This window comes from Marinilactibacillus piezotolerans, assembly GCF_900114235.1.
Classification (GTDB): Bacteria; Bacillota; Bacilli; order Lactobacillales; family Carnobacteriaceae_A; genus Marinilactibacillus; species Marinilactibacillus piezotolerans.
On sequence record NZ_FOSJ01000007.1, the window covers coordinates 1 to 57671 of the forward strand.

A 57671-nucleotide genomic window follows, 5' to 3' on the forward strand; every position below is an offset into this window, starting at 1 on the left:
CTCTTAATTCAAGTGTACCAACGCGAGTCGTAAAGTCACGCTCGTAGTAGCCATTTCGTTGACTCTGACGACTTTCAGATCGTTCATAGTCATCAGCTTTAATGTATTCTGTTCGTTGGTTTTCCATCAACTGATTGAAAACTGTCGTTAAAATATTTTTAGACACATCATCTTTAACGGAATGTTCAATAATACTTTGAACCTCTTCGTTGTTCAGTGTAAAATGTACTTGGGTCATGTAAAGTCCTCCTGGGTATGTTTTTAATGGTTAAAAACATTGTACCGTAAAAGGGCTGTTACATGGCCTTTTAACTTTTACACAATTATATGGACTTTATCTTAGATATCCTTCTCTTTTGCTTATTGATAAATTAAGGTTTCATTTAATTTATAAAATTAAAATTAACTTCTTACCTTTTCTTCTTTTTCATGATAACTTGCTTCTTTTTTTCTAAGATCAGCTACCTCTGATTCACTACAATATACAAAGTGACCAGGAACGATTTCACGTAATTTTTCGTCTCCATTATTACTTATTCTTGAAACATAAGTTGTACGTTTACGGTTACGTTCATACTCAGGGTCTGGTAGTGGCACTGCAGATAACAGACTTTCTGTATAGGCATGTAATGGACGATTATAAACCTCTTCTGCTGGAGCCAACTCAAGTAATTTTCCGGCATTCATTACGCCAATACGGTCACTGATATATTTAACCATTGACAAATCATGGGCGATGAATAAAAATGTCAGCCCTTGTGACTCTTGAAGGTCCATTAACAAGTTTACAACTTGCGCTTGAATAGAAACATCCAAAGCTGAAATAGGTTCGTCTGCCACAATAAATTTCGGTTTAACAGCTAATGCGCGCGCAATTCCGATACGCTGACGTTGTCCACCTGAAAACTCGTGTGGGTAACGGCTAGCATGATCTGGATTTAAACCAACTAATTGCAGCAATTCAATCACACGATCATTACGCTCTTTTTTAGATGCAGCAAGTCCGTGGATATCGATTCCCTCAGCAATAATATCACGAATTTTCATTTTGGGGTTTAGTGATGCATATGGATCTTGATAGATCATCTGCATATCTCTTCTAAACTGTAATAAATCTTTTTTACTAGAGATTTCGTTTACTTTTGTTCCTTCGAAATCAATTTCTCCGGCCGTAGGATTATACAACCGAATAATTGAACGTCCAGTAGTGGATTTTCCCGAACCAGATTCTCCAACTAGTCCAAATGTTTCACCTTTGAAAATATCAAAGGAAATATCATCTACAGCCCGAACTTCGTTTTTTGTTCCTGCATTAAAGTACTGTTTTAAATTTTTAACTTCTAATATCTTTTCATCCGATATGGCCATTATAAATTGCCTCCTTTACTGTGGAGCGCAGCATATTTTTCTTGATACAGCTTTTGACGTGCTTTAATTTCTGTAGGTGGATCTATTTTCGGCGCATCTTCATGTAATAGCCAAGTAGCTGCATAATGAGTCTCAGAAATTTTAAACATTGGTGGTTCCAGCTCTGTATCAATCTTCATAGCATATTCATTACGAGGTGCAAAGGCATCTCCTTTTGGCGGATCCAGTAAATCTGGAGGAGTACCAGGAATTGCATACAATGAGGTACTCGTTTCTAAAGTTGGCATGGATGCTAGTAAGCCCCAAGTATAGGGATGTTGTGGATTATAGAACACTTCATCTACTGTACCCACTTCTACAAATTTCCCAGCATACATTACCGCAACTCGGTCTGCAACATTTGCTACTACCCCTAAGTCATGGGTAATAAAGATAATGGATGTATTAATTTTTTCTTGTAGTTCTTTCATCAATTCTAGAATTTGTGCTTGAATTGTAACGTCTAGCGCTGTCGTTGGTTCATCCGCAATCAAAATATCTGGATTACATGCTAAGGCTATCGCAATAACTACACGCTGACGCTGTCCACCAGAGAATTGATGAGGATACTGTTTCATTCTCTTTTCTGCGTCTGGCAAACCTACTAATTCCAATAATTCTAATGCTCTAGCATGAGCTTTTTCCTTGCCCATTTTCTGATGTAATCTTAATGGTTCTGCAATTTGTTTTCCAATCGTCATCGTCGGATTTAACGAAGTCATTGGATCCTGGAAAATCATTGCAATCTTTTTACCACGAATTTTCTGCATATCTTTTTCTGAAGTTTGAACTAAATCTTGTCCATTAAACAAGATTTGTCCCTCTTCAATATTTGCATTTAGAGACAACAACTGCATAATGCTTCGAGTCGTTACAGACTTACCTGACCCCGACTCTCCAACGATTGCTAATGTTTCACCCTTTTTCAAATCAAAACTGACACCACGTATAGCTTGGACTTTACCAGCGTAAGTGTCGAATGTGATATTTAAATCTTTAACTTCTAATATATTACTCATTCATATTCACCCCGCTAATCTTTCATTTTTGGATCAAATGCATCACGTAGTCCATCAGCTAACAAGTTAAATGAAATCATCAAGATACATAGAACTCCAGCTGGATACCACATCAAGTGTGGTAAGAATCGGAAAGTTTTATATCCATCACTAATCAGCGTACCCAAGGAAGCTAACGGTGCTGGTATACCAATACCGATAAAACTTAAGAAAGCTTCAAAAAAGATCGCTGCTGGAATAGAAAACATCGTTTGAATGATAATGACACCTGATAGATTTGCAATAAGATGCTTGGTCGCAATTTTCCATGGTGATTCACCTAATGTTTGAGCTGCCAAGATATATTCCTGGTTTTTTAATTTCAATGTCTGGGCTCGAACAATACGTGCCATAGGTATCCATCCTGTAATTGCTAAAGCAATTATGATAGATGTGATCCCTGGATCTAAAACGAGGATCATTAAAATAACGACAACTAAGTTAGGAACTCCAGATAGTATTTCTAGAATTCGCTGCATAATGTTATCAACTCTTCCGCCGCTCCAGCCGGAGATCAAACCATACGTCACGCCTATTGTTAAATCAAATAATGCTGCTACAAAAGCAATCAATAATGAGATACGCGTTCCATATAAGGTACGAGAAAGTAAATCTCGACCGAGACTATCAGTTCCTAGAATATAATAGACATCTTCATCAGCATTTACCTGAGCATACTTATCTATTCTTTCTGCTCCTGGCTGAGCTGTTCCGTTTAATCCATTGATATCAACTCCTGGTATTTTAGGCGGCAGACTTGAGTGTTGAGTAATTTGTGCTTCCGGATTATGTGGAGCAATAATTGGTGCCGAAACGGCAAGTAGAATGATAATACATATAATAACCAAACTGACCACTGCAGCTTTATTTTTCTTTAATCTTCTCCATGAATCTTGAAGAAAGCTTAAAGACGGCGCTGAAATTTTTTCGTTATCTTCTGTAGCTGATCCACTAACTTTTTCGAACATATCAGAAGAAAATTTAGTGTTTTGGTCTACTATTGGATTGTTTTCTTGCGTTCCCATGCTTAATTTCCTCCTTCTGATGATACACGGATACGAGGATCAATGATTCCATATAATATATCTACTACTAATATAATAAATACAAGCATAGCAGAATAAAGTATAGTAACACCCATGATTGTTGGGTAATCGTTTGTAGTGATTGATTTAACAAATTGCTCTCCGATTCCAGGAATCGCATAAATATTTTCTACAACTAAAGACCCTGTCATTAATGCAACTGCCATCGGTCCTAAAAGTGTTATTAGGGGGATTAATGCATTTCGCACCCCATGCTTGAAAGCTACACCCCATCGGCTGAGACCTTTAGCTCTAGCAAGTTCAACGTAATCGCTGCCTAAGACATCTACCATTTCCGTACGAATGAAACGAGCTGAATCCGCAAGCGGCGCAATGGCTAAGGCTAATGTAGGCAGTACAGATGATTTAAATCCACCGTCCCACAGAGCAATCGGTAGCCATCCCAACTGGACAGCAAATACTAGTTGAAGTAAAACGGCAAAAACAAAGTTCGGAATAGATCGTCCTAGAATCGCTACAAGAGTAGAAAGAGTATCAACCCAAGTATTTTGTTTCATAGCTGATATAACTCCTAAAACAATACCAAAAAATGTTCCTAAAACAACTGCTTGAAACCCTATCTGAAGAGAAGGTCCTACTCTGGTAGACAACAATTGTGATACTGGAGTATTATCGAACTGGAAAGATGTTCCTAAGTCTCCAACAAATAAGCCCCCAATATATGATAAATACTGAACCGGTACTGGATCATTTAGTCCATACTGTTCATTCATAATAACAATTTGTTCAGCTGAAAGTTTTTCTTGGTTTGTATACGGTGTACCCGGTAATAGCTTCATTAAAAAAAACGTAATCGATGCAATCAAAAATAAGGTCAGCAGCATGTAAAACACACGCTTTCCAAAATACTTCATGTAATTTTTCATCGATTCAACACCTCCATCATTAATTGTGATTCAAAAAAATAATATATTCTATAGGATATGCTTTCCAGGTCAGAAATGCAAAATTTTTTCTGCTTTTTTCTGAAAAAAATGATCCTCATATTAAAAAATAACCTAAATTTCCCACTACTAGCTAAATTGATCAATCGCCCTTAAACATTTCATTTTGCATTTTATTGTGATCTAAATCATTTTGATGTACATTATTGAATAGAACTTTTTATATTAAAGGAGAATGAATCATGCAAAAAAAATCAAATGTACTTACTATCAGTATTACTTCAATCATTTTAATCTTTATACTTGAATTTATTTTATATAAAGAAATCAGTTTTTTTCACACTACAAATGTTTTCTTTTATCCGGCAGGAATTTGTCTTATCATTGGCTTATTTAGCCTTGTCATTCGATCTGGAGCTTTTGATTTCTTTTATTATAGTTTTAAAAAAGCAACTCGTCGTTTAAGAAAAAATAATTTAGAAGACGAAAGTAACTTATCTGTTTCTTATCTATCAAAAACATTTGGAACTTATTACCTTTTCTTTATTAAAGTAGGTTCTATCTTAATGACAATCTCTTTAATGGCATTAATTGGCCATTACCTTTTTTAAAAAAGATATATTTCTTCACGCTAGAAAGTAAAAATTTCTAGAATTAGAGTATTAATCTTTTACCTATCTTGCCTGCTTGAATTGATCATATAAACTTACCATCAAAGAAACTCTCGTTAAGAAAAAAAGTGAGTAATATAAAGCCAGTTAAACACTCAAAAAAAGAGTGGATTTGGATGTCCACTCCATTTTTGCGGTGTTAATATTTATTGTCTGTGCTTTTTATTACTCTTTACCTTCAATATAAGTCCATTTGTATGAGTAATCTGCCCCTGTAAGATGTGCTACGATATCTTTAACATAAGGTTTTTCAAGAACTGCATATGAACGTTGGTAAATTGGAGCAATACCAGCTGTATCCATCAAGATTTTCTCTGCTTCAAGCATATCTTGCCAGCGAGCTTCCATATCATCTACGTTAGATTGTGCACTTTCAATTAATGCATCATATTCTTCATTGCTGTATCCTGATTTGTTATTACCATTATCTGAATGGAATAATTCTAAGAAGTTGATAGGATCTGCATAATCTGCTCCCCAACCAGCCATTTGAATATCGTAATCTTGGTTAGTATCAGCATCAAGACGAACTTTGAACGGTACGTTTCTCAATTCGATACTTAATCCAGGTAGGTTACTTTCAAGTTGTGCTTGCATAAATTCAAGAGATTTTTTAGAGTTTTCTGAATCATCACCAAGCATTTCTAGTGTAAGTGAATCTACTCCAAGTTCTTCTAAACCAGCTTCCCAGTAATCTGCAGCTTGAGCAGTATCATATGATAACAAGTCGCCGCTTTGCTCGCGGAAGTCTTCTCCAGATTCAGGGTCTACTGATAACCCTTCAGGAACTAGACCATCTGCAGGTACTGAACCATTTTGCAATACTGTATCAGCAAAGCCTTGTTTGTCAAATGACATTGCAATAGCTTTACGGATATTTTCATTTGCTAAAGGTGTTTCTTCTCCATTACGCTCTTGGTTAAGTTTAAAGTAGAATACTGAAGAAGTAGGTTCCGTAAGTAATTCTGGATCCCCTTGTTTTGTCTGAACATAATCACCTGAAAGTCTCATGCGATCAACTTCACCGGCATCATATAAGTTAAGAGCAGTTGAAGTTTCTTTTACTACGTCAAAATCAATGCGGTCTAATTGAACAGTTTCAGCATCCCAGTAGCTTTCGTTTTTAACTAATGACCAAGTTAAACCTGTTCCGTCCCATTCTGATAGTTCAAATGGTCCGTTATACAATAAAGTATCACTATTTGTAGCATAGTCACCTTCATGTTCTGTTACGTATTCTTCATTTTGTGGCAAGTACATTGCCAGTGTTAGTAGACTTTCAAAATAAGGTACAGGTTTCTCTAATTCTACTACTAATGTTTTGTCATCTGTTGCAGATACACCTAATTCAGATGGATCCATTTCTCCAGCTAGAATAGCTGTTGCATTTTTGACAACTCCATCAATCATGTATGCATATTCAGCAGCTGTTGCTGGATCTGCCAAACGAGTCCAAGAATAAACAAAGTCATTTGCAGTTACAGGATCTCCATTAGACCATTCAGCATCTTCTCTGATTTTGAATGTATAAGTTAATCCATCTTCGCTGATTTCTGGTTCTTCAGCAGCCATACCTAATACTAAGTCATTATCCTGACCTTGACGGTATAAACCTTCATTAACATTATTTAAGACATTGAAACTTACAGCATCTGTTGTTAACGCAGAATCCATAGTAGGAATTTCTGCACTTTCAACTACATGCAGTACTTGTTCTTCTTGTGCACCCTCTGAGCCTTCGTCTCCAGAAGTTGTATCTTCAGCAGAGTCGCTGTTACCACAAGCTGATAGTACTAAGGCACTTGTTAAAGTAATACCTAAAGTACTCCATAATTTACTTTTTCCCATTCGTTTTTTCCCCCTGTTATTAATATCTTATTATTTTGAAACAAAATAAGTAGTAACAAATTAAATTAGTTTACTCAAAATATTCTATCATCTATTTATCATCTTTGCAATACCTCCTCTTGATTTTTTAACTTTTCTCATCGTTATTAATGAGCAATAGTTTACCCTTTCAAAATCTTTGAAAAACCCTGCTCATCTATATGTGCTCGCTCTATCCTATAAAATTAATGCGAATGAGAGAGAAGTAAAGAAAATCAAACGGGACTTTAATGGTTACTTCAACTGACCTTAAAAGCATGTTATACTTAATCAGTATATTTTAAAGAGAGTAGTAATTCGATTGGATGAAGATTAATCTTTAAGAGTTAAATAAAGATTCTATTAATAATTAAGGAGCGATTATATGACAAGTCACAAATTAAATACCTTTCTAGAAAAAAATTTAACAGAATTGAAAGAAAACGGCCTCTATAATGAAATTGATACATTAGAAGGGCCCAACGGATCAGAAATCACAATTAATGGTAAGACTTTAATCAATATGTCTTCTAATAATTACCTTGGTTTTGCAAATGATTCAAGATTAAAAGAAAAAGCTAATGCTGCTACTGATAAATTCGGTGTAGGTGCTGGTGCTGTTCGTACTATCAATGGAACACAAAGTATTCATGAAGAATTAGAAGCTAAAATTGCCGACTTCAAGCAAACTGAAGCTTCGGTAGCTTTCCAATCTGGTTTCAACTGTAATATGGGAGCTATTTCAGCTGTCATGAACAAAAAGGATGCCATTCTTTCAGACGAATTAAACCATGCTTCTATTATTGATGGGTGTCGTTTATCTGGTGCCAAAGTCATTCGTGTTAATCATCAGGATATGGATGATTTACGTGCTAAAGCAAAAGAGGCTACCGAAAGTGGTCAATATGAAAAAGTGATGTACATTACTGATGGTGTTTTTTCTATGGATGGAGATGTTGCTAATTTACCTGAAATTGTGAAAATCGCTGAAGAATTCGACTTGATCACTTACGTTGATGATGCACATGGATCTGGCGTAATGGGAAAAGGTGCTGGAACAGTTAAACATTTCGGGCTTCAAGACAAGATAGACTTCCAGATGGGGACTCTTTCTAAAGCCGTTGGTGTTGTGGGTGGATATGTTGCAGGAACACAGAATTTGATCGACTGGTTAAAAGTTCGTGCCCGTCCATTCTTATTCTCCACTTCCTTGACTCCCGGTGCTGCAGCTGCTTGTATAGAAGCTATTGATATTATGTCAGCTTCTACCGAAGAACATGATAGATTATGGGAAAATGGTCGTTACCTTAAGGAAGGGTTAAATAAATTAGGGTTCAACATTGGAAATTCAGAAACCCCCATTACCCCTTGCATTATCGGCGACGAAAAATTAACACAGAAATTCTCTAAGCGTTTAACAGAAGAAGGTGTATACGCAAAATCAATTGTGTTTCCCACTGTTCCAAGAGGCACAGGCCGTGTTAGAAATATGCCAAGTGCTGCACATACAAAAGAACAATTAGACCAAGTACTTGCCACTTACAAAAAAGTCGGACTTGAATTGAATGTCATTTAATTCTTCTTTATTTTAAAAGGATACAGCAGTTGAATATACTGGGTTAAGATCAGATAATGGCGGTCACAAATCCAGTCAACTGCTTTTTCTTTTGCAATAATAATCAGATTAACGGAGGGACTACCTTGAAAAAAATTTTAATTACAGGTGCATTAGGTCAGATTGGAACGGCACTAACCACGCGTTTGCGGGAGAAATACGGAGCTGATAATGTGATTGCGACAGATATTCACAAACCAGAAAATTCTACCGTTGTAGAAAATGGCCTATTTGAGTACTTAGACGTTACAAACCTTACAGCAATCGAAGACTTAGTGAAAAAGCATGAGGTCGATTCGCTGATTCACCTTGCCGCTCTTCTATCAGCTGTTGCTGAAGCTAAACCGCAATTAGCTTGGGAATTAAATATGGGAGGATTGATGAATGCTTTAGAAGTTGCAAGAATTCATAATTTGAAATTTTTCACCCCTAGCTCTATTGGTGCTTTTGGTCCTCAAACTCCTAAAGACCAAACCCCACAAGTAACTTTACAGCGTCCAACAACGATGTATGGTGTAACAAAAGTCAGTGGAGAACTCCTTTGTGACTATTATTATCACAAATTTGGTGTAGACACCAGAAGTGTACGTTTCCCCGGCTTGATTTCATATGAAGCTTTACCTGGTGGGGGAACAACAGATTATGCGGTTGATATCTACTACGAAGCCTTGAAGAAACATGCTTATACTTCTTTCATAGATAAAGGTACATACATGGATATGATGTATATGCCAGATGCAGTAGAAGCAATTATTCGCCTAATGGAAGCTCCCGCAAATCAACTTATCAATCGTAATGCGTTTAACGTCAGTGCAATGAGTGTTTGCCCAGAAGACTTCGAAAAAGCCATCCAGAAGCATATAGCTGATTTTAAATTATCATTTGAGGTAGATCCTGTTCGCCAGACGATCGCAGAGTCATGGCCAAACTCAATTGATACTACTAGTGCACGTGAAGAATGGAATTTTTCTCCCGAGTATAGTCTCGAGAGAATGACCACTGATATGTTAGAGAAGTTAAAAGAAAAAAGTAAAGCTTAATTGAACTGAGATACTAAAAAGGCAGAATTGCAATCAATAAAAGGAATGCGATTTTCTTGAACAAGAAAATCGCATTCCTTTTTTACATTTAAGCTGTTACTTTCTTCACCGACTGCTTATTTCAGTAAGTTTAATCTCAATTATTAATCGTTCATAGCTTTTACTGACAATAAACGTTTATCTTTTCAATAATTATCTATTTTAATTTTTTCAGTAATAACTCTATTTAATACCCTTATCTATTTACTTCTTCAACAACTGGTCCTTCGCTAGTACCTACGATGACAGTATTGACACAATTTAAGAAAAGTCCATGTTCAACTACTCCGGTTAACGAATCTAACCATTTCGCTAATTTTAGTGGTTCTTCAATTAGACCCATGTTCAAATCAATAATCAAATTACCCGAATCAGTTACCAGTTGTTTTCCTTCTTTATCGTTTCTCCAAGTTGGCTTGTAACCTTTTTTCTCAAATAATTTAAATAGCTGACCCGAACCAAAATGAACAACTTCTATCGGCAAAGGAAATGCCCCTAGTTCGTCAACTAGCTTACTTTCATCCACAATCCAGATATTTTTATCTGACAAATTAGCGACGATTTTTTCAAATAAGTGCGCAGCACCTCCACCTTTAATTCCCTGATATTGACTAGAAATCTCATCAGCGCCATCAATGGTTAGATCAATTTTTTCTACTTCGTCTATATCTTTTAGAGGAATACCCAAGGCTCTTGCGTGATCAGCTGTTTTAAATGAAGTCGTCACTCCTACAATTTGCAGTCCATCTTCTTTGACACGTTTCCCTATAGCTTCTACCATATAATAGGCCGTTGAACCTGTTCCTAAACCAACTGTCATCCCGTCTTTCACAAATTCGGCAGCTTTATATCCTACCATTTCTTTTAAATTCATCGAATTGTCCTTTCCTTTGCTTTCTCCTATGTATCGCTTTCATTTCCATATAATTGTACCATAGATCAAATTAATTCCACGCTTCAAATTCTAAATTAATTCTTTCTCAAATATATCTTTCTTTTTAAGATTAAAAAATGATATAATTATCATTAAATATTTTTAACGGAGTGAGATTATGTATACTGCACTATCCTCAAATCTAATAGAAACAATAAAAGATCATGAACAAACAGTAGTTGATTATAGAAGAAAATTACATGAATTCCCAGAACTATCTTTTCAAGAAGTTAAAACGAGTCAATTTATTTTCGATGAAATGAGTGCTCTTGATAATGTTGAAGTTACTCGTCCGACAAAAACTTCCGTTCTAGTTAAAATTACCGGAGCAAAGCCTGGATTGAAAATTGGATTACGTGCAGATATTGATGCCTTACCAATTCAAGAAGACCGCCCCGATATTCCATTCGCTTCACATGTAGATGGAGTAATGCATGCTTGTGGGCATGACGGACATACCGCTTTATTATTAACAGCAACAAAAATTTTGTCTGAACACACTGATCAGTTAGAAGGGGAAATATATAGTATCTTTCAGCATGCTGAAGAAAGTCATCCAGGTGGAGCGAAAGAAATGGTTGCAACCGGTTTGTTCGATGACTTCGATTTTATATATGGTCATCACTTGGTTTCAAGTTTAAATACAGGGCTTATTGATGTCAAAACTGGTGCTTGCTCTGGAAATTCAGACCGCTACGAGGTGATGATTTATGGAAAAGGCGGACATGCAGCAAGTCCTCATGAAACAATCGATCCAGTAATCATCGGAGCTCAAATTATTGATAAATTTCAAACCATTATCTCTCGGAAATTAGATCCTTTAGCTTCAGGAATTATTTCCAATACGGTATTCCAAGCAGGTGATCCTAACGCAAAAAATATTATTCCTGATAGTATTATTCTCGGAGGAAGCGTTCGAACCTTTGATGCAGATGTAAGAGCATTAATTGAAACTGAGATGGAACGAGTAATTCGCGGGACTTGTGATAGTTACGGCGCTACGTATGATTTCAATTTTCGTCATGGTTATGCAAGTGTGATTAATAATGCAGAAACTACTAAATTAGTAGAAAAAATTTCTAGAGATCTTTATCCTGAACAAATTGTTTCTTTACCACCTTTTATGGGAGGAGAAGATTTTTCTGCCTTTTCAGCTATCGTTCCTTCAACCTATTTATTTATAGGTTCTAGAAACGAAGATTTAGGATTCGATTTCCCTCATCATCATCCAAAATTTGGGTTGGACGAAAACAGTTTCTTAACTGGAATTACATTATTTGTCAGTGTTGCGATGAATTACTCAAAAATAGCTTCTAAATAAATCGACAGAATAAAAAGCCTTACTTTACTGATTCCAACAGTAATCTAATAGATTACCCGCAGTTAAACAATAAGTAAGGCTTTTAAATTATTTAATCTCTTCTCAGCATTTTAAACTCTAAAAATAAATCATTATATTTCCCTAAATACTCATAGCCAAGATTTTCATAAACTTCAAGATTTTCCATCATTTCGTCTGTGGGATAAAACTGTACATCACTAATAGTTTCTTCTGGTAATAATGCCATAGCATCTTGATTAGGTGTGCTGTATCCAATGTAGTCTGCATTTTGTGCAGCAATTTCTGGTTTAAGCATAAAATTGATGAAGGCATACGCAGCTTCTGTATTTTGAGCTGTTTTAGGAATGACCATATTATCAAACCACAAATTAGATCCTTCTTCAGGCAAGATGTAATGCAGTGATGCATTTTCCCACATCATGTCAGCTGCTTCTCCTGAAAATGTTACAGCAATAGGTGCTTCTTCCTGGATCATGTACATCTTGATTTCATCAGCTACCAGGGCTTTGACATTGGGCGCTAACCCCTTCAATAACTCAAACGCATCAGCAAGTTCTTCATCGTTTTTCGAATTCAATGAGTACCCTTTTGTCTCTAGTCCAATACCGATAATCTCTCTTGCTCCATCAATCAGCATAATATCTTCATTATATTCAGAATTCCACAGATCACTCCATGACTGAATTTCGTCTTCGTTGATCATTTTATCATTATAAATAATCCCTAAAGTGCCCCAGAAGTAAGGAATAGAGTATTGATTATCAGGATCAAAAGCCAAGTCTAAAAATGCTGGATCAATATGCTCCAATCCTTCTATTTTAGAATGATCAAGCGGAAGTACTAGTTCTTCTTGAATCATACGATCAATCATATACTCACTTGGTATGGCCAGATCATACGCTGTTCCACCTTGTTGAACTTTTGTGTACATTGCTTCGTTTGAATCAAACGTTTCGTAAACGACGCGATACCCTGTTTCTTCTTCAAATTGTTCAAGTAATGCTGGATCAATATAATCTCCCCAGTTAAAGATATTCAATGTATCGGAACTCGCAGTTCCTTCAGAACGGTCTACATATAAACTTCCAATGTATAGCAATCCTGTAACACCTAAGATGATTACAGTAAGTTGAACGAGCCTTTTCATTAAGGAGACACCGCCTTCTGGTGATTCGCTGAATCTATATCCGTTAATTTGCGTTTTCGGTTTCGTTGTTGCTTTTGAACAAAATAATAACCACTTACTAACCCTAATGCCAGAATAAATAAAATGGTACTGAGGGCATAGATTTCCAAGCTGATTCCTTGTCTTGCTCTAGAGTATATTTCAACAGACAATGTTGCAAATCCATTTCCAGTAACAAAGAATGTCACCGCAAAATCATCTATAGAATAGGTGAATGCCATAAAATATCCTGCTAAAACCCCTGGCGTAATGCTTGGAATAATGACACTTTTTAATACTTGCCAGTTATTGGCACCTAAATCTTTTGCTGCGGTAATCATATTCAGATTCATTTCTTGTAATTTTGGTAACACCATCAAAACAACAATGGGAATACTGAATGCAATATGAGAAAACAAAACAGAATAGAATCCTAATCGAAAGCCAGCCATTGTAAAGAGTAATAAAAAGCTAGCACCTATAATTACGTCTGGAGAAACCAGCAGAACGTTATTCAACCCTAATAAAGCTACTTGTGTTTTTCGTTGGCTTACGAAAAAAATCCCGATTGCTCCCAGCGTTCCAATAATTGTTGCTATTAAAGAAGAAAGCAGTGCAACTCTAAAAGTATCTAGTGCTATTCGAATTAATCGCGTATCGTCTGCAAGTGACCCATAATGTTCTGTTGTGAAGCCGGTAAACTCGTTCATCGTTCCAGCCTGATTAAAAGAATAATAAATTAAATAGATAATAGGCGTATAAAGTAGAGCAAATATTAAAAATAAATAGGCATTCGACCAACTAAATTTTAACTTTTTCATAGTTTACGAGCCTCCTTTTTACGTCCAGAGGTCAACAGCATTATGATAATCATCAACAATATCAGTACGATACCAATCGTAGAACCCATTCCCCAGTTTTGTGTCACGAGAAAATGCTGTTCAATGGCCGTTCCCAAAGTAATGACCCTATTTCCACCGATCAACCTTGTTAACATAAATAGTGATAATGACGGAATAAATACAACTTGTATTCCACTTCTTACTCCTGAAAGAGATAAAGGAAAAACAACTGTTTTGAAAGTATCCCAACTGCTTGCTCCTAAATCACGGCTAGCATGCAGTAATGAAGAATCAATCTCTTCAATCGCATTGTATATCGGAAGGAGCATAAATGGAATTTCAATGTAAGTTGCAACTAACAAGAAGCTTGCATTTGTAAAGAGTAGCTGCTGCCTACCGATTCCGATCCAGTCAAAAAATCCATTTATACTACCGTCCTGACTGAGTAAACCAATAAAAGCATAAGCTTTAAGCAAGACATTGATCCATGTAGGTAAAATCAGCAAGAGCATCCATAAATCTTTGCGTTTTGTCTGCGTTAAAAAGTAAGCAGTTGGATAACTGATACAAAATGTTAGAAGTGTAATGATAAAAGCATATAAAAATGATTGCAATGTCATGGTTAAATAAGTAGCTGAAGTAAAATAAGTGAGAATATTATCAAATGTAAATTCTCCATTTATCCCAATAAAGGATTGATAAACAAGTAATCCGATTGGAATAAGAACAAATAAGCCAATCCAGATAAAATAAGGGAAAAAGAGTACTCTGTTTTGCTTAGACGTCATAGTTCAGCTCCACTCCCTTTTCAATATCAATAGCATCTTGTACACTTGTTCCACTGTTGGATGCATATTCTTCCAAACGACTATTGAATGCTTCTTCCGTTTCTCCTATACGCATAATGTGGATATCTCTTGGTTCAAATGCAAGGCCTACTTCATCCCCGACTTCTGCTTTTCGTGTCGTATGGACCATCCATTCGTTTCCTTCTGGATCTTCTCCGATAATTTCGTAATGGACACCTCTGAATAGTTGCGATTGAACTTTCACTTTCAAGTTACCCAGTACTGGTCTAGTCATTACCAAATCTTCTGGTCGAATCACGATTTCTACTTGTTCTTCTTCAGTCATTCCGCCATCCACACAATCAAATATCTTTCCGGCAAACTCTACTTTGTAGTCTTTAATCATTTTTCCTGTAACAATATTACTTTCTCCAATGAAATCTGCTACATAATTATTCAAAGGTTCGTCATAAATGTCAATAGGTGTACCACTCTGAATGATTTCACCTTCTTTCATAACAAAAATCTTGTCACTCATAGCCAGTGCTTCTTCCTGATCATGGGTAACAAAAATAAAAGTAATTCCTAGCCGTTGTTGCAGCTCTCTTAATTCATACTGCATTTCTGTTCTTAATTTCAAATCCAGCGCTGACAAAGGTTCGTCCAGCAGTAATATTTCAGGTTCATTGACAATTGCTCTAGCGATAGCAACACGTTGGCGCTGCCCACCAGACATTTCTGAAATTTCTCTTGTTTCAAATCCTGTTAAACGTACAGATTTTAGTGCATCTGTTACTTTTTGTTTAACTTGATTCTTGGGTAACTTTTTTATCTTCAATCCAAATGCAACATTGTCATATACATTCATATGAGGAAATAAAGCATAATCCTGAAAAACTGTATTCACTTTACGTTTATTAGGCGGTAGAGTGTTGACTTTTTTACCATCTAGAATAATAGATCCAGAAGTGGCTTGAGTAAATCCTGCAATTAAATTTAAAATTGTTGACTTTCCGCATCCTGACGGACCTAACAAGGTATAAAACTTACCTTTTTCTAAATCAAAAGAAATATCTTTTAAGATCATGTTTTCATCGAATTGTTTGTGAACATTTTGAAACGAAATTATGGTATTTTCCGCCACAGTCTAACACTCCCTTTAATTACTTTTTCATAAAATATTGTGAAACCTATATAATTATATCTTTAAGTGGGATAAAATCAATCACTTTTACTGATTATATCTTACAATTTATTAGTCTCTTATTCACAATTTAATATTATTTTTTCTATATTTCTTGTAACAACAGATATTATAAAGTTGAATTAAACGTTTTAAAAACGACCGTTCGAATAGAACGATCGTCTTAAGAATGAGTTACTATTTTATTTTTACAGAGAATATTATAATAATTTCAAGAAAAGCTATTATGCTTTTCTTGAAAATCAATTATAGAGTTAATCAGAATCCTGCATTTCCCAAAATTGTTTCACAAACTTCATGGCTCTGTAAAACAGAGTCCAAAGGTACTGGATTCACTCCATTTGTTTCTACTGTTTCTAAGAAAACATCAATCATTGAAGCAAATCCTCTTTTATATAGCGTGTTTTCCCAGTCGCCATAGGACTTGCTGAACAAACCGGATTCATTATATCTTGTAAAATCTGCAAGATTTTCTAAACGCACAGTCTCATTCGAACTTTGGACTTCCATTGTTTCAAGTCTTGCTCCTGATTCTGTATTTACTGAAACCATTATATTAGCTGATTCTGACTCCAGCATTACCCATGCACGTTTTAATGCGTCTTCTGTACCGACTATTCCAGTACCAATGATTCTGACAGGACCATCCACCATGTGTAAAGCTGTATCGATTGGATGAATCATCAAGTCATATATACGATATCTTGAAGCCTTCGTCGGTTGATTGGCCTGATTTTTTTGAAAAAAGATCATATTTTTATTCTGAATTTCTTTTAATTCTTTAACTCTTGGTGCAAATCTGCGATTGAATCCTGTCATTAGTAAAGTATTTGTCTCTTTAGATAGTTTAATCAGTTCTTTAGTTTCCTCTAGTCGATCACTGATTGGTTTATCCACAAATACTGCAATTCTTTTTTCAAGCATAGCACGAATAATTTCAGCATGGGTAGTCGTAGGAGTGTGAATAAAGACAGCATCTATATCCAAATCCAATAGATCTTCCCAATCTGTATGTAATTGCTCAGCATTTATTCTATATTTTTCTCCTAAAACTTCTAGTTTTTCTTTATTTCTAGTACTCAAATGCCATTCTACTTCTGGATGTTCTGTCATCATCATGGGTAAATAGGCTTTTTGTGCAATAGTCCCTAATCCAATCACGCCAACTTTCATTTAACTTCCTCCTAATATTTTATAATTCTTTTCTACTTTCTTCTTATATTATATAGAATTTTAAGCGTTTTAATATAATAAAATAATAAAAGCATACCTATCAGACATTTTTATTTTAAAAATAGTCCTCCTTGTATGCGTTTATTTAAAGCTCGTCAGCTAGTTGAACGGATTGTTCAGCATTAATTTTCTTTTTGAACTCTGTTGTAGCTTTTTTGATGATATTCTTCGCATGTACAATCTCGGTTTCAGTTGGATCTTCCCCAATAATGCGGACTTCAGTTTCTAATTGAACATCGTCTTTATCTAAAATAACCTCTTTAATATGTTCGATCAATTCAATATAATCTGTTGCTGTTGCTTGATTTACATTTACAATAAAACCCGCATGTTTTGTAGAGATCTGAGCTCCACCCCAAACTAACCCTTGTAAACCTGCTTCTTGAATAAGCTTACCTGTAAAGTAGCCTGTTGGACGTTTAAATACTGATCCGCACGAAGGATATTCAAGAGGTTGTTTTGTTGTACGAAGCATTGTTAATTCATTCATACGCTCGATAATTTTTTCTTGATCCCCTTCAGTTAGTAAAAATGTCACATCAATTACGATATCGCCTGTCTGCTGAATTTTACTGTTTCGATAAACAAATTCCATTTCTTCATTTGTTACTTCTTTTAATTCTCCTGTTCGAGATAATACAGTAACTTTTTGAATGACATCTTTAACTTCTCCATCGTAGGCTCCAGCATTCATGAAGACAGCACCACCTACACTCCCGGGAATCCCGCAAGCAAATTCAAGTCCACTCAAACTGAAACCAGAAGCTTTCTTACTAACATCAATCAAAGCGGCACCAGCTTGTGCAACGATAGTCTTTTCATGTACAGAAATCTGATCCATTTCAGTTAAAATCAGTGTGACTCCACGAATCCCACCGTCTTTAACGATTAAATTACTGGCATTCCCTAAAATGGTCAACGGCCATTTTTTTTCATGAATATAAGTTACGATTTCTGCGATTTCTTCTTTTCTTTTAGGGAATACTAGTACATCTGCAGGTCCACCAGTTTTTGTATAAGTATAATGTGCTAAGGGTTCATTTATTTTAATAATTGAATCTTTAAATTTTTGTTGGAATATTTTTAAGTCCATGTATCTTTACGTTCCTCTCAATTAATATCCGTTCTAGTCTGGTAGGCAATTTTCTGAAAAACTAAATTATCAGTTTTTTTTATTCTAACATGAATATACCATATGTAATAGTTATAATTCTAATTGTAACTAAACCGTCAACCTTTTCACTCTAAAACATCATCATTCATTAATGAATGTACAACTATAATCTTTCGTTTTTACATTCCAGATTAAATTAGATATGATTAGAGTAACATATATTGGAGGAATTACTTATGAAATTGATATCTTGGAACGTAAATGGCTTACGTGCAATTGTTCAAAAAGATTTTCTGAATCAATTCAAAGATCTAGATGCTGATTTTTTCTGCTTACAAGAAATCAAACTGCAAGAAGGACAAATCGACTTGGAATTTGATGGATATACTTCATATTGGAATTATGCAGATAAAAAAGGGTATTCTGGAACAGCTATCTATACTAAATATGATCCAACAAAGGTTATCTATGGAATCGGTATTGATGAACATGATTCAGAAGGTAGAGTAATCACCTTAGAGTATGATGATTACTTCATTGTTACTTGCTATACTCCTAATTCTCAGTCAGAATTGAAGCGTATTGATTATCGTTTACGCTGGGAAAGAGACTTTCAGGCTTATATTCGGTCCCTTAATTCTGCAAAACCGGTAATTTTATGTGGAGATCTAAATGTGGCTCATAAAGATATAGACTTAAAAAATCCTGATAATAATCGCAGCAGTGCTGGATTTTCTGATGAAGAACGTTCTCAGTTTACAGCATTCTTGCAAAGTGGATTTATAGATACTTTCCGCTACTTCTATCCTGACCAAGAGGAGATCTATTCTTGGTGGAATTACCGATTTGGAGCTAGAAAGCGAAATGCAGGATGGCGTATTGATTACTTTATAGTTTCAAAACCGTTAGAAGACAAATTAGTAGATGCTAAGATCCATACTAACTATACCGGTTCAGATCATTGTCCCGTAGAACTACAGATAGACTTATAAAAACAAAAGACTTTCTTGAGAAATTCAAGAAAGTCTTTGTGCTTTTATACATATGGATATTCAATAATTTCAGCTTCAGCTTCATCTATCACAACAGACGTAAAGGCATTTGCATTATGGAACATTCTCTTACAATCTTCACTAAGACGAACGATCTTAAACGTTTTACCCGCATCTTCATAACGCTTTGTGATGGAGCTGATCGATTCAACAGCCGAATAATCTGAAACTTTAGCATATTTCAAATCTAGAATAACTTTATCTGGGTCATTATCAACATCGAAAAGTTCTTTGAAATTTAATACAGATCCAAAAAATAATGTACCATTGATTTTATATGTTTTTTCTCCGACATTCGTTTCTTCAACATTAGCATATATAACTTTCCCTTTTTCCCAGGCAAAAATTAAAGCTGAAACAATAACGCCTGCAATAACTGCTGTGGCTAAATCAGCAAAAATTGTAATAACAGATACGACTATCACGACAAGGATATCCTGTGCAGGAACTTTTCCCTTGTATCGTAAACTTTCCCATTTAAAAGTTCCAACTACAACCATAAACATTACTCCAACAAGTCCAGCTAAAGGAATAGCATTAATGAAACCTGAACCAAACATAATGAAAAACATCAACGCAGATGCAGCTACAATTCCAGATAAGCGATGTCTCCCGCCAGACTTAATATTTATGATGGATTGACCGATCATCGCATCTCCTCCCGTACCGCCGAAAAACCCATTAACGGTATTAGCAAGTCCTTGTGCAATAATTTCCTTATTCGTTCTTCCTCTTGTATTTGTCATTTCATCAAGCACTTGTAAGGTTAAGACCGCTTCTGTCAGTCCAACTAACCCGCCAATTACAGCATAAGGGGTAATAATACTTAATGTTTCAAGGTTTAAAGGTACTTGTGGAATATGAAACTCTGGTAATCCTCCTACAATTTCCATACCGGCAAAGTCTTGAACATTCTGAAGATGAATACCATATGATCCTAATACAACTGCAATGATCGTCATTACAACGATTGCAACCAAACTTGAAGGAATCGCTTTGGTGAATTTAGGAATAAAGTGAATCATCAGCATAGTGAATCCTACAAAAGCAATCATGAGTGTTAGATCAACCCCTTACATCCAAACTGATTCTGTTACAGATACACCATCCACTTCTGTTACTTGATTAACTTTAAATTGATCTAATTGAGCTATAAAAATTACAATAGATAGTCCATTTAAAAACCCTAGCATAACTGGATATGGAATTATTCTTGCATATTTACCTAATTTTAAAAGTCCTATACTGACTTGAATAATACCCACTAACAACACCGTCGCAAAAAGATATTCCAGCCCATGTGTTGCAACTAATGATGCAAACACAACTGCCATTGCTGCTGTAGAAGAACTGATCATTCCAGGTCTTCCGGTAAATATTGCCGCAACTAATCCAATGATAAAAGCAGTCTGCAAACTAAGTATTGGACTGACACCTGCTACAAATGCAAAAGCGATCGATTCTGGAATCAGTGCTAAAGCAACTGTTAGTCCTGATAACACATCATTTTTAGCTGCTGACTTATTATCTTTTAAAAATTGCAATGGTCGAAACCTACCATTCTTCAACAAACTATTATTTCCCATTCTATTCTCTCCTTTTTCAGCTATTCTATCCTAGCAGCTGCAATTAAACATGTTAACACATAAATTATTTAAAACAATGAAAAAATCACTTATAAGTGAATAAGTTAATTTTTAAGTGTTTCCATTATGAGAGTTCTCTTTTTTTAACCTGTTATTCATGCTATCATGTCTCTAGTATGTAAAAACTCAATCGAGGTGCTTTTATGGAAATCGGACCCAGAATCAAAGAACTTAGAATCGCTTCAAATATGACAGCCAAAGAATTAGCGCACAAAATCGACATATCTCCTTCATTCATTTCAGCAATCGAACATAATTCTACTAAACTATCTTTAAAGACTTTGGAGCATCTCTGTGAAGCATTAAATGTCAGTCTGGCAGAATTTTTCAATGACGAGATCAGCCCCATCGAGAAAAAATTGATTTCATTGATTCAATCTTTACCCGAAGAAAAGCAGTATGATCTATTGAAATTTTTAGATGGTTTAGTTATTAAAAGATAAATATATATCACTTTAAAATATGTAAAATTTAAATATCTTGCTTTTAAACATATACTTTTATATAATGAGTTCGACAATAAAATATGCTTACGGGAGTAACTTGCAGTGCAAACTGTTACAGTGCCACCAACCGTAGATAGTTCATATCTGCTGGTGCTGTATTAAATAGTGAGACGTATGCGGAGATTTTCCAACTCCGCATACGTCTTTTTCTATCTATTAGGTACCCTAAAACAGAAGAGAAAGGATTAAATGAATGAATTTTTATCAGCAATCCCCTGAAGATGTATTATCTTCTTTAAACACGACCGACAAAGGTTTAACTTCTGAGGAGGTTAAGAAGAAACAAGAGGAACATGGTTACAATGAATTAGAACAAAAAGATCGTCAATCCTTATTTTCATTATTTATTGACAGCTTCAAAGATCCTATGGTTATCGTTCTACTGATTGTTGCCATTATACAAATCGTTTTAGGAGAGACAATCGAATCTATTATCATCCTTACGGTTCTGATTATCAATTCTATTTTAAGCGTAGTTCAAACTCGAAAAGCAGAGGATTCATTAGCTTCGTTGAGAGACATGGCTGCGCCATCTGCAACAGTGGTTCGTAATAATAGCACACAGAGTGTTCCTTCTAAAGAGATCGTAGCAGGGGATATCGTTATTCTTGAAGCCGGAAACAATGTCCCGGCTGATGGTCGCTTACTCGAAGCTGAGTCTTTACAAGTTGAAGAAGGCGCCTTAACTGGGGAATCTGTTCCTTCTGACAAAGAAGCGATTATGATCAGCGAAGAAACTGCTTTAGCCGATCGAAAAAATATGGTCTATAGTGGAACGCTTGTGACTTATGGTCGTGCTCGTTACGTAGTTACTGGAATTGGTAAAGAAACCGAAATGGGCAAAGTTGCTGAACTGATACAAAACGTATCTGCTAAGCAAACTCCACTCCAACGTAAGTTAGAATCCTTCAGTAAAAAATTAGGATTTGTGATTCTTGGTTTATCAGTATTGATCTTTGCAATTCAGGCATTCAGAATTTTCACTGGTGAGGGACCTGAAGATCTGCAAATTGAGTTACTCAATGCTTTCATGTTTGCAATTGCTGTAGCTGTTGCCGCTATTCCAGAAGCATTACAATCCATCGTAACTATTGTATTGTCTGTTGGAACAAATAAAATGGCGAAAAAACATGCTATTATACGTAAACTTCCAGCTGTAGAAACCTTGGGATCAACAGGTGTCATCTGTACAGATAAAACAGGCACATTAACTCAAAATAAAATGACTGTTGTACAAGCTTACCTTCCCGAACACAAACAAGAACTCTATTCATCTGAACCAACTGATTGGTCCTTTGGTGAAAATAGATTAAATCAGATCGCTGTATTAGCAAATGACTCTTCTTTAAATGAAGAAGGCGAAGCAAGTGGCGACCCAACTGAAGTTGCTCTAATTAATTACAGTAATAAAATCGGACTGCCATTTTCTGATTTACGTAATAAATTTCCTAGAATTGAAGAATTACCTTTTGACTCAAGCCGTAAATTAATGTCTACTTTACAAGAAATTGATGGTGAAAAGCTTTTACTAACTAAAGGTGGTCCGGATGTCGTATTCAAACGCTGTTCAAAAATTTTGATCAATGGCGAAGTTGTAGAAATGACAGAAGAGTATTCCAAAACACTTTATGAAAAAAATGAAGAGTATTCTAATCAAGCTTATCGCGTATTAGCGTTTGCCTATAGACCATTATCTAAAGAAGCGTTAGATTTAGAAGATGAAAATGATCTTATTTTCGTAGGTCTGCTTGCTATGATTGATCCACCAAGAGAAGAAGTTTCTCAGGCAATCAAAGAAGCAGCAGAAGCTGGCATTCGTACAGTTATGATTACAGGTGACCATAAAACAACCGCTCGTGCAATTGCTCTTGATTTGAACTTGTTCAAAGAAGATGATATTGCTTTGACCGGTCAAGAACTAGATGCTTTATCTGAAGAAGAGTTAATGGAAAAATTAGAACATATCAGTGTTTATGCACGTGTTACTCCAGAAAACAAAATCAGAATTGTTCAAGCTTGGCAAAACAAAGACCAAATTACTGCAATGACGGGAGACGGAGTAAATGATGCTCCTGCCCTTAAACAGGCAGATATCGGAATCGCAATGGGAAGCGGAACAGATGTGTCGAAAGATGCTTCTGCTATGATCCTGACAGATGATAATTTTGTTTCTATCGTAAGTGCTGTTGCCGTTGGTCGAAATGTTTACAGTAACATCAAAAAAGCAATTGCCTACTTGTTCTCAGGTAACTTAGGTGCTGTTGTTGCCATCATTGCTGCGCTACTCATGAATTGGATCAACCCATTCACAGCTTTGCAGTTATTGTTTATCAACTTAGTGAACGATTCCATTCCAGCTATTGCTTTAGGAATGGAAAAAGAAGAACCACATATTATGAAACAAAACCCAAGAGATCCTAACGAAGGGATTTTTACTGGTCAGACCTTACAATCTGTCATCTTAAGAGGATTTACAATTGGTATAGCTGTTATCATTTCTCAAGCTCTTGGAATTTACTATTTCGATTCACCAGAAATCAGTGTAGCTATGGCATTTACCACATTGATTTTATCAAGAACTTTACAAGTATTCCCTGCTCGTTCGAATACTCAAACATCATTACAGGCAGGGTTCTTTTCAAATAAATATGTTGTTGGAGCATTTGCAGTATGTATGACACTTTATGGAATTACCATGCTTCCATTTATACGTCCAATTTTTGATATTCCAAGTACATTTGGATTAACAGAGTGGTCAATTGCGGCCGGTCTTGCACTAGCAACTACGATTATTCTAGAATTAAAAAAACTTGTCTTTCCATCAAAATTAGCTGATTAGTTCTAACTATCGGCTGATACAAATATTTCAAAAAGCCACTAGAGAAATCATTTTCTGATTTCTCTAGTGGCTTTTTCGTCTAAATCTTAAAGCCAAATCCTACAATTAAAAAAGTGTTATATCCATGTTACACTGTTAGTAGAGACACTATTGTTTACCCATAAAGTTATTCAATAGGATTACATAACTAGGAGAGAGAATATATGAAACATTCAAAAGTATTTTTATTAAGTGTATCAACCTCTACTTTATTTTTCCTTTCAGCTTGTCAACAGACTGATGATACTATTGATACAAATAGTCAGTCAGCTGATTCTCAACAGGCGAAAGAAGAACAGGAAATAGTTGAACGACAGACCGATGCACCTGAATCAGAAGATGTGAGTTCAAATATTCCTGATAATACAGAAAGCAAATCAAATTCGACGTCTCACGATGTAGCAGCTGATTCTAACCAAACTACTAGGCTAAAAGAAGAATATATGGCAAAACTTGAAGATGAAAAAGAACAAACAGAAGAATTAAGAGCGAATCCTTCTGACTCTTCTACATATGCTATGAAAGAAATTGAAGGAAACCTTTTCGATACTTGGGACAGACTTTTGAATGAAATTTATGGCGTCTTAGAAACCCAGCTTTCTACTGAAGTTATGGCATCCTTAAGAGTAGAACAGCGTGAATGGATTAAGTACCGCGATAATACTGCAAAAAAATCTTCTTTAAAATACGAAGGAGGTACTCAAGAACAGCTTGAGTATGTAGCTGTTGAAAATAACTTAACAATGGATAGATGCTTTGAATTAGTAAAAAAATATATGTAATACTTTACTTTTTTATCCAAACAACGAAAAGCCTGAAGACTGCAAATCTTCAGGCTTTCCATATATATTTTATACTTTTTTTTTAACGTTTGTTTTCATCAATTCATCAACATTCTGAACTGTTTCAGGTTGGTTTTCTTCAATATCTCTGATTTTGTCAGCGAATTGTGGAAGGTATTCTTTATGTGCATAAAGCATCTCATCTAGAACCGTTTTAGCAATTGTTCCGCCTGGAATCAACGGATTAACAGTGAAGGCTTGTAAGGCAGCACCGTAATTTCCTTCGATTGCAGCTCTAATAACTGTTTCTTCCATTCCTTTCATATTCTGGATGATGCCCCGAGCTCCAGCGTTAGGGAATTCTCCCCAGTTGTATGGTTCAAATCCGTGAGCCGTTACAACACCTGATACTTCAACTGCACAGTCATATGGTAAATCAGTGATTGTACCATTATTTTTAGTTGATACAACCATCTCAGTATGTTTATCATTTTGGATTGAAGCAATGATCTCACATGCTGCATCGCTATAATGCGTTCCGCCACGTTGGGATAGTTCTTCTGGTTTATGATCCAATTCCGGATCTTTGTATAGTTCAAATAAACGCGCTTCCGTTTCTTTAACAACCTGTGCTCTAGTCTCACCATTTTCAAATTCTTCAATTGAATGTTCCAGCATTTCATCTTCAATATAATAGTAACGATGGTATCCACAAGGCAACATATGCAAATCTTGAATTTGTTCATAATGGAATAATGCACTGTGAATATTCTTCAAATGATTATCATCTTCATTCTGATTAGGTCCATAAATCAAGTCGATCAAATCATCCGTCCGCTCTTTACCTGATTTATCCCAGACTTTATGCCAGTGGAAATGGTTAATTCCTGCAAATTTGAAGAAAAGATCTTCTTTTGGCAACTCTAGTTTTTCTGAAGCTGTTTTAACGTGCCCGATTGGTACGTTACATAATCCTACTGTTTTTTCCCAACCACCATGTTTGATAGCTGCTTCTGTTACCATACCTGCCGGATTGGTAAAGTTAACCAGCCAAGCATCCGGACACTGCACCTTCATATCTTCAATAATGTCTAAGATAACTGGTATTGTACGGAATGCTTTAAAGATTCCCCCTGCACCATTCGTTTCTTGACCTAAGATCCCATGAGATAATGGAATTCTTTCATCTTTTACACGAGCATTCAATAGCCCTACGCGAAATTGAGTCGTAACAAAGTCAGCATCTTTTAAAGCTGTTTTACGGTCTAATGTTAAGGTTACAGTCCAGTCAAGACCTGCTGCTTCTACCATCCTCTTAGCCATAGCTCCAACGATTTCAAGTTTTTCTTTACCATCTTCAATGTCTACCAGAACAATTTCTTTAATTGGAAGTTCATCTTTACGTAAAATATACCCTTCGATTAATTCCGGAGTGTAGCTTGATCCTCCACCAATTGTAACGATTTTTAATCCATCTTTTGCCATTGTTCATTTCCTCCTTAGGTAAAAACAATAATCGAAAAACGCTTTCAATTCTTTACATACTTACTGTATTCTATGTAATGGTTTACACACAAGCCTATTTATTATTTTATTTGAAAAAAATTTATCCTACATCACTCAAAAAGAGTAAGCCGGGAATGATTCCCAAACTTACTCTAAAAGATTTTATTTATATAAAGGATACTGCTTAGTCAATTCGCGAACTTCTATTTTAATCTCATTTAATACGTCATCATTATATTGATTTTCAAGTGTTTTAATAATTAATTTCGCAACTTTCTTACTTGCTTCTTCATCAAATCCTCTGGTTGTAATAGCAGGCGTACCGATACGAATTCCACTGGTTTTAAATGGACTTAATGTCTCATATGGTATTGTATTTTTATTAACAGTAATACCTACTGTATCCAGTAACGCTTCAGCTTGTTTTCCGTTCATCTCAAAGTTAGTTACTTCAAGCAATAACAAGTGATTGTCTGTTCCACCACTGATTACGCGGCCTATAGATTCTTTGAATACTTCAGCCATGATTTGAGCATTTTTGATGATTTGCTGCGTGTATGTTTTAAACTCAGGCTGCAGTGCTTCTTTAAAAGCAACTGCTTTTGCAGCAATGACATGCTCAAGGGGACCACCTTGAATCCCGGGGAAGATGGCACTGTTCAACCGTTTAGCATATTCTTCTTTAGCTAAGATCAAGCCACCTCTTGGACCTCTTAATGTTTTATGTGTAGTACTCGTTACAACATCTGCATAAGGAACTGGATTTGGATGTTCTCCAGTAGCGATCAGTCCCGCAATATGAGCCATGTCAACCATTAAAATTGCGCCTACTTCATCTGCAATCTCTCTGAATCTCTGGAAGTCAATTTCTCTTGGATAAGCGCTATAGCCTGTGATAATCAATTTTGGTTTATGCTCCAAAGCCAGTTCACGAACTTGTTTGAAATCAATGGTTTCTGTTTCTTTATCTACACCATAAGGAACAACGTTATATAACTTTCCACTGAAATTCACTTGTGAACCGTGAGTCAAATGTCCTCCATGTGACAAATCCATTCCCATATAGGTATCTCCAGGTTCTAAAAAAGTCTGAAAAATCGCCATATTTGCTTGAGAACCTGAATGAGGTTGAACATTTGCATATTCAGCGCCAAACAGTTTTTTTACTCGCTCAATAGCTAAATTCTCAACAATATCGACAAATTTGCAGCCTCCATAATATCTTTTGCCTGGATAACCTTCTGCGTATTTATTGGTCAGTACGCTTCCCTGTGCTTTCATCACCTCTTGAGAAACAAAGTTTTCGGAAGCAATCAGTTCAATATTTTCTTCTTGTCTCTTTTTCTCTTGTTCTATAGCATCAAATACTTCTTGGTCAAAACTCAATGCACACAACTCCTTCATGTGATATAAAAAGAGTATAGCATAGTGAAACGATTCAGACTTATAATCTTGAAAATTTATCAATGAAAAATCATGATTATTCGGGTATGGAAACTTAAAGGTATATTTAAGAAATAGAGCTTATAGGAAATTAATTTAAGCTTATTTTACTATTGAAACATGTCTGATTCATGGTATACTTTATAAGAATACACGTTCGTTTTAGACAGATATTTTAATAGATCAACTTAACCGCTCACTTAGAAAAGGCAGGGATATAATGAATTTTACTGCGATCGATTTTGAAACAGCAAACCGTCAGACTCATAGTGCTTGCTCAGTAGCCCTTACTGTTGTAAGAAACAATCAAATCGTGGATGAATATTATACTTTAATCAAACCCGATACTTGGTTTGATGCAACAAATATTCGCATACATGGTATTCGAGAACAAGATGTGCTGCACTCTCCTTATTTTCCAGAAATCTGGGAAGAAATGTCTTCCTACTTCACAGCAGAACAACTTGTGGTTGCTCATAATATGCCATTTGATAAAAGGATACTACAAGGAACATTGAACTATTATGGCGTAGAGCAACCATCTTTCCAAACTTTATGTACTGTTCAATCATCAAGACGATTGTTGAAGCAGCTGCCTAATCATAAATTAAACACTGTTGCTGCTCATTATGGTATCCCATTAAATCATCACCACGCATTAGATGATTCTAGAGCTTGTGCTAAGATATTAATCAATCAGGAAAAAGAAAATGGTATAGAAACTTTGAAAAGTTTAGTAAAATATTCGTGAAAACAATACCCCTTAATGAGATTATGTTAAATCTCATTGAGGGGTATTTTAAATCCGCTTTAAGTATAATCTTCCTTTATATTGCGGTTATTTAGTCATTATATTCTTTCTATAATATAGAGATATAAGGATTTGCACTTAGCTTATTGAATGAAATACTTTTGAGTTATATCTAAGACTCTTTTTCGTCCAGCTCATGCTTTGTTTCGGCTTGCAAGTTTGATGCATACGGTATTTCCTTCTAGCTCATGACTGGTCCAGCTTGCGAATTTGATACAAACTAGATTTCCGTCTAGCTCACGACTGGTTCTACTTCTGAGTTAGATGCAATCTGGATTTTCGTCTAGTTCACGGCTTGTTTCTACTTGCGAGTTAGATACAAATGGTATTTTCTTCTAGCTCATGTCTTTTTCTACTTACGAGCTAGACGCAAACAAATTTTCCATGTTACTCACGATCTCAAGTGGATTCGAGTTACTGTAAAGTCCCCTTTCAAGGCTAAATCAAATTAATTTCGACATCATACAAACCGGCAAAAATTCTCCATCATCTCTAACGCCTCTTTCCATGACGCCTTCTAGTTCAAACCCATATTTTTCATACAAATGGATCGCTCGTTCATTCCTCTGTTGTACTTTCAATTCAATACGATTAATTGTCTCTGAGTCTTCTGCCCATCTTAGAACTTCCTCAAGCAGTTCTGTACCGATTTTAAATCCCCAGTACTCTTTATCCACTACTATACCCAGTTTTCCTATATGATTGATCTTAGGTTTGTCTGATGCATGGATCGATGCCATTCCAATGATTTTATCATCTAATAAGGCAACAATTAAGCAATTATTTGGAGAATCATAGAGCTTTGCAATATGACGACTTTCTTCTTCTACAGTTAATCCTGATCCTTCTTCTCCCATTGTCATAAATCCAGTTTGCAAAGCTGTTTTTTCTAGACAATCCAGCAAAGCTTTTGCATCTTCCGGGATAGCTTCTCTAATACCAATCTCAATCTTTTCTCTCATCTTCTAACTCCTTCAATACTTTTTCATAAGCTTCTCCTACAGCAGAAATCGTCAATGTCCGCTGATTAATATCTATTAAAGAGGTATCAATTTGAATCAATAAATGATTTTGTGGTAATTCCTCTTCCACTACAGATCCCCATTCAACTATACAAATACCTTCACCATCGAAGTATTCATCCAGTCCCATTTCTTCTGCACCAGTATTTTCCAATCGGTATAAATCCATATGGTAAAGCGGTAACCGACCTTGTGTATACTCTCTAATAAGCGTATAGGTTGGGCTCTTAATAATTCTTTCAATTCCAAGGCCTTCAGCAAACCCTTTAGTAAAGGTAGTTTTTCCAGCACCTAATTCCCCTTCCAGCAGAACAGTCATACCGGGCTTTACAAGCTGAGCCACTCTAGAAGCCAATGCTCTTGTTCCAGCTTCTCCATTTGTTTCAAAGACCTTAGTCATATGAATTCTTCCTTTACATAATTTGAAATTATTTTACCATATCTGTAATTGAAATCCTATTACCTATGTATAACATCGCTTATTCCTATATATATTAACCTATTTTATTCATAAACTTTATTTTATACTGTTAAATTAAAAAAGAATGAATAATCTTAGTTAAACTTTCGAAACTTTTTATTGAAAAAATCGAATAGTTAAAGAGCGAACCCTTAAATATTTCTTTTAAAGAGGCATCGCGCCCTAAACACAATATTGTTTTTTTAATATATTTTTTTACTTTATATTCACTTTCTTTGTTAGAAAATAGGTATTATTTCAATATATTTCTTCTTATTTTCTCTTTTGCACAGTATCATAAAGTTATTATTATTTTAGAAAGAAGATGACTTATGCCAACTTTATTCAACCGAAAGTATGATGGTTTATACTATGCTGAACTTGTAAAAAACAAATTAGCTTCTCCAGAAGAATTAGTCATAGAAAGTTTTAAGCAAATCAAAAAGTATAATTCAAATTTGAATGCTGTAATCTCTACTAGAAAAGATGCTGCTATGCATGAAGCACGTACACGCCACTTTGATGCTCTTCCTTTCGGTGGGGTACCTATATTATTGAAAGGGCTGGGACAAAATTTGAAAGACGAACCAGCCACCTCTGGATCTCGTATCTTAAGAAATGTCAAAGCCCAACATACAGCTCATTTTGTGAGAGACTTGGAACAAGCAGGGTTTATTCCAATCGGTCACACAAATGTACCAGAATTCGGATTTACCAACATTACGAATCCTGATTTATATGGTCCAGCTAAAAATCCTTGGAATAACCATTATAGCCCCGGAGGTTCCAGTGGTGGTGCCGCTGCAGCCGTTGCTTCTAATATTACATCTATTGCGGGTGCCAGTGATGGCGGTGGATCTATTCGTATTCCAGCTTCTTTTACGGGACTGATCGGATTGAAACCTACTCGGGGTCGCACATCTGTAGGACCAGGAAGCGGACGTGGTTGGCAAGGTGCTTCTATTAGTTTTGCATTGACTAAATCCATTCGTGATACGGCTGCTTTATTAGATGTTCTTCAAGTTATCCAGCCTCAAGCTGCTTTTCAGACCCCGTTATTTGAAGCAGGATATCAAAATGTTTTTTCTAAACCGTTAAATAGACACTTAAAAATTGCAGTAAATTTAAAGTCACCTAGCACTCACCCTATTTCAAACGAAGCAACCCAGGCCGTAAAACAAGCCGCTTCCTGGTTTGAATCAAATGGCCATTATGTAGAAGAAGCTAAACCTGATATCGACACAATCAAGCTCATGAAAAGTTATTATGCCATGAATGCAGGAGAAACAGCAGCACTTTTCGAGAACCTTGAACAAAATTTCAATAAACAATTTACAATAGAAGATATGGAATTATTGACCTGGACATTGCTTCAGGCTGGAAAAAAGCTGCCAGCTGCAGCTTATTCTAACGCTCTTGCTAATTGGGATCAAGCAGCTGAGAGATATCATTATTTTCATCAGGAGTACGATTTATTACTGGAACCTGCTACAGCAGACGCAGCACCTGAATTAAATCGTAAATATTGGTCTGATGCCTTCAAAGAAAAAATGCGCTATACACAGGAGTACTCATCAAACGAAGCTCAGAAAATTATCTGGGATATGTTTTCAAAAAGTTGGGATATTACCCCTTTCTCTCAGCATGCCAATTTAACAGGACAACCCGCCATCAGCTTACCGACTCACTTGACTGAACAAGGATTACCACTCGGTATACAACTTACTGCGCCTAAAGGGCAAGAACACCTTCTACTACAAGTCGGTTATCAGATGGAACAAGCTGGATTATTTATTTAGAATCGCCACATAAAAAAGCATTTCAAGGATTATCAACCTTGAAATGCTCTTTTCTTGATTCATTATGAACTTCTACTTTTTATCTTCCAGTGCTGAATGTCCCATATAAGCTTGTAACATCCAAATAGTTTTATCTACTTCTGTTTTTTGAGAAATCAACAGATCATTTGATACACCATCATTTTCTTCGTCTGTTAATTTTATTCCGCTTGATAGTTCATCTCTTAATATCTCAAAATCAGTAATTACACTTTGGATCATTTCTTTTTCAGATAAATTCTTATCATCGATAGATTCCTTTATCAGTGAATGGTCAATAAACTCTTTTAACGTTGAATAAGGTTCTCCACCAATAGCAAGAAGCCTTTCTGCCATATCATCCATTTGAACAGTTAAATCATCGTAAAGTTCTTCTAATTTAGGATGTAGTGAGAAAAAATTCGGTCCCTTAATATACCAATGCGCCTGATGAAGTTTCACATAAAATAATCCTTGAGTAGCGACTAATGTATTGAGATATTCTTTTACTTTTTCATTTGCCATTGTACTTCCTCCTATATATTTATTCTACTATTACTATACGCTTTATTAATCACAAAGTCTAATAATTTGTCTTCCTTCGACAGTTCCATCATTATTCGATATAATGGAGAGAATAAAGAGAAATCATTTGACCATATAACATTCAAAATGCATTTCGGGAGGAAGTCTAAATGATACAAGTACGACAAATCGTTACTGGAACTATTGAAGAAAATTGTTATATCGTATATAAAGATAATAAAGCACTTATTATCGATCCAGGAGATGAAACAAGTAAAATCAAAAACGAAATTGAAGAGTTGGAAGTTCAGCCTATTGCTATCTTGTTAACTCATGCACATTTTGATCATATTGGGTCTCTTGAAGACATTCGAGTCGACTATGATATTCCAGTCTATATCAGTCCTGAAGAAAAAGACTGGTTAGGCGACCCTATTGCAAATTTATCTTTTAATAATCCATTTACTGTAACTGCAAATCCAGCTGAACAGCTTTTTGCACCTGTTCAAAAACTGACGATCGATGAATTCACTTTTGAAGTTGTTCCAACTCCAGGACATTCTCCAGGTAGTGTCAGTTTTATTTTCCATGAAAATCACTTTGTCATTTCTGGAGATGCTTTATTCAGAGGAAGTGTCGGTAGAACAGATCTTCCCGGAAGCCAACCCGAGGTCTTACTAGACGGGATAAGGAAATATTTATTTTCATTGCCTGATGATTATACTGTTTATCCTGGTCATGGTCGAGATACGACGATTGGTAATGAAAAACATACAAATCCTTATTTTAATTGATTGTGAGTGAATAATTTGAAACATATTTTAATATTGCATACTGGCGGAACGATATCTATGAGTACTGATCAAAGTACTGGCGTTGTAAAACCCAGTTCCGAACATCCTTTAAATGAATATAGTTATATGTTTGATAAAGAAGTTCGATTGACTGAAGAAGATATACTACAGCTCCCTTCTCCTCATATGACACCAGAACATATGCTTATCGTAAAAAAAAGAATCGATGCAGCAATTCGTTCAAAAGAAATCGACGGCGTCGTGATTACTCACGGAACGGACACATTAGAAGAAACGGCTTATTTTTTAGATTTAACAGTTGAGTCAGTCATTCCAATCGTACTGACTGGTGCAATGAGACCAACTAATGAAATCGGATCTGACGGCGTAAGGAACCTTCAAAGTGCTGTTTGGACAGCTATGTCAGATAATGCTGCTGAAAAAGGCGTATTAGTCGTAATGAACGAAGAAATCCATGCAGCCAGGTACGTAACGAAAACACACACCACTAATGTAGCAACGTTTAGAACTCCTACTTTTGGTCCAATTGGAATTGTTTCAAAAAAAGAAGTTATGTTCTTCCAGAAATTAATTAAAACAGAGTATTTCCCAATTGAACAAGTCACTAAGACTGTGCCGCTTTTAACAGCTTACGCCGGTATGAGCGGAGCGTTTCTAGAAGCACTAGCTCAGACTGGTATTGACGGAGTAGTTATTGAAGCTTTAGGGGCGGGAAATCTGCCACCAGCTACATTGAACGGTATAAAATTACTATTAGATCAAAATATCCCTATTGTTCTCACTTCTCGTGCTTTTAATGGTATCGCACAAGATATTTATGACTATGAAGGTGGCGGGAAACAATTGAAAAATGCTGGAGTCATTTTCGCTCCTGGATTGAGTGGTCCAAAAGCACGATTAAAGCTGCTGATCGTATTAGAGAAGTCTTCTGATCATAATTATATATCCGAAGTTTTTGAAATCATGTAACTATACAGTAAAACCCGCAGGAATTAGAGTAGCTCAATGATTCCTGCGGGTTTATTTTATTTATTGGGTGGCATCTAAATCCCATTTTTTAACTTGAATCCTAGAGCTACCTTCAAATTTAATCTCTCTTAGATTACTATTAGGATAGATTCTAGTCGTCATAACAAACTCTCCATCATTAATAAATATTTCCAGAGAAGATGAATCAACAAATAATTGGATACTTGTCAAAGTTGATAGTTCAATAGACCTCGTTTTCCTGCCATATCCTGATTCTCCTAACTCAAGTGTGAATAAATTACCATTAAAAGTAATCTTTACATCCTGAGACAAGAAAATTTTTAGTGATTCAGTCGGTTTTTCTATATCAACGATCATTTCGTATGCATCACTTGTTTCTGAAACAGTGTAATTCGTTTCTATTAAGTCCACTCTTTGTGACCATTCATTTTTTCTAAGAACGCGATATTCCTCCAACGGTCTTTGCTTCAACTTGCCTTTTTCGATATTTAATTCTCTTGGCATCGTCATAGCATGCTGCCAGCCTCGTTCAATGGTTGGGTTTGAATACTCCGGTTCTATATCCGGCAAGCCCATCCATCCCCAGAGAATTCTACGACCTTTTTCATCTTCAAATGTCTGAGGAGCATAAAAATCGAATCCTCTATCTAATTCTTCAAAATCCGTATTCGGTAAAAATTTCAATGTGCTCCAATCCGTTTCGCCTATTAAGAAGCCAGATTGATAGACATTTTCAAACTTATATCCTTCTCTTAGTACTCCTTGAGGAGACATCAATAGTATGTCTTGTCCGTTTAATGTAAAAAAATCCGGGCATTCCCACATATATCCTAGACCCGACTGGTTATCTAGTAAATTGCCTTTATAGTTCCAGTCATTTAAATTCTCCGATTCATATAGTAATATGGCACCCTTGTCCTGACTTGTACGTCCACCTAATACCATATAAAACAAGTCATCTTTTTCAATGATTTTCGGATCTCTGATATGTTGTGTAAATCCTTCTGGATATTCGTTTGCATCAATCACAACTTCTCGGGTATCAATTGCGAACCCGTCCTTACTTGTCATATGGACCGTATTCTGTTCCCTTCCGCTCACTATATAATCATGTTCCTTCCCAATATGCTTGACATTACCTGTATAAAAGAAATGTATAAGCCCATTTCTTTCAAAAGCACTTCCAGAATAGACGCCGTGACAGTCAAATTTCTGATCAGGAAACAAAAATACTTCTTCTTCTTTAAAATAAACTAAGTCTTTAGAGGTTTTATGGCCCCAATATTTCAACCCACCAGAAGCTTCTAATGGGGAATATTGATAATATAAGTGATATATTCCATCCTTTTGATGAACACCATTCGGATCATTCAACCATCCAGTTGGTGCTTGTTGATGGTACTTCAGTCTCCATGGGTCTATTTCAACCTGTTTCAATAATTCTTTTTGTCTAGCTCGGATTCCTTTTTGTAATTCTTCTCTTATCAAGTTCATAAACCCATTCCTTCATATTCTTAGTTAGCAGATTTGATTGTTACTTCATATTCAATTCAGCATGCACTGGACGGCTTTGTAGTTTGACTAAAACAAATCCTATTACAAAAGCTACTATAATTACGAGTAAATACTGAAGTAAGCTACTGATACTATTCGTATACAATAGAAGTCCCGGAATGAACGTAATGCCCATACCAGTTGCAGAAAGCCCCAAGATATATGTTAAAAATCCTCCAGCTGCTCCACCAATCATTCCAGAAATAAATACGCGCATTGATCTAAGGGTTACTCCGAATAGTAGCGGTTCTGTAATTCCGAATAAAGTAGATGCACTAGCACTTAAAGCGTTAGATTTTTTTAATTTGCTGCTCATTAATAAAGCTGCACTTACAGCTGCTCCGAATTGTCCTGCCATACTAGCTGTTCCAAGCGTTTGTAGTACGTTTGATCCATTGTTATTCAATAAACTAATTTCAATAATACTAATTGAATGATGCAGACCCGTAATTGTAATTACTTGTTGGAAACCTGCATATATAATATAGCCAATACCAAAAGGAGCTTCTATTAGATAAATAATACTATTGATAACACCTGATTCTGCTATCTGAACAATTGGACCCAATAAAAATAACATAACTGATATTGTAATTACAATCGTTAAAAAGGGCGTAACAATTAGATCCATCATTTGAGGAACAAAAGTCCTAAACCACTTTTCTAACTTAGAAATCATCCATCCTGCTATTATGGCGGGGATTACCGAGCCTTGATAACCGATAATATCTACTCCAAGCAAATTCAAAGGTTCAGCATCACCACCAGCTACAGAATAAGCGTTTGGTAATTGCGGAGCTACCAGCATTAGACCCACTACAATTCCAAGTATGGGATTCCCACCAAATTTTCTTGTTGCGCTAAAAGCTATCAATACTGGCAGAAAAGCAAAAGCAGTATCAGTAAGCATCTCGAACATTGTTAACCAGTCCGGGCTCATCTGAACACCAAGTTCAATAATCAATCCTCTAATTCCCATTAACAAACCGGTTGTAACAAGCGCTGGAATAAGCGGTACCAAAATATCAGCTAGAGTGCGTACAACTTTCTGCACAGGACTCAAATTTTGATAGACATCATCTTTAAAATTACCTGAAGATTGATCGGACAAAGAGCCACCCATTCTCTGTTCCATTTCACTATAAACAGAATTAACTTTTCCTGTACCGAATATAAACTGATGCTGTCCAGTATTGAAAAAATATCCTTTACTTTCAGGGACTTCATCTACTCTATCTTTATCTAATTTGCTATCATCTTTTAAAATAATACGCAGTCTCGTTGCACAATGTTCAAAGTTTCTGATATTTTCTTCTCCACCTACTACGTCAATCAACTTATCAATTGTTTCTTTGTGCTTCATAATTGATCATTCTCCTTTTTAATTTTTAGCAACCGGTTCCATCATTGCTTATAAAATAATGTAACATAATCAAAATGATCAGCCTTAATAAGAACCGGTTCCTTTAAAGCGCTTTCATTTTATCAGGAACCGGTTCTGTTTACAAGCAAAAAAAAAGAAAGCCAATACTTTTCAGACTTTCTTCTTTCTTATGGTAGAGTTTTTTACAATTAATTCATTAGGAAGCAAAGTTTCGTAAGGAATATCTGTACCTTCTAATAGCTTAGTTAAATTTTCAACTGCCTGAATACCCATTTCCTTATAAGGATAGCTCATAGTAGTAATAGTTGGTTGAACATAATCCGTTTCTTCATATCCTCCAAAGCCACTGATAGAAAATTTTTCTGGAATGGAATATTCTAATTCAACTGCTGCTTTCAACACAGCTATTGCAATATTGTCCGTTGCGCAAACTACATATGAAGCTGTTGATTTCGGAAGAGAGGTCAGTGCATCTTGATAAGCTATTCTTTTAGAAAAGCTTGTCTCAATAATCGTAACATTAGTTTCTGTTACATTTTCAAGACTGTCTAAGAACCCGTTTTTTCTTTCTGAACCAACAGCTTTATCCTGCTCTGAAACTCCAAAGAAAAGAAAATCTCGATGCCCTAATTCCACCGCATATCGGCCAATAGTATAGCCAGCTTCATAATCTGCATAAGCCATTGAATGTATTGCTTCCGCTTTTTGTCCAAGTACAAGAAAAGGAATATTTGCATCATTAATAAGCTTTCTATGACTTTCTGTAATTTCTCGTGCTAGTAAAATGATACCTTCGACTTTTTGTTTAATCAGTGTTTGTATATTTCCTAGTTCTCTTTGCATATTCTGATTTGAATTAGTAATAATCAAATCGTATCCATTTTCTCGGGCTTTTTGATCAATTCCACTTAATACTTCGTTCGTAGAAGCTGAATTTAATCGAGGAATAATCACACCAATCATATTTGTTTTCGCAGCTTTTAAACTTCTAGCAAAAGTATTTGGTGTATAGCCAGTCTCTTTAACAATTTCATCTAGTTTTTTCCTTGTGGCAGAACTAACGGATCCATTATTCAAGTATCTAGACACTGTACTTTTAGCGACACCTGCTTGTCGGGCAATATCATTGATGGTAACCACTATTATTCCCTTCTTTCTCAATACGACTATGTTCTATTTTCCCACTTAAAGCTGGCACTGCAATTTGTTATGCCTTCTGTTCTAATTTTATGTGCTGATAAACTAGTTTCTTTATTTTCTGTTATACTTACATAACTTTGGATTACTTGACCTTCATAGACTTCTTTATCAAATTTCACGTTTGCATAAACTAATTTATGATTACTTAAAAATTCTCCTCCCAGCGTATTCAATGTCCAATCCAAGTATTTAGAATTATTTACATGCTGATTTGTATCAATATCAAAATAGCGAACATGAAAGGGTTTAGAATAAGCTTTTTCTTCGTCAATCTCTACTGGCTTAGGTGTTCTTTTTACTCTTTTATTGAACGTTGCTTTGTAAGGTACAACGATTTCTTCCGGTATTCTTGCCATTTTTCTTTTAGTAAAGTCAAATAATGCAAAAGTGGAATGAATCATAATCAATTCATTTCCAGTCAGGTCGCGAATGACGAAATCACGATAACAGAACAATTTGTTGTATTCCGTGGCGTATGTCTCAATTTCAATTGTCTCTTTATTTTTCGGAAAGCGATCAATCTCGAATTCGTACTGTAATATAATCCAAGAATATCCTTTTTCCTGCATAACCTCTTCGCCTAATCCTAATTCTTCCGACTGTTCTCCGGAAACTTCTAATATTAAGTTCACAAGCATAGGTAATGTCAGTGTATGCGTTCGGTCACACATATAGTAACTAATTTCTTTTGTATTTTGATATTTTTTTACGGCCATCTTTTTTCCTACTTTCAATTCAAACTACACTTATAATTTTATCACACATCAAGTAATTCCAGATATTAAATTATAAGTTTTAGCTATCACTATTTTAAATTAAAAAAAATGAGAATGTCAACGTTTACTTTTTAAAAATATAACTAATATTATGATAATTGTTGAATCATTTTCACTGTTTGTATTAAACTCGATAGAGTACTTTATATTTAAAGTATCTTTTTTATTCAATAAACTATTTAAGATATAATGTTCAAACATTATTAAGGAGGATTTATTTATGAGTGGTTCTGAAAAGAACACAAACAAAGGTTTACTTGGAATGATTGAACGAGCGGGTAATAAACTACCTCATCCAGTCATCATCTTTATCATTTTTGCAATTGGTATTATTTTTATTTCTGAAATTTCAGTGCGCTTAGGACTAAGTGCCCCAATGGCCAATCCCGAAACGGGAGAAGCAGGTATAATAGAAGCTGTTTCATTAATGAACAGTGAAGGCGTGGCACATATATTCAACAGTGCCGTTTCAAACTTCACTGGCTTTGCACCATTAGGAACTGTTCTGGTCGCTATGTTAGGTGTTGGTGTAGCTGAGTGGACTGGCTTGATTTCTTCTTCTTTAAAGAAGCTATTAAGTAATGTACCGGCATGGTTATTGACTGCTATGGTAGTGTTTGCTGGTATTATTTCCAATATTGCATCAGATGCTGGATATGTTGTAGTCGTTCCACTTGGCGCTATTATGTTTGCAGCTGCAGGTCGTCACCCAATTGCTGGTTTAGCTGCTGCTTTTGCTGGTGTTTCTGCTGGATTCTCTGCAAATCTGATATTCGGTCCTACTGATGCTTTGTTGGCTGGAATTACAAACGATGCCTTAAGTTCCGCAAATATCAGTTATGAAGTAGAAACCACAGGTAACTGGTACTTTATATTTGTATCAACCTTTGTATTAACTGGTGTTGGTGCTCTCATTACCGAAAGATTTGTGGAACCCAGACTAGGAACTTACGATGGAGATTATAAACCTACTCAAGAACCGCTATCTTCTAAAGAAAATAAAGGTTTACTATATGCGTTACTTACTTTAGTTGCCTTTTTAATTATTATGGGTCTATTAATGATTCCACAGAATGCACCACTTAGAGCACTTAATGAATCTACTGGTCAAATGACCTTGAGTAATTTCTTATCTAGTGGTTTACTATTCATGATTTTCTTACTATTTGCTCTGCCCGGCTTAGCATACGGCATAACAACTGGAAAGATTAAATCATCTCACGACTTTGTGCAAGGTATGACTGAATCAATGAGTTCTATGGGCGGATATCTGGTATTGGCTTTTTTTGCTGCTCAATTCATTGACTATTTTGCTTATACGAATTTAGGATCTATTCTTGCAAGTAATGGAGCTACTTTGCTGGAAAATATAGGATTTATCGGTCTGCCTTTAATCTTGGCCTTTATTTTATTCACATCCTTTATCAATTTATTCATGGGCTCTGCTAGTGCTAAGTGGGCTATTATGGCACCGATATTTGCTCCTATGATGTATAATTTAAATATTGCTCCTGAAATGACTTTAATGGCTTATCGTATTGCTGATTCTTCTTCAAATGTTGTCTCTCCTTTAATGAGTTACTTTGCTATGATTTTAGTATTTGCGCAAAGATATGATAAAAAAAGCGGTCTTGGAACGATCATTTCTACTATGATTTACTACACAGTTGCTTTCCTTATAGCATGGTCAGTCTTATTGATCATCTGGTACTCATTCGGATTACCGTTAGGACCTGGAGCCCCAGCTACTTTATAAATGTAAATAAAAAAAACTCACTACGACCGATAAAAGTCTGTAGTGAGTTTTTTAATCCTTATTTACTTTAATTGACCGCAAATGATAAATAAGACCGAATATTTGCAGACTCAATATTGGCATCAGAGCTACTAATGCAATCATTCCAAAGCCATCTATTAAAATATCAGCTGATGGTGTCCCTTGCGCTGCACCTTGAATAAATGCCAGTATGAAAGTAGCGGTCATAGGTCCAGAAGCTACTCCTCCTGCATCAAAAGCCATCCCTACAAACACTTTTGGTACAACAAAACTCAATCCAACTGCCAGCAGGTACCCCGGAAGTAAAAAGTGCCATAATTCTAAACCTTCAATAACGACTCTCATAGTTGAAAACAAAATTGCTGATCCTACTCCGATAGACAATGTTGATAAAATTGCTGCTGGTTTAATTGATCCAGATGTCACATTACCGATTTGCTTTGTCAGAACACTTACCGCAGGTTCAGCTAAGATGCTGACAAATCCTAGTGAGAAGCCAACAACAAACAACATAATAATAGAATTTTGTTCAGCCAATGCAAATCCTATCAAACTACCCACATTCATAAATCCAGCATTAACGCCTGCTAAGAATACAATTAGACCTACAAATACATACCCTAGTCCCTTCCAGATACGTTTTAACTGTCTTCGAGGAAGTTTTAATTTGAATTTCTGGAAAAGACTAAAAATAATGACTATGGGAGCAATGGCAATAAACACATCAAGTGTTTGACTAATTAGCTCACTGCCAAAATTAGTAAAAAATCCTCTTTCAGCTCCTACGCTAATCTCTAACGATCCTGTTAATTCCCCCATTGGAGAGAAAATATTGACGATCATAACGGATAGAATTGCCCCTGTAGAAGCAATCGCAACCAGACCAAAGCTATCCTCTTCTGAGGTTTTACTATTTTTCTTAAGTCCTGCAATACCAGTTGATAAAGCTAACAAGAATGGAACGGTTACAGACCCTGTCGTAGCACCCGAAGCATCGAAAGCAATTGATAAAAATTCAGACGATGTAAAAAATGAAAGAATAAAAATAATCCCATATGCTATGGTTAATACGTAAATCAATGAGAGACTATAAACAATCCGTAACAATCCAATAACCACCATAACAGCAATTCCTATTGAGACAACTCCTATGATGAACATACTCGAAACAGCATTCCCAGTAACTGTTCCAATCTGGTTTCCGAGAACAGTTAGACTTGGCTCTGCTGCAGAAATGAAGAAGCCTAAAATCAAACCAGCAAGCACAACTACAATTACTTTATTGGAGAATGCTATTCCTTTTCCCATGTTAGTTCCGATCGGGGTAATGGCAATATCAATCCCCACTAGAAAAATTGTCATACCGATAATAATGGCAACTGCTCCCATTAAAAATCCAACTAGAGCCGAACTCGGTAACGGTACAACCATAAAATGAATCAGCACAACTAAAATTACTATAGGAAGCACTGCTCTCAGGACTTCAAAAAATCTTTCTTTGAGTGCATTCACTATTAATCACCTTCCTATATTTATTGTATTCCTCGTGTTTCATTAAGATCGACTACGAATACAATTCCTTTGTTCGGTTCATTAATATCCTGTTCTCGACTAATTTTTTGTACGATCTGCTCTACTTGACTCTGCTCAGAGATAATCAGGATCATTTCTTTTTCAGGAACAATATCCATATTAAATATCTTTTTAGCTTCTTTGGAACCAGAACCGCGTGCTTGAATGATTGTTCCGCCTTGGGCACCAGCTTCTTGAGCGAGGTCCATCACATCTTCTGCTTCACCTTTATTCACTATTGCGAATATACCCTGATACATTTTTTTATACTCCCTTTCTTCTATTTGCTGTATCTTTTCTTGAATGGAGCCAGTATAAATTCCTAATACCTGGCTCAGTGATAGACGAAAGCCAATCCCTTTATTCTTAACATGCATTTTCTTTTTAAAAGCAATATAGTCTAATGCTTCTGTTGCTTGTTTTTCAGGAGCAATCAGTAAAACGATTTCCTTTCTTACTGTATCTAATCCTAATGCTGCTAATACGCCTTTACTTGACGTTCCTTCGCCATAAAAGACCGTCCCGCCTTCTATCCCTTTTTTTCTTGCTAATTCAATTACTCGATCTGCCTCATTGGGATTTACTATACAAACGACTAATTCCATTGAATGATTTGTTAATTGCTGCATTTTTTTACTCCTTTCATCCAAATATATCTTTTAACTAAAAACAACTTATCTATATACTTATGATACCACCTAGCCAACTTTTTCATTCATACCATCCGCAACAAGCGGTCTTGAAAAAAATTCAGTCTGCTAAAATATGTAATATTGAATTGAGAAGTACAATGAATTTTAATATATGACTATTTTGATTGAACGGGTTATTCTCGTGTATTTGCTTAGCTGAGTGTGAGGGAATATCACATTAGTAAGCTAAGAGCTGTATCAAAACATATAAAATAAAAAGTGTTACTTCATAAGCTTACCATATTCAAAGCGAGTTTCTAAAGTAAATAGCTGCATAATACCAATAATGTTTTAGGATAGCTGAAATAGTATAAAAAATGCGAGAATCTTGAATAATACAGGATTCTCACATTTGAATACTATTCTAATTATGTTTAGCTCTTATACTCAATTCTTTTTTCTTCAAAATCAATTTTTCAAACTGACTTTCCAGTTCCTGAGAAGGTTCAATACTTATTTTTCCTAGAACTGCTGCAATTTCATTTTCAATTCTCATCAAATCTTCTTCAATAGATGTCAGTTTTTCTGAATGACCCGAAAGCAGATATTCTCGATAGGTTCCTTCAAATAATTTGATTTGCTTATTATCTATGATTAAAAGTCTGTCAGCGATCTGGTTCATAAATCTTCGGTCATGCGTAACAAAAATAACACTCCCTTCGTAAGCTGACAATAAAGTCTCTAACGCCTCAATTGCTTTGGCATCAAGAAAATTTGTCGGTTCATCTAATATCAGCGTATTGTAATCCCCTACAATTAATTTCGCCAGAGCTACTTTTACTCGCTCGCCTCCACTTAAAACATGGACGGGTTTATATACCTCATCTTGCTTAAATAAGAGCTGCGCTAATACAATGCGGATCAGCGTCTCTGCTTGTACTGATTCTTCAGCAACATTTTCTAAAATTGTTTGATTCTCTTTTAAATTACTTAAGTTCTGGGCAAAATAGCCTATTTTCATAGCAGGGGTCTTTTCTATTCCTTCCGAGCCATGTATTATGCGCTGAACCAGTGTTGTCTTTCCGCTACCGTTCGGTCCAACGATAGCTACTTTTTCTCCACCCTTAATAAAAAAGGTTGCTGGTCTCCAAAGGTTTTTTTTAGGAACCTGTACACTAAAGTCAGTTACACGAATTATATACTTATTCATAAACTCTCTAGAATTTGGGATTGTCATTTTGATCGTTTCTGGTTCTTCTGGTTTGTCTACTTTTTCTAATTGATCCATTCTCATATCAATTGACTTAGCAGTTTTGTAAAGTTTTTGTGCTTTTTTCCGAAAATAGAAATGCTTAGATTCATCCGTTATTTTATCTGCTTTATTTTTCTTTTTCTCTACTGCTTCCAGTAACTGTTTTTCCTTTTTCTTGTAAACATCATAAGAAACCTGTTGATGTCTCCGTTCTTTTTGCTTTTCTTCTTTATACGTTGAATAGTTTCCAGCATACTCTGTAATTCGTTCATGACTGATTTCCCATATCTGGTTACAAGTTTTATCCAGAAAGTCACGATCGTGAGATACAATCATATAGGCTCCTTGATATGCAAGAATTTCTTTTTCAAGCCACTCTACATGTTCTATATCTAAATGCGTTGTTGGTTCATCCGCTAATAAAATTTTAGATTTTTCATTTAATATCGAAATAATTGTACTTGCTGTAACTTCACCGCCGCTTTTTGCCCCTATCACTTCCTTGATTTGAGGAAGCAGCGATACCGATTTCTGACGGTTTACTGTGCCCGATTCCGGTTGAATATTGCCTTTTATAATATTCAGTAAAGTCGTCTTGCCACTACCATTAGTTCCTACCAAACCAATTCTATCTCCTGGTTCAATTGTTAAATGATCAGCTTCAAATAATTTTCTCTCTCTGACTGAATGTTTGATCTGATTTAATTCTATCCAAGCCATTTTTATCCTGTCCCTTCTTGTGTAAGTGATTAAACATACAAAAAATTAAGACATCATAAAAACCTCCTATTCTATCTTTTGACAGAACAGGAGGCAGGTTGGCATATTTGTACTTGAAAAAACTGGAATCCTAAACCGTTCTCCAACTTATTATGCGTTTTGCATCCTGTACTATCAAGTTTAAGGCACAAAAAATAATGCTCTTACTCAAACTTTTTTTGACCTTTTGCATTCTGATAATAGGATTAGTTACGCATTGGCTTAGAAAACACTCCAATCTTTTAAATTTGAATTTAGGATACCTTACAAAGAAAACTTTGTCAACAATCATACAATAAACAAATTAATCAAAACGAACAACTCTATACCAATTATTCTGATTTGTCTTATAATTATCTGTATCAAACCCAGATGAAGCAAATCCTAGAAAACTAAAAGTGATTCCTAGTATAATAAAAGCTAAACTCAACTTAACTACAAACTTTTTCCCGATTTTCATCTGTTTACACCTCTTTTAAATAATAATTGATTTTTTAGATGATTCGTCATATTCTGACTAAACGTGATAAATTTTCTGCTGGTACTCATCGTAAACAATGTAGCAAGCAACCCTATTCCAAATAAAAGCAGTCCCAATCCAAATTGTGTTATTCCAATGTGTAATCCGTCCATAAGAGCTAATGGACTCAACACTGTACTGACTATCCCTCCAACTACTCCTGCAAAACCTATTGCACCAGTTGTAAAAGGGACGCACCAGATCACTATATAGATACTCAGTATAACTAGAACTAAAGCTAAGGCTAAACTTCCCCATAATGGAAATCCTAAGATCAGCAGAGCGATTATATAAGGACTGAATTTTTTAGATATTGGTAAATTGATTTCTAAAGGTGTTCCTTTAATAGATTCTTTGATCTTTTCTGGACTGTCCACCCTGCTTACAGCTTCTTCGCTTAAACCATCTTCCATGAGGTCTAATATCATTTCATCATAATAGTCAACTAATTCTTTAACCTCATTCGGTTTCATAATATAAGAAAGCTGATTACTTAGTTCTTTAATAAATTCTATTCTACTTCTACTCATCTTCTACACTCCTTTTAATATAGTTATGTATCGCTTCAACTTTTTCCCAAGATTCTAAAAAATCCCGAATACTCTCTAACCCATTTTGCTGTATCTGATAATATTTTCTAAGTCGGCCATTATGCTCTTTAGAATACGTTATGACTTTACCTTGGGTCTCTAGCCTTTTCAAGATAGGATACAAAGTTGATTCAGTAATCGGCAAATGAGATGATACGGTTTTGACAATTTCATACCCATAAGAGTCTCCATAATTAAGGTTTGCTAAAATATAATATTCAATCAATCCTTTTTTTAACTGTGTATCCAAAGCTTTACACCTCCTTATACGTAATACTATATATTACATAGTATTAAAAAGCAATTATTTTTTCCTTTATATTTATTCATACTATTTTTTTATTATTTATATGATACAATTTATGGACAAAGCCAGATTAGGAGGGATTACGATTTCTAAAGTAAAGCGTCTGTTATTACAATCGCTAGGGTTTATTATTGGACTAGCATTTGGTCTATGGAGACCACAACAAGTACAATTTATGTTACCGGTACTTGGAATCAGCGTAGGAATCGGTTATTTTCTGCTTTCTAAAGTCACCACAGATAAAGAAAAGAACTTGAGTGAAATTAGATGGTTTATACCCATTCAGATGATAATGTATTTTATAATCGGCGGTGCAATTGGTTCTTCTATTTATCTATATATGGAAATATATTAAAAAAGCTATCTGACTGGGCTAATTACCCTTTGTCAGATAGCTTTTTATCCTGTATTTGATTACTGAACCATTGCTAAAGCCCCCATTGGGTCCCATGGTTCTAGTTCTGTAACTGGTTCTTTAAGTGCTTTTAACCATTTCTCATCTACATATTTTCTGCTGACAGTGATTTGATAGTTGTATTCTTCAAACCACTTGTCACTCATTGAGTAGATTCCTTTATCTCCTGAAGTATCTCCCCAACTGTTTTCGACTTTCCAATTAATTGGTTTACCATCTTCATCTAAATCAACTCCCACAAAAACCATAGCGTGAGTTAATAAACTTTCACCATAATCCAATCTTTGTGCTTTAGTTAATTCGATAGTGTCACCTAACGTTGCTTCATAGTCATAAGCATGATGATCCATAATCCCAGCTTTACGATCTAGCATTTTACCAACATCACATCCAAACCAGACCGGTTCTCCATCTTTAATAGCAGTAACGGCAGCATCTTTCAAAACATCAATCGGTACATTGATATAAGTAACTGGTTTTGCTTCTTTTACAGTTCCCAAATATTTTACAGTATAAGCTTTACCATAAGGTTTATCTTCAGTAGGCGCATTTATAAGACTAACTCTATCTTCTAAATCCCACGCTACATATTCTTTGAAAAAATCTTGCGGAGTAATATCTTTAATCCGGTGGAACTTATCTTCTTTGTCTTTATATTCATAAGTGAAAGTTGTAGGAACCTCTCCTAAAGTTTTGACTAAAAGATTGTAAACAAAGTATAAATACTCATCCTTCTGCACAAGTAAATCTTCTTTTGTTTTGCCTGCTTTATATGCGTCACGCAGTTTAGCAGCAAAGTCTCTTAATTTTCCAGTTAGTAAGCTATTCAAATCCCGCGTGTTAGATGAATGATAGGTTTCTGGCATCACTGATTTAGGTACAGCACCATATTTTTCTAATAACCCAGAGAACATATCCCATTGTCCTCCGTCTTGAATAGGATCAAATAGTAAGTGCTGGACTAATCGAGAGTTTAACGGCTCTTCAACCGTATCGATAATATTTTCTAAAAAATAGTTAGATTTTTCAAGTTTATCCCAGAAGAGTGTATAATTTTGTGAAAACTCAAACGTCTTTATGTCAAGTTTTTTCATTGTATCTACTCTTGCTGTATTTAATGCAGCAAACATCCAACAGCGACCACTGGATTTCTGATTAGTGATGTCCCCTCTATTCGTTTCATCTGAAAAAACAAATGAATGACGTCTAAACATATTATTGTCAATTGAGGCATCTGCTATACCTACTTTAGCAATCGCTTGCTTAACCGCATGATTGGCTGAATTTGAATTGAATTTCTTTTGGTACGATGTTAAAAGACTTTCGTTGATCGTCATCTGAACTTCCCCTTCTTTAATGAATTAGTACTATCATACCGAAGAGCTTTAAAAATGACAAGGTGTCACATAAAAAAACTGACTTATTCATTGTAGAATAAGTCAGTTTTCTATAATTATTGGGGAGGAAAAACGACTCCTCCGATCAATCTATTGTCTGATTCTATATTTCCCATTTCGCTATGGATGATAATTGAAGTACCACTCTCAGTAGCGAGTGTTCCTTCTTCTTCAGGTAGGATGGATACATTTTCCAATTCTAAGGTCTGATTAATCACACCATTTTCAGAAACTTCTAAACTTGGTGTATCTATGCCTGAAATTGCTTCTCCCGCATCCTCAAAACTAGGCGGAGTGGCTGAACCATTCTTATGGAGTTGTACACTTAATTCTCCAGAATTCACATTTTCAAGACTTAAGGTTAATGATACACTCTCTTCTCCCTCATCTAATATGGCTGTTCCTACGATTTCAGAATCACTATTATATAAATCTATATTTAGTGTAGCCATTTGAGCGTCTGTTTCAGCACTCTCTTCTCCCTCTTCCTGATTTGCTCCTGGTGCAATTTCAGGAGCATCTGTATCTGCACAGGCTGAAAGAGAAACACTAGCTATCAATAGCAACACCCAATTAATCCATTGTTTCATTATATTAGCTCCTTAATTTGATTAATTACTTCTATATTGTACCAACAACAAATCAATATCACGATAATTATGTATTTTTAACTTATTGTCTCACTCTTTTCATGATAAAATGAACAACAACAAACAATAAGGATGATGATTAAAAATGAATTATGGTAGTTACCGATTTACACGTGCAGAAATCGACCTAGATCATATCGAATATAATTACAAAAAAATGAAAGAGTTTCTTTCTCCTAAAACAAAATTTATGTCCGTAGTCAAAGCCGATGCTTATGGTCATGGAGCAGTTGAGGTTAGCAAAAAATTAGAAAGCTTAGGTACTGATTATCTGGCAGTTGCTGTTTTAGATGAAGCATTGGAACTTAGAGATGCCGGAATCGAAACACCGATTCTGATGTTTAGTCCCATTGAAGAAGAAACAATTACTACAGCTATTATAAATGATATTGCCATCACTGTATTTACAAAAGAAATTGCTCACCTTATCCGTTTGAAAGCTGAAGAATTACAGAAAACAGCACTAATTCATTTAAAAGTAGATTCAGGAATGTCTCGTATCGGTGTTCGTTCATCTGAAGAAGCTCTAGCAGTGATGCAAGAATTAGATTCTCTTTATGTTAAAAATGCCGGTATCTTTACACACTTTGCAGATGCTGAAAATTTAAATGATCCTTCTTTCACTAAAGAACAATTTCATAAATTTGTGGATATTGCCGATTATCTAGAGACACAGAATATCTTCTTTGAGTTAAAGCATTGTTGTAATACCGCAGCAACTCTGGCATTTCCTGAATTTCATCTGGATATGATCCGTACAGGTATATCTCTATATGGCTATCACCCAGATAAGAAAATGGAAAGTTTTATTAGCCTGAGACCTGCTATGAAGTTAACAACTCACGCAGCTTTTATTAAAACCATACATCCAGGAGACACGGTTGGATATGGTCGAACATTTACCGCTGAAAAAGAAATGCAAATTGCCACTATCCTTTTAGGCTATGCTGATGGTATTCCCAGACAGTTATCCAATAGATGGTATTTAACTGTAAACAAAGCAAAAGCTCCAATTGTCGGTAGAATTTGTATGGATCAAATCATGCTGGATGTCAGCGAAGTTGATTCTATCTCGCAAGATGATGAGATTGTGTTTTTTGGCGATCCAAGCAGTCACTATCCTTCATTATATACAATGGCTGAGCTGACGAACGGATTTCATTATGAACTGTTATGTGGAATTGGAAAAAGAATTCCTCGTGTTTATAAAGAACAAGGCAATGTAGTTGTCCGAAATAATACATTACTGGATTAATTAATCGTTTTGAAATTTAAATATTGAATATCTTTCCGATTTATTAATAAGAGATTATCAAATTATAATTAGTAGTTGACTATTTTTCTATCGTTATTATATGTAAAAATACCCTCTAAGAATATTTCCTAACTAAACAAGGTAAATAAAAAGTCAAAGTGCTTGAACAGGCACTTTGACTTTTTCATATCTCATATTAAAATTAATTTAAAATTTGTACTTCTATTGAGCGACGTCCAAATTGTAGTGCTTGTTGAAGATCTGTCATGTGAATATCAATGCGGTTCCCATTAATTGCACTACCAGTATCTCCAGCAACAAATTCTCCATATCCTGGAATATAAACTGTAGAACCTAATGGTATAACACTTGGATCAACAGCAATCACATTTGGATTTTCTCTTAAATCAATACCTGAATAAGTGATATTTCCAAGATTAGATTGATTTCTTGAATATGCAGTTGCTTCTACAGTAATCGTTCTACCAGCAACTGGTGCAGTTGCTTCAGATTCAGATGAAGAAGTGTTTACTTCTTTTTCTTGAGTAGCTTCTGTAGTTGCTTCACTTTCTTCTTCAACTACTTCTTCTTTAACTGACTCTTCTACTTCATCCGGTGTTTCAGTTTCTACTACTTCTTCTTCAGAGACATCATAACTAACAACTTCATCGTTGTTCTCAACAGAAATAATTGAAGAATCTCCACTTAAATAAATTGTTGTTCCAACATGGATCATGCTTCGATTATCAATATCATTAACCTTAGCTAATTTATCTACTGATAAATCGGTAGCTTCTGAAATACCCCAAAGTGTATCTCCCCATTGGAAAGTATAACTTACTGAGTCTTCGTTGCTTTGTTCTGCTTTTTGTTCCTCAATTTCGGATGTGATTTCCGCCACTGTTCTTGGTTCCCAATTTGCTGCAGACATTTCTTCTGCATTTGCTTCACTTGTTGCTCCAAAAGTAATCATTGTTGCGAATGCAATTGTTGCTCCTGCTTTGATTAAATATTTCTGCACTGTAGACATAAGTTGTCGTGCTCCTTTTCATTTAGTCGATATCGTATGATTGATATTCTGTCGCATATGTTTGAATGTATAATAGATTGATTAACAAAAATTCTAATCTATCTGCGACCAGATGTTATCTTACCACGTTATCTACAAAATGGAAGGGTGATATGCCCGTTGTTACGCCTTTTTAGTATTACTGTATTATTCTACTTACTTTTTTACAGTTGTGTTGCAGAACATTACTAATAAGATTCTTTAGTAAAAACCAGGAAGCTATATTCGATTTATACATCATATTATGCATTTAAACACCATTTAATGTATTTTAATGCTTTAACTACTGGTTTAATTGTCATAGTATTTACATTTCAACCTTTATTTTGAATTGATTAATTCGCTTTCACGTTTTTTCTCTGTAATATTAAATTATGATCCTATCACTTGTACTTTATTTAATTTTTATTGAATCAATTGCTTCTGGTCATTATAAAATTGTCTATAAGCCAGAAAACTGGCAATCACACTAGAAATACTAGTAACTGCGATAAGCATAAACATTACTACAATCTGATACCTAATTGCTTCTGTAGGCTCTACTCCCGCAAAAATTAGACCTGACATCATCCCCGGTAAACTAACCAATCCTACGGTTTTTGTACTATCAATTGAAGGGGTCATACCTGTTTTAACACTTTCTCTTATAATACTCATTGAAGCTTGCTTTTCATTTGCTCCTAATGCTAATTTTTCTAATACTTGTTGTCTCTGATCTTGGAATTTCTGATTAAGGGCACGATAAGTCAATCCCATTGCTACCATAGCATTACTAGCTATCATTCCCGTTATAGGTACGATCTGTGAAGGGACCCACTCAATAGCTCCAGTAAAAACTAACAACCCTAAAGTAATTGCTGTACCTGTACCTAAAGAAAATATAGAGATTTTAAACGAATCAGGTATGCCTTCACTTCTTTTATGAGCGTTATAAGCAGCATTGAATACAATAAATAATACCATTGCTAGCGTTACCAGCACATTGTCTAGCTGGAAAACATAACTTAAAACATATCCTATAATAAAAAGCTGTATTACTGCTCTCAATCCTGCTATAAAAATTTCATTTCCAAGCCCTAATTTCTGCTTGTAGTCTATAAAGATTGCAATCATTAAAAGTCCTGTTGAGAATATTAATGATAGATTATTGATTTCAAGATTATTTCCCATCATTTTCCTCCAAGCGGCCGTCTACAATATGCAACAGTCTAGTTGAGTCTGAAAGTTCGGTTTCATCATGTGTAATTTTTACAACTGTAATTTGATTTGATTTGTTTAAATCTGAAATTACTGAATGAATAATTGCTTTGTTATTCGCATCTAAAGAACTCGTAACTTCGTCTAACAGTAACACTTCTGGTTGAAACAATAGATTTCGAACCAGTGCCACTCGTTGCTTTTCTCCACCAGATAATTCTGCAACGGGTTTATTATAATAGGCTTCTGGTATCTTCACTTTTTCTAAATATGATTTGATATAAGATTCATCAGCTTCCTTATCTCTTATAAAATAAGGAAAGGTCAAATTATCTTTTACGGTTTGATCGAATAAAGAAGCATTCTGAAAAAAATAAGAAACTTCTTTACGATACACTTCCGGATCGATCTGTTTTAATTCTTTTCCTTTATAAATAATTTCTCCCTCAGTGGGACTGAATAAGCTTCCGATAAGTTTGAGCAACGTACTTTTCCCGCTACCAGAGGGGCCCGTAATTGTCAGAACTTCTCCTTTTTGTATATCCAAAGTAATATCTTCTAAAATTGTTTTTTGGGCAATCTTAAAACTAATCTGTTTTAAAGATATAATTGGTGTATCCATTTTTATCACTCCATATCATGATCTTTGCTCTAGTAAGTTACTGTAAGCCTTGTTCTTCGGCTTCTGTTATTCTTTCAGCCTGTTCTTCTTGTGGTAAATAGGTAAATCCTTCTCCAGTAACTTCCTGTACATCTGAAATAGTCACAAAGGCATTGGGATCAATGGCTTCAACAATTCTTTTAATTGGCAACACTTCGCGTCGACTGATAATAATATACAAAATTTGTTTTTTATTTCCAGTATAATGACCACTGCCATCTAGTATAGTTATTCCACGACCGATCTGCAATTCAATCTGTCTTGCGATTTCATCATATTTTTCTGAAATGATAAAGAAAGATTTTCTTGGATTTAATCCCTCAAGCACAAAATCGATCATTTTAGTCTGAATAAATAAATTGACTAATGTCAGAAAAACATTCTCTGTTCCTATAATAAATACGCTAGGCACCACAATAAAAATATCAATTAATAATAATGAAGCAGGAATATTTATTCCAAGATATTTTTGCATTATTTTTGCTAAGATGTCACTTCCAGCAGTGGTTCCATGACCTAGCATAATTAAACCAATCCCCGCACCCATAAAAACACCTGAACCAATCGGCGCAAGCAGAGTTGTTTCAGGAATAAATTCCCATTTTGTTACAACTAAAAGTAAGACTGAAATAATTCCATTAGCAACTAGAGTATAATTCAACGTTTTTTTATCTAAAAACTTATACCCAATTGCAATAATTACGATATTACAGATAAAAATGGTATAAGACGGCTCTATATTCGTAAGGTAAAATAGAATCAGAGAGAATCCAGTTAATCCTCCCTCTGCTAAATCATTAGGTACAGTAAAAACATTCACACTAATGGCATACAAAAAAGAACCAAGAATGATCAAGATCATGTTTTTAACTGTTTCTTTATTTGCAATTGATTTCATTATTGATCTCCTTTCTGAATACTTCTTTACCTCCTACTACTGTAGAAAGAACTTGCACTTCTTTAAGCTCACTTGGTTCACAGGTAAAGATATTTCGATCTAACAGAACAAAATCCGCTAAGTATCCAGACTTGATTCTTCCTTTGACATTTTCTTCAAAGCTTGCATAGGCACTTTCATAAGTATAAGCATCTACTGCAGAATAAATATCCATTGACTCTTCCGGTAAAAATCCATTTGCTGACTTTTCATCTAATCTCTTTCGTGTGATCGCACAATATAAATTAGCCCAGGGATCAAACGTTACTATAGGAGCATCTGTACTAAGCGATTGATGTACTCCTGCTTTTCTTAATGTTTCAAAGGCATAAGAATTCTGAGCGCGTATTTCTCCTACTCTATCGTATATGATAGGAATGTCATCGTTTAAGAAAATAGGCTGTACATAAGTCAAATACCCTTTATCAATCACACGCTCAAGTAAGTCTTTATCTGTTATTTGAATATGATTAATACCTAAACGCAAATCATTCGGCTTACCTGCTAAAGCATAATCAAAAGCATCCAGAATTCTCTCAACACCTTTATCTCCAATACCATGTATAATGACTTGGAAATCATTCTCTACTGCAACCTGAACTTCATGGTTCAATTGCTCTTGAGTTTTAGTTTCAACACCATAGTTTCCCGGATCATCTGAGTAAGCTTTTCTAAGGGCTGCTGTCCTTGCTCCCAATGTACCATCCGAAAATAACTTAACTGGCCCGATTTTATTATAGAGACTACCTTGTCCAAGTTTATACCCTTTATCAAAGAACGGCTGCATATAGGCATCGTCGTTGAACCAGATTTGATGGTAAAATCGCAGACTCAATTTCTTTTCTGCCTCTAACTCTTTATATAAAGACAGAGTTTCCTCAATTTTATTATCCTTTGCGTCATTTACGTGCATGGAGGTAAGGCCAAAACTATTTGCCAACTTCATTGCTTGTTTCAATAACTGTTTCTTTTTCTCTCTGCTGGGTTCTGGAAGAAATGGTCGTACTAAATCAATAGCTCCTTCCGTTAAGACTCCTGTAGGTTCCCCATTTTCATCTTTTTTAACTTCTCCACCATTTTTCGGAAAAGAAAACTTGGTAATATTCAGTTGTTCAATAGCTTTTGAATTCAAACTCATGATATGACGGTCGACTCGCACCATTGCGACGGGGATTGTAGTAGAAATTTTATCCAAGTCTGTTCGATCGGGAATTTTCTGAATATCTGTAAAGTAATTCTGATTCCAACCTTCCGTATATAAAAAGTCTTCTTCGGTATACTGTTTTTCTTTGATATAATTTTTAGAACGCTCAATTAATTCCTGCATAGAGGTTACATCAGTTAATTTTAACATTTCTAAATATTCTGCTGCCATAAGAAAGTGAAGATGAGAGTCATTCAAACCAGGAATAACTGTAGCACCTTTTAAATCAATTACTTCTGCTTTATCTTTATACTTGTTATACAGTTCACGTCCTCCAACAGCTCTTATGTACTCATTGTCTACTAACATTGTTGTAGCAAACTGTTCTCTTTCAATGTAGATTGTTCCATTTACATATAATTTCAACCAACTTCGCCTCCTAAATTCACTTACTATTGTATCACGAGAATGAGCTGTGAATACAGTTTTTAAAATTAACTATACTCAATCTATTTCCCAAAAATCCAGTCACATTTAATTGAGATTAATATCACAAGAAATAAAGCGCCTTTCTTGACTGAAAATAAAAAAATTTCTACCTGATTGATAAATCAGGCAGAAATTAGTTTTAAAAAATTTATTTCAATTTACAGCCAACTACCTGTAAATTGATGTATTCCATAAGTGTTATCTGTTGCATCAATCTCTCTAGTCCAATAATCTTTTGGAGAGAAATACTCAAGAGGGAATATATGGCAGTTTTCAACTACTTGTTTAGTATTGTCGGGTTTCAATCCGCGCTCTGTCATAATTTCTGTGATTCTAATGACATTAGTCTTGCGGTCATGAGACCCATCTTCTTGTATAAATGTACGTCCATCATAATCGTTATATAATTCTTCAATAAAAGGATGGTGCGGTTCAGCTCCAATTATTCCAGTTGAAATCTCTGTTTCAATTTCAAAGCTGAAGAATGCTGGCAAATCTCTAAAATCATCGATTGGTTTTATCAATTCCATATCTGTATCTACATAAACGCCCCCATATTCTTTCAAAGCGTATAATCTAGCTACATCTGATACAAAAGCCCACTGCTTTTCATCGTAAGCCTGTTTTGTATAAATCCCATGATCTTCCGGCTTGAAATTTGATTCGTCCCACACCATAATTTCCCAGTCTGGACAATATTTTTTCCAGCTTGCCAAACATTTTTTTTCTAGTTCTCCTAGTTCATTTCCACCAAACCAAGCATAATGTATAATTTTAGGTATCATATTTTTCTCTCCTTAGTTAATTAGATAATTATCATGAAATTTTCTTGAAAACTTTAATCTAATTGTAACAAACAGATCCCTGTAAAATCGAATAAAAGGCTTGAAGAAATGAAGTTTTATTTCATATTGATTATATTTGTGTTATTAAATAAGCATCAATCTGGTTTAAGCATCTTCTGCAAAACGTTCATGACTGATCTCCATATGATCAGACATTGGCTGTATTTTTCTTTTGTATACGTATCGCATAGCAACAGCAGAAAAGACAACAGCGACTGCCTCGGATATGACGATTGCCCACCATACTGCATGGACGTTACCAGTGAGTGATAACAAATAAGCTGCTGGAATCAACACGACCAATTGTCTGATGACGTTTACCCATAAACTGAGCATGCCGTTCCCTAAAGCTTGAAATACCGTTCCCATAATTATACTGAAACCTGCCAGTATAAAACTAATACTAATTGTTCTAAGTGCAGATACTCCAATCGCTGTCATTTCTTCTGAAGCATTAAATAAACCTAATAGCTGAGTGGGAAAGAGTTGAAAGAATATTGTTCCTGTTAACATCAAACTGATTGCATAGATGAGGCAAATTTTAATTGCCTGAATCATCCGTTTTTTATTTCTTGCTCCATAGTTAAATGAAACAATAGGGATCATTCCATTGTTCAAACCAAAAACCGGCATAAAAGCAAATCCTTGTAGACGAATATAAACTCCATATACAGCTGTAGCAGTTGAAGTGAATTGTAGTAGAATATTATTTAATAAGAATGTGACTA

The 57671-nt window shown here is 35.3% G+C and carries 53 protein-coding genes and 1 pseudogene (1 of these 54 running past the window's edge); 15 read left to right on the forward strand and 39 right to left on the reverse strand.

Annotated elements, in window-relative coordinates:
- The 5 genes from BM212_RS02780 to opp3b form a co-directional block, all read right to left on the reverse strand.
- The coding region (locus BM212_RS02780) for a transposase (protein WP_177206284.1) at positions 1–238 on the reverse strand (238 nt) is incomplete at its 3' end.
- 164 nt (positions 239–402) lie between these two features.
- Complete coding sequence (locus tag BM212_RS02785) at positions 403–1368, reverse strand: ABC transporter ATP-binding protein (protein ID WP_091896111.1); 966 nt, start codon at positions 1366–1368, stop codon at positions 403–405.
- Positions 1368–2426 carry an ABC transporter ATP-binding protein gene (locus tag BM212_RS02790; protein ID WP_072694148.1) on the reverse strand — a complete coding sequence of 353 codons (1059 nt, stop codon included), beginning with the start codon at positions 2424–2426 and terminating at the stop codon, positions 1368–1370. Before BM212_RS02790 ends, BM212_RS02785 begins: the two co-directional genes overlap by 1 nt.
- 14 nt (positions 2427–2440) lie before the next feature.
- Entirely contained in the window at positions 2441–3433 is a 993-nt protein-coding gene (opp3C, locus tag BM212_RS02795) for an oligopeptide ABC transporter permease (protein WP_281244373.1), read from the reverse strand.
- Positions 3434–3492: 59 nt separating this feature from the next.
- Positions 3493–4437: an oligopeptide ABC transporter permease gene (gene opp3b, locus BM212_RS02800; protein WP_072694146.1), complete on the reverse strand. Its 945-nt coding sequence runs from the start codon at positions 4435–4437 to the stop codon at positions 3493–3495.
- A 260-nt stretch (positions 4438–4697) separates the two neighbouring features.
- On the opposite strand from opp3b, the gene BM212_RS02805 reads away from it, so the two are divergent.
- A complete protein-coding gene (locus BM212_RS02805; RefSeq protein WP_091896117.1) occupies positions 4698–5066 on the forward strand; it encodes a DUF3899 domain-containing protein in 369 nt (122 codons plus the stop codon).
- Between the two features lie 225 nt (positions 5067–5291).
- Here the strand turns inward: BM212_RS02805 and BM212_RS02810 are convergent, their stop codons facing one another.
- Positions 5292–6974: a peptide ABC transporter substrate-binding protein gene (locus BM212_RS02810; RefSeq protein ID WP_072694144.1), complete on the reverse strand. Its 1683-nt coding sequence runs from the start codon at positions 6972–6974 to the stop codon at positions 5292–5294.
- A 403-nt stretch (positions 6975–7377) separates the two neighbouring features.
- Between BM212_RS02810 and BM212_RS02815 the strand changes: the two genes are divergently transcribed.
- Together BM212_RS02815 and BM212_RS02820 are read left to right on the forward strand one after the other, a co-directional pair.
- A complete protein-coding gene (locus tag BM212_RS02815; RefSeq protein ID WP_091896120.1) occupies positions 7378–8568 on the forward strand; it encodes a glycine C-acetyltransferase in 1191 nt (396 codons plus the stop codon).
- A gap of 125 nt (positions 8569–8693) precedes the next feature.
- Positions 8694–9647: an L-threonine 3-dehydrogenase gene (locus BM212_RS02820; RefSeq protein WP_091896122.1), complete on the forward strand. Its 954-nt coding sequence runs from the start codon at positions 8694–8696 to the stop codon at positions 9645–9647.
- Positions 9648–9882: 235 nt separating this feature from the next.
- Here the strand turns inward: BM212_RS02820 and rpiA are convergent, their stop codons facing one another.
- Positions 9883–10560, reverse strand: coding sequence for a ribose-5-phosphate isomerase RpiA (rpiA, locus tag BM212_RS02825; protein WP_091896125.1), 678 nt, complete (start codon positions 10558–10560; stop codon positions 9883–9885).
- A 178-nt stretch (positions 10561–10738) separates the two neighbouring features.
- Here rpiA and BM212_RS02830 point away from each other — a divergent pair, with 178 nt between their 5' ends.
- The gene (locus BM212_RS02830; protein WP_091896128.1) at positions 10739–11941 is read left to right on the forward strand and encodes a M20 metallopeptidase family protein; all 1203 of its coding nucleotides are present in this window, start codon (positions 10739–10741) and stop codon (positions 11939–11941) included.
- 91 nt (positions 11942–12032) lie between these two features.
- Here BM212_RS02830 and BM212_RS02835 read toward each other — a convergent pair whose 3' ends face one another.
- From BM212_RS02835 to murB, 6 genes are all read right to left on the reverse strand, one after another.
- Positions 12033–13109 (reverse strand): ABC transporter substrate-binding protein, encoded by a 1077-nt coding sequence (locus BM212_RS02835; RefSeq protein WP_091896131.1) that lies wholly within the window; start codon positions 13107–13109, stop codon positions 12033–12035.
- Positions 13109–13948: an ABC transporter permease gene (locus BM212_RS02840; RefSeq protein WP_091896134.1), complete on the reverse strand. Its 840-nt coding sequence runs from the start codon at positions 13946–13948 to the stop codon at positions 13109–13111. Before BM212_RS02840 ends, BM212_RS02835 begins: the two co-directional genes overlap by 1 nt.
- Positions 13945–14757, reverse strand: a complete 813-nt coding sequence (locus tag BM212_RS02845; protein WP_091896137.1) for an ABC transporter permease — start codon at positions 14755–14757, stop codon at positions 13945–13947. The genes BM212_RS02840 and BM212_RS02845 overlap by 4 nt, the downstream gene beginning before the upstream one ends.
- Positions 14747–15844, reverse strand: a complete 1098-nt coding sequence (locus tag BM212_RS02850; protein ID WP_091896235.1) for an ABC transporter ATP-binding protein — start codon at positions 15842–15844, stop codon at positions 14747–14749. Before BM212_RS02850 ends, BM212_RS02845 begins: the two co-directional genes overlap by 11 nt.
- Positions 15845–16219: 375 nt before the next feature.
- Positions 16220–17134, reverse strand: a complete 915-nt coding sequence (locus BM212_RS02855) for a Gfo/Idh/MocA family protein (RefSeq protein WP_091896139.1) — start codon at positions 17132–17134, stop codon at positions 16220–16222.
- 145 nt (positions 17135–17279) lie between these two features.
- Entirely contained in the window at positions 17280–18287 is a 1008-nt protein-coding gene (gene murB, locus BM212_RS02860) for a UDP-N-acetylmuramate dehydrogenase (RefSeq protein ID WP_091896142.1), read from the reverse strand.
- Between the two features lie 257 nt (positions 18288–18544).
- Here murB and BM212_RS02865 point away from each other — a divergent pair, with 257 nt between their 5' ends.
- Positions 18545–19300 (forward strand): exodeoxyribonuclease III, encoded by a 756-nt coding sequence (locus tag BM212_RS02865; protein WP_091896145.1) that lies wholly within the window; start codon positions 18545–18547, stop codon positions 19298–19300.
- Between the two features lie 44 nt (positions 19301–19344).
- Here BM212_RS02865 and BM212_RS12805 read toward each other — a convergent pair whose 3' ends face one another.
- Both BM212_RS12805 and BM212_RS12810 read right to left on the reverse strand, forming a co-directional pair.
- Entirely contained in the window at positions 19345–19785 is a 441-nt protein-coding gene (locus tag BM212_RS12805) for an STAS domain-containing protein (protein ID WP_281244374.1), read from the reverse strand.
- A gap of 3 nt (positions 19786–19788) precedes the next feature.
- Positions 19789–20946, reverse strand: a pseudogene (locus BM212_RS12810) (SulP family inorganic anion transporter); the annotation flags it as partial.
- Positions 20947–21149: 203 nt separating this feature from the next.
- Between BM212_RS12810 and BM212_RS02875 the strand changes: the two are divergent.
- The 3 genes from BM212_RS02875 (at position 21150) to BM212_RS02885 (ending at position 25172) form a co-directional block, all read left to right on the forward strand.
- The gene (locus tag BM212_RS02875) at positions 21150–21449 is read left to right on the forward strand and encodes a helix-turn-helix domain-containing protein (protein WP_072694134.1); all 300 of its coding nucleotides are present in this window, start codon (positions 21150–21152) and stop codon (positions 21447–21449) included.
- A 256-nt stretch (positions 21450–21705) separates the two neighbouring features.
- The gene (locus tag BM212_RS02880; protein WP_091896148.1) at positions 21706–24351 is read left to right on the forward strand and encodes a cation-translocating P-type ATPase; all 2646 of its coding nucleotides are present in this window, start codon (positions 21706–21708) and stop codon (positions 24349–24351) included.
- 203 nt (positions 24352–24554) lie between these two features.
- Positions 24555–25172 carry a lysozyme inhibitor LprI family protein gene (locus BM212_RS02885; RefSeq protein ID WP_091896151.1) on the forward strand — a complete coding sequence of 206 codons (618 nt, stop codon included), beginning with the start codon at positions 24555–24557 and terminating at the stop codon, positions 25170–25172.
- 69 nt (positions 25173–25241) lie between these two features.
- Here BM212_RS02885 and BM212_RS02890 read toward each other — a convergent pair whose 3' ends face one another.
- Together BM212_RS02890 and glyA are read right to left on the reverse strand one after the other, a co-directional pair.
- Positions 25242–26657, reverse strand: coding sequence for a 6-phospho-beta-glucosidase (locus BM212_RS02890; RefSeq protein ID WP_091896154.1), 1416 nt, complete (start codon positions 26655–26657; stop codon positions 25242–25244).
- Between the two features lie 183 nt (positions 26658–26840).
- Positions 26841–28064: a serine hydroxymethyltransferase gene (glyA, locus tag BM212_RS02895; protein ID WP_425434163.1), complete on the reverse strand. Its 1224-nt coding sequence runs from the start codon at positions 28062–28064 to the stop codon at positions 26841–26843.
- A gap of 277 nt (positions 28065–28341) precedes the next feature.
- Between glyA and BM212_RS02900 the strand changes: the two genes are divergently transcribed.
- Positions 28342–28872 carry a 3'-5' exonuclease gene (locus BM212_RS02900; RefSeq protein WP_091896157.1) on the forward strand — a complete coding sequence of 177 codons (531 nt, stop codon included), beginning with the start codon at positions 28342–28344 and terminating at the stop codon, positions 28870–28872.
- A gap of 503 nt (positions 28873–29375) precedes the next feature.
- Here the strand turns inward: BM212_RS02900 and BM212_RS02905 are convergent.
- Both BM212_RS02905 and tsaE read right to left on the reverse strand, forming a co-directional pair.
- Positions 29376–29894: a GNAT family N-acetyltransferase gene (locus BM212_RS02905; RefSeq protein ID WP_091896160.1), complete on the reverse strand. Its 519-nt coding sequence runs from the start codon at positions 29892–29894 to the stop codon at positions 29376–29378.
- On the reverse strand, positions 29878–30354 hold the full coding sequence (gene tsaE, locus BM212_RS02910) for a tRNA (adenosine(37)-N6)-threonylcarbamoyltransferase complex ATPase subunit type 1 TsaE (protein WP_091896163.1): 477 nt from the start codon (positions 30352–30354) through the stop codon (positions 29878–29880). The genes BM212_RS02905 and tsaE overlap by 17 nt, the downstream gene beginning before the upstream one ends.
- 392 nt (positions 30355–30746) lie before the next feature.
- Between tsaE and BM212_RS02915 the strand changes: the two genes are divergently transcribed.
- Positions 30747–32213 carry an amidase gene (locus BM212_RS02915; protein WP_091896166.1) on the forward strand — a complete coding sequence of 489 codons (1467 nt, stop codon included), beginning with the start codon at positions 30747–30749 and terminating at the stop codon, positions 32211–32213.
- A gap of 72 nt (positions 32214–32285) precedes the next feature.
- Here BM212_RS02915 and BM212_RS02920 read toward each other — a convergent pair whose 3' ends face one another.
- Positions 32286–32756: a Dps family protein gene (locus BM212_RS02920; RefSeq protein WP_091896169.1), complete on the reverse strand. Its 471-nt coding sequence runs from the start codon at positions 32754–32756 to the stop codon at positions 32286–32288.
- A 173-nt stretch (positions 32757–32929) separates the two neighbouring features.
- On the opposite strand from BM212_RS02920, the gene BM212_RS02925 reads away from it, so the two are divergent.
- Both BM212_RS02925 and BM212_RS02930 read left to right on the forward strand, forming a co-directional pair.
- A complete protein-coding gene (locus BM212_RS02925; protein WP_218149682.1) occupies positions 32930–33550 on the forward strand; it encodes an MBL fold metallo-hydrolase in 621 nt (206 codons plus the stop codon).
- A gap of 15 nt (positions 33551–33565) precedes the next feature.
- Complete coding sequence (locus BM212_RS02930) at positions 33566–34540, forward strand: asparaginase (protein ID WP_091896175.1); 975 nt, start codon at positions 33566–33568, stop codon at positions 34538–34540.
- Between the two features lie 60 nt (positions 34541–34600).
- Here the strand turns inward: BM212_RS02930 and BM212_RS02935 are convergent, their stop codons facing one another.
- From BM212_RS02935 to BM212_RS02950, 4 genes are all read right to left on the reverse strand, one after another.
- Positions 34601–36055, reverse strand: coding sequence for a glycoside hydrolase family 32 protein (locus tag BM212_RS02935; RefSeq protein WP_091896178.1), 1455 nt, complete (start codon positions 36053–36055; stop codon positions 34601–34603).
- A gap of 40 nt (positions 36056–36095) precedes the next feature.
- Complete coding sequence (locus tag BM212_RS02940) at positions 36096–37478, reverse strand: PTS transporter subunit EIIC (protein WP_091896181.1); 1383 nt, start codon at positions 37476–37478, stop codon at positions 36096–36098.
- A gap of 171 nt (positions 37479–37649) precedes the next feature.
- Positions 37650–38639 carry a LacI family DNA-binding transcriptional regulator gene (locus tag BM212_RS02945; protein WP_091896184.1) on the reverse strand — a complete coding sequence of 330 codons (990 nt, stop codon included), beginning with the start codon at positions 38637–38639 and terminating at the stop codon, positions 37650–37652.
- A gap of 26 nt (positions 38640–38665) precedes the next feature.
- Positions 38666–39415, reverse strand: a complete 750-nt coding sequence (locus tag BM212_RS02950) for an acyl-[acyl-carrier-protein] thioesterase (RefSeq protein WP_091896187.1) — start codon at positions 39413–39415, stop codon at positions 38666–38668.
- Between the two features lie 280 nt (positions 39416–39695).
- Here BM212_RS02950 and BM212_RS02955 point away from each other — a divergent pair, with 280 nt between their 5' ends.
- Positions 39696–41231, forward strand: coding sequence for an AbgT family transporter (locus BM212_RS02955; protein ID WP_091896190.1), 1536 nt, complete (start codon positions 39696–39698; stop codon positions 41229–41231).
- Between the two features lie 51 nt (positions 41232–41282).
- On the opposite strand, the gene BM212_RS02960 is transcribed toward BM212_RS02955, so the two are convergent.
- From BM212_RS02960 to BM212_RS02980, 6 genes are all read right to left on the reverse strand, one after another.
- Positions 41283–42764: a DUF1538 domain-containing protein gene (locus BM212_RS02960; RefSeq protein ID WP_091896194.1), complete on the reverse strand. Its 1482-nt coding sequence runs from the start codon at positions 42762–42764 to the stop codon at positions 41283–41285.
- A 20-nt stretch (positions 42765–42784) separates the two neighbouring features.
- The gene (locus BM212_RS02965) at positions 42785–43453 is read right to left on the reverse strand and encodes a P-II family nitrogen regulator (RefSeq protein ID WP_072694107.1); all 669 of its coding nucleotides are present in this window, start codon (positions 43451–43453) and stop codon (positions 42785–42787) included.
- A 427-nt stretch (positions 43454–43880) separates the two neighbouring features.
- Positions 43881–45428: a ribosomal protection-like ABC-F family protein gene (abc-f, locus tag BM212_RS02970; RefSeq protein WP_091896197.1), complete on the reverse strand. Its 1548-nt coding sequence runs from the start codon at positions 45426–45428 to the stop codon at positions 43881–43883.
- A 343-nt stretch (positions 45429–45771) separates the two neighbouring features.
- Positions 45772–45927 carry a hypothetical protein gene (locus BM212_RS12565; RefSeq protein ID WP_177206286.1) on the reverse strand — a complete coding sequence of 52 codons (156 nt, stop codon included), beginning with the start codon at positions 45925–45927 and terminating at the stop codon, positions 45772–45774.
- A complete protein-coding gene (locus tag BM212_RS02975) occupies positions 45924–46517 on the reverse strand; it encodes a DUF1700 domain-containing protein (protein ID WP_091896200.1) in 594 nt (197 codons plus the stop codon). The genes BM212_RS12565 and BM212_RS02975 overlap by 4 nt, the downstream gene beginning before the upstream one ends.
- Entirely contained in the window at positions 46510–46827 is a 318-nt protein-coding gene (locus BM212_RS02980; protein ID WP_091896203.1) for a PadR family transcriptional regulator, read from the reverse strand. The genes BM212_RS02975 and BM212_RS02980 overlap by 8 nt, the downstream gene beginning before the upstream one ends.
- 112 nt (positions 46828–46939) lie before the next feature.
- Here BM212_RS02980 and BM212_RS02985 point away from each other — a divergent pair, with 112 nt between their 5' ends.
- Positions 46940–47239 carry a hypothetical protein gene (locus BM212_RS02985; RefSeq protein ID WP_072694104.1) on the forward strand — a complete coding sequence of 100 codons (300 nt, stop codon included), beginning with the start codon at positions 46940–46942 and terminating at the stop codon, positions 47237–47239.
- 59 nt (positions 47240–47298) lie between these two features.
- Here BM212_RS02985 and BM212_RS02990 read toward each other — a convergent pair whose 3' ends face one another.
- Positions 47299–48636, reverse strand: a complete 1338-nt coding sequence (locus BM212_RS02990) for a C1 family peptidase (protein ID WP_091896205.1) — start codon at positions 48634–48636, stop codon at positions 47299–47301.
- 116 nt (positions 48637–48752) lie between these two features.
- Positions 48753–49286 carry a hypothetical protein gene (locus tag BM212_RS02995; RefSeq protein WP_091896207.1) on the reverse strand — a complete coding sequence of 178 codons (534 nt, stop codon included), beginning with the start codon at positions 49284–49286 and terminating at the stop codon, positions 48753–48755.
- Between the two features lie 145 nt (positions 49287–49431).
- Between BM212_RS02995 and alr the strand changes: the two genes are divergently transcribed.
- Positions 49432–50601 (forward strand): alanine racemase, encoded by a 1170-nt coding sequence (gene alr, locus BM212_RS03000; protein WP_091896209.1) that lies wholly within the window; start codon positions 49432–49434, stop codon positions 50599–50601.
- Between the two features lie 202 nt (positions 50602–50803).
- Here alr and BM212_RS03005 read toward each other — a convergent pair whose 3' ends face one another.
- The 7 genes from BM212_RS03005 to BM212_RS03035 all read right to left on the reverse strand — a co-directional run.
- Positions 50804–51631 (reverse strand): 3D domain-containing protein, encoded by an 828-nt coding sequence (locus BM212_RS03005; protein WP_072694100.1) that lies wholly within the window; start codon positions 51629–51631, stop codon positions 50804–50806.
- 444 nt (positions 51632–52075) lie between these two features.
- Positions 52076–52840, reverse strand: coding sequence for an ABC transporter permease (locus BM212_RS03010; protein ID WP_072694099.1), 765 nt, complete (start codon positions 52838–52840; stop codon positions 52076–52078).
- Positions 52830–53489 (reverse strand): ABC transporter ATP-binding protein, encoded by a 660-nt coding sequence (locus BM212_RS03015; RefSeq protein ID WP_072694098.1) that lies wholly within the window; start codon positions 53487–53489, stop codon positions 52830–52832. The genes BM212_RS03010 and BM212_RS03015 overlap by 11 nt, the downstream gene beginning before the upstream one ends.
- Positions 53490–53526: 37 nt before the next feature.
- Positions 53527–54426 carry a YitT family protein gene (locus BM212_RS03020; protein ID WP_072694097.1) on the reverse strand — a complete coding sequence of 300 codons (900 nt, stop codon included), beginning with the start codon at positions 54424–54426 and terminating at the stop codon, positions 53527–53529.
- Positions 54407–56035 (reverse strand): amidohydrolase, encoded by a 1629-nt coding sequence (locus BM212_RS03025; RefSeq protein WP_072694096.1) that lies wholly within the window; start codon positions 56033–56035, stop codon positions 54407–54409. Before BM212_RS03025 ends, BM212_RS03020 begins: the two co-directional genes overlap by 20 nt.
- Before the next feature lie 221 nt (positions 56036–56256).
- A complete protein-coding gene (locus tag BM212_RS03030) occupies positions 56257–56883 on the reverse strand; it encodes a glycosyltransferase family 32 protein (protein WP_072694095.1) in 627 nt (208 codons plus the stop codon).
- 165 nt (positions 56884–57048) lie between these two features.
- Positions 57049–57671, reverse strand: partial view of an MATE family efflux transporter gene (locus BM212_RS03035; RefSeq protein WP_072694094.1) — the end only. It continues 775 nt past the right edge of the window; 623 of the gene's 1398 nt are visible here — the last part of the coding sequence; the start codon falls outside the window, past its right edge; its stop codon occupies positions 57049–57051.

Excerpts from the sequence above, each read along its gene's own strand:
- BM212_RS02785 (WP_091896111.1), bottom strand. The coding sequence starts at position 1,368 with ATGGCCATATCGGATGAAAAGATATTAGAAGTTAAAAATTTAAAACAG.
- BM212_RS02790 (WP_072694148.1), bottom strand. The coding sequence starts at position 2,426 with ATGAGTAATATATTAGAAGTTAAAGATTTAAATATCACATTCGACACT.
- opp3C (WP_281244373.1), bottom strand. The coding sequence starts at position 3,433 with ATGTTCGAAAAAGTTAGTGGATCAGCTACAGAAGATAACGAAAAAATT.
- opp3b (WP_072694146.1), bottom strand. The coding sequence starts at position 4,437 with ATGAAAAATTACATGAAGTATTTTGGAAAGCGTGTGTTTTACATGCTG.
- BM212_RS02805 (WP_091896117.1), top strand. The coding sequence starts at position 4,698 with ATGCAAAAAAAATCAAATGTACTTACTATCAGTATTACTTCAATCATT.
- BM212_RS02810 (WP_072694144.1), bottom strand. The coding sequence starts at position 6,974 with ATGGGAAAAAGTAAATTATGGAGTACTTTAGGTATTACTTTAACAAGT.
- BM212_RS02815 (WP_091896120.1), top strand. The coding sequence starts at position 7,378 with ATGACAAGTCACAAATTAAATACCTTTCTAGAAAAAAATTTAACAGAA.
- rpiA (WP_091896125.1), bottom strand. The coding sequence starts at position 10,560 with ATGAATTTAAAAGAAATGGTAGGATATAAAGCTGCCGAATTTGTGAAA.
- BM212_RS02830 (WP_091896128.1), top strand. The coding sequence starts at position 10,739 with ATGTATACTGCACTATCCTCAAATCTAATAGAAACAATAAAAGATCAT.
- BM212_RS02835 (WP_091896131.1), bottom strand. The coding sequence starts at position 13,109 with ATGAAAAGGCTCGTTCAACTTACTGTAATCATCTTAGGTGTTACAGGA.
- BM212_RS02840 (WP_091896134.1), bottom strand. The coding sequence starts at position 13,948 with ATGAAAAAGTTAAAATTTAGTTGGTCGAATGCCTATTTATTTTTAATA.
- BM212_RS02845 (WP_091896137.1), bottom strand. The coding sequence starts at position 14,757 with ATGACGTCTAAGCAAAACAGAGTACTCTTTTTCCCTTATTTTATCTGG.
- BM212_RS02850 (WP_091896235.1), bottom strand. The coding sequence starts at position 15,844 with ATGATCTTAAAAGATATTTCTTTTGATTTAGAAAAAGGTAAGTTTTAT.
- BM212_RS02855 (WP_091896139.1), bottom strand. The coding sequence starts at position 17,134 with ATGAAAGTTGGCGTGATTGGATTAGGGACTATTGCACAAAAAGCCTAT.
- murB (WP_091896142.1), bottom strand. The coding sequence starts at position 18,287 with ATGGACTTAAAAATATTCCAACAAAAATTTAAAGATTCAATTATTAAA.
- BM212_RS02865 (WP_091896145.1), top strand. The coding sequence starts at position 18,545 with ATGAAATTGATATCTTGGAACGTAAATGGCTTACGTGCAATTGTTCAA.
- BM212_RS02875 (WP_072694134.1), top strand. The coding sequence starts at position 21,150 with ATGGAAATCGGACCCAGAATCAAAGAACTTAGAATCGCTTCAAATATG.
- BM212_RS02880 (WP_091896148.1), top strand. The coding sequence starts at position 21,706 with ATGAATTTTTATCAGCAATCCCCTGAAGATGTATTATCTTCTTTAAAC.
- BM212_RS02885 (WP_091896151.1), top strand. The coding sequence starts at position 24,555 with ATGAAACATTCAAAAGTATTTTTATTAAGTGTATCAACCTCTACTTTA.
- BM212_RS02890 (WP_091896154.1), bottom strand. The coding sequence starts at position 26,657 with ATGGCAAAAGATGGATTAAAAATCGTTACAATTGGTGGAGGATCAAGC.
- BM212_RS02900 (WP_091896157.1), top strand. The coding sequence starts at position 28,342 with ATGAATTTTACTGCGATCGATTTTGAAACAGCAAACCGTCAGACTCAT.
- BM212_RS02905 (WP_091896160.1), bottom strand. The coding sequence starts at position 29,894 with ATGAGAGAAAAGATTGAGATTGGTATTAGAGAAGCTATCCCGGAAGAT.
- tsaE (WP_091896163.1), bottom strand. The coding sequence starts at position 30,354 with ATGACTAAGGTCTTTGAAACAAATGGAGAAGCTGGAACAAGAGCATTG.
- BM212_RS02915 (WP_091896166.1), top strand. The coding sequence starts at position 30,747 with ATGCCAACTTTATTCAACCGAAAGTATGATGGTTTATACTATGCTGAA.
- BM212_RS02920 (WP_091896169.1), bottom strand. The coding sequence starts at position 32,756 with ATGGCAAATGAAAAAGTAAAAGAATATCTCAATACATTAGTCGCTACT.
- BM212_RS02935 (WP_091896178.1), bottom strand. The coding sequence starts at position 36,055 with ATGAACTTGATAAGAGAAGAATTACAAAAAGGAATCCGAGCTAGACAA.
- BM212_RS02940 (WP_091896181.1), bottom strand. The coding sequence starts at position 37,478 with ATGAAGCACAAAGAAACAATTGATAAGTTGATTGACGTAGTAGGTGGA.
- BM212_RS02950 (WP_091896187.1), bottom strand. The coding sequence starts at position 39,415 with ATGGCCGTAAAAAAATATCAAAATACAAAAGAAATTAGTTACTATATG.
- BM212_RS02955 (WP_091896190.1), top strand. The coding sequence starts at position 39,696 with ATGAGTGGTTCTGAAAAGAACACAAACAAAGGTTTACTTGGAATGATT.
- BM212_RS02965 (WP_072694107.1), bottom strand. The coding sequence starts at position 43,453 with ATGCAGCAATTAACAAATCATTCAATGGAATTAGTCGTTTGTATAGTA.
- abc-f (WP_091896197.1), bottom strand. The coding sequence starts at position 45,428 with ATGGCTTGGATAGAATTAAATCAGATCAAACATTCAGTCAGAGAGAGA.
- BM212_RS12565 (WP_177206286.1), bottom strand. The coding sequence starts at position 45,927 with ATGAAAATCGGGAAAAAGTTTGTAGTTAAGTTGAGTTTAGCTTTTATT.
- BM212_RS02975 (WP_091896200.1), bottom strand. The coding sequence starts at position 46,517 with ATGAGTAGAAGTAGAATAGAATTTATTAAAGAACTAAGTAATCAGCTT.
- BM212_RS02985 (WP_072694104.1), top strand. The coding sequence starts at position 46,940 with ATGGACAAAGCCAGATTAGGAGGGATTACGATTTCTAAAGTAAAGCGT.
- BM212_RS02990 (WP_091896205.1), bottom strand. The coding sequence starts at position 48,636 with ATGACGATCAACGAAAGTCTTTTAACATCGTACCAAAAGAAATTCAAT.
- BM212_RS02995 (WP_091896207.1), bottom strand. The coding sequence starts at position 49,286 with ATGAAACAATGGATTAATTGGGTGTTGCTATTGATAGCTAGTGTTTCT.
- alr (WP_091896209.1), top strand. The coding sequence starts at position 49,432 with ATGAATTATGGTAGTTACCGATTTACACGTGCAGAAATCGACCTAGAT.
- BM212_RS03005 (WP_072694100.1), bottom strand. The coding sequence starts at position 51,631 with ATGTCTACAGTGCAGAAATATTTAATCAAAGCAGGAGCAACAATTGCA.
- BM212_RS03010 (WP_072694099.1), bottom strand. The coding sequence starts at position 52,840 with ATGGGAAATAATCTTGAAATCAATAATCTATCATTAATATTCTCAACA.
- BM212_RS03015 (WP_072694098.1), bottom strand. The coding sequence starts at position 53,489 with ATGGATACACCAATTATATCTTTAAAACAGATTAGTTTTAAGATTGCC.
- BM212_RS03020 (WP_072694097.1), bottom strand. The coding sequence starts at position 54,426 with ATGAAATCAATTGCAAATAAAGAAACAGTTAAAAACATGATCTTGATC.
- BM212_RS03030 (WP_072694095.1), bottom strand. The coding sequence starts at position 56,883 with ATGATACCTAAAATTATACATTATGCTTGGTTTGGTGGAAATGAACTA.